The sequence below is a fragment of the Roseateles sp. GW835-FHT13E02 genome, assembly GCF_058794035.1.
This window is the reverse complement of record NZ_JBXAGJ010000001.1, coordinates 338989-394581: the sequence shown is the minus strand read 5'-3', so window position 1 is coordinate 394581 and position 55593 is coordinate 338989. Positions and strand designations below refer to the sequence as shown.

Genomic DNA, 55593 nt, shown 5'->3' with positions numbered 1-55593 from the left:
GCGCTGGGCGGTGACCATATTGACCAGCTCGGCGGTCAGGTCGACGTTGGACTCTTCCAGCGCGCCCGATTGCAGCTTGCCCAGGTTGCCGTCACCCGGCACGCCCACCACCGCCTCGCCCGAGGAGAAGGTGCGCGACCAGACATTTCCGCCCATGGGCTGCAGGCCTTGCGGGCTGCGGAAGGAGGCCAGTTCGACTTGGCCGGCCGGCTTGGACTGTCCGTTCGAGTAACGCGCCATGACGATGCCGCTGTTTTCGATCAGGATGCCCGAGAGCTGACCGGGGGCGTAGCCGTCCTGCGTCAGGTTGGTCACGGCGAAGCTGGAGCCGTTTTCGGTGGCGCCCAACACGTCGAACTGGATGCCTGGAATGTCCAAGGTGGCAGCACCCGCGGCGTTGCGACCGGCGGGCACATCCATATTGAGCTTGGCCGTGGGGTCGATGGGTTTGCCGCCGGTCTTGGGGAAGGTCACGGTGGCATAGGGCGTCAGCGGGTTGCCGCTGGCGTCGGTGCCGATGGCGCCACCGGCCGAATCGGTGGTGAAGGGCGAGCCATTGGCGGTGGCAAAGATGTTCCAGGTCGTGCTGCCGTCGGCGGCAGGCTCGTTCTTCTGGAAGTAGAGTGTGATGGCCACGTCCTGGCCCTTGGCGTCATAGGCCGTCAGCGAGGTGGCGTTGTTGTAGGTGGCCGGGTTCTTGAGGTCGATGCCGGGAATGGCGGCGTTGGCCGTGACCTTGGAGCGCGAGTCGAGGTTGAACTCGGTGGTGATGGCGCTGGTGGTCTTGGGCGCGATGCCCGAGGTGGGCAGCTGCAGGGGTTGGGCCAGGCCGGGCTGGATCACCCCGGCGCCGTCGGCCGGGTAGCCCATGAGCTTGAGCTGGTCGTTGTTGACGATGAAGCCGTTGCGGTCGACCTTGAACTGGCCGTTGCGGCTGTACATGGTCGGGTTCTTGCCATCGCTGAGCTGGAAGAAGCCGCCGCCGTTGATGGCCAGGTCCATGGGGCTTTCGGTCGTGGTGATATTGCCCTGTGTGAACTGCTGTGCCACGGCGGCCAGGGCCGTTCCGATGCCGACCGGGCTGCTGCCCGCGCCGTTGAGTGCGCCGGCATACACATCTTTGAACTCGGCCCGTGAGGCCTTGGAACCATAGGTGCCGGCATTGGCGATGTTGTTGCCGATGACGTCGAGATTCTTGCTCGCGCCGTTCAATCCGGAGAGGCCTTGTTGGAAGCTCATGATGGGTCCTTAGCGGGAAATCGTGAAAGGGACAGGCGCGGCGAGCGTCAGTCGAAAGTCTTGATGCTGGCGTAGTCAACCAGCCCAGCGTTCTGAAGCTGCAGCTTCAGCGTGGTGCCGCTGGTGTTGACGGCCAGCACCTTGTCCTGGGCGTAAAGCGTGCTGCTCACGGCGGCCGTGCCCTTGGTCGCAGTGATGCGGAATTTGAGTCCGGCGTCGTCGGCGTACTTGTCCGAGGCCCACTTGAAGTTGTGGCGGCCGGTGCCTTGCGCGCCGAGCTGCACCGTGTCGACCACGGCACCGGCGGGGCTCAAGACCTCCAGCTTCACCGCATCGGCGGGGCTGCTCAAGGCGTAGCTGCCTTCGCCCACCCCGTTGGTTTGCTGCAGGCGGTTGCCCTCGACGGTGACTTCGCGGCCCACCAAGGAGACGCTTTGCAGGGCCTGCATCTGGGTGAACTGGTTGGCCAGGGACTTGATGCTGTTGTCCAGGGTGCTGACGCCGCTGACCGTCTGGATCTGCGCCATCTGGCTGGTCACCTGGGCGTTGTCCATGGGGTTCATGGGGTCCTGGTTCTGCATCTGCGCGACCAGCAGCTTGAGAAAACGGTCCTGCGTGTCCACGGCCTTCTTGCTGGCCGACTCTTCCGCGGTGTTGGTGGTGGTGCCGGTCGACTTGACGGCGCTGATGACGTCCATGGCGGGCCTCTTTCAGGTGAAGCTCAGGACTGGCCGAGCTGCAGGGTTTTGAGCAGCAGGCTCTTGGCCGTGCTCATCACCTCGATGTTGTTCTGGTAGGAGCGGGAGGCCGAGATCATGTTGACCATCTCCTCCACCGTGTTGACATTGCTGTAGGTCACATAGCCTTCGGCGTCGGCCTTGGGATGCTTGGGATCGTGAACCCGGCGCCCGGGCGTCTGGTCTTCGCTGATGGTGCTGACGCGCACGCCGGCGGCACCCTGGTCGCCGTTGGCGCCCATCAGGGCGGTCTGAAACACCACCTGGCGGGCCTTGTAGGCCTGACCATCGGGTCCGGCCACGGTGTCGGCATTGGCCAGATTGCTGGCCACCACATTGAGGCGCTGGCTCTGCGCGCTGACGGCGCTGCCCGAGACATTGAAGATTTGAAACATGGACATGGTCTGCTCCTGGCCGGTGGTCTGCTAGTGCCGGGCCGCTCAGGCCGCGTTGGGCGACTTCATGGCGTCCAGCGTGGTGCGCACCGAGCTGTTGATGAAACGCAGCGTGGCTTCGTACTTGACGGAGTTGTCGGCGAAGCTGGCCCGTTCGCGGTCCATGTCGACGGTGTTGTTGTCCAGATTGGTCTGCGCCGGCACGGCATAGAGCTTGCTCGCTTCGCTGCGCCCGCCGCCGATCGGGCCCATATGGCCTCCCTGGGTGGTCAGGAGCTGGCCCGAGCCGCGGCTGGACGAGGTGGCCTCACGCAGAGCGCGGGAGAAGTCAAGATCGCGGGCTTGGTAGCCCGGGGTGTCGGCATTGGCAATATTGCTGGCGAGCATGCGCTGGCGTTCCGAGCGCAGGGCCAGGGCCTCGGTCTGGAAGTTCAGGTTGGCGGTCAGTCGGTTCAGCATGATGCGTGCCCCCTGCTTGGGTTCGGGCTGGAGCGCCGCGCCTTGGGGCTGGGGAGGGTCTCAAGGTCCCTGTCCGTCGGACGGGAATGGGCGATGTGAACGGATTGTGTTGGGCCGCTCTGAAAACATTAGCGGGAATAGCAAGGGCTTTGCTGCGCATTTCGGCCCTCGTGGCCAAGGGGTGGCGGCCTACAGTCCACCCATGCTTTCGACTCGCTCCATCCCTGTCGCTCAGATGCTCCGCCGCCCGGCGCGCCTGGCGGCATGGCTGATCCTGAGCCTGAGTTGGAGCCTGCCTTTGTGGCTGGTAGGGATGCTGAGCGAGGCTCAGGCCCAGACGGCCAAGCCGGTGGTGACCGAAACGCTGAGCACCGAATTGCGCTTGCAGGTCCAGGACTTGGCCCAGGCCGGCGCCAAGGCCGGCATGCCCGCGCAGGCACGGGTGGAGGTGCAGGTCGGTCAACTCGATCCGCGCCTCAAGCTGGCGCCCTGTGCCCAGGTGCAACCGTACTTGCCCACCGGCCTGCAGATGTGGGGCCGCACCCGCATCGGTCTGCGCTGCGTCGATGGCCGCGCCCGTTGGAACGTCACGCTGCCGGTGCAAGTCAAGGTCTATGCCCGTGCCCTGGTGGCCGCCGAACCCCTGGCTTCGGGGGTGAGCTTGACTCAAGCGCAGCTGGCAATGGCCGAAATAGACATAGCGGCTGTGGCCGGCGCGGTATTCACCGATGCGGCCGGCTTGACTGGACGCAGCCTGGTCCGCCCTGTGGCGGCTGGCGAAGCGATCAGCAGCAGCAGCTTGAGGGCGCGGCAGTGGTTTGCGGCGGGTGAGACGGTGCAGGTCCGAGTTTCCGGGCCGGGCTTCGCGGTCGCCGGCGAAGGTCAGGCCATGGCCGCGGGTTTGGAAGGACAGAACGTCAAGATCCGCTTCGAAAACGGGCGGATGGTGACGGGTCGGGTCGTCGGTGAACGACGGGTGGAGGTGTTGTTGTGAACAACGCTGGCACACGTCAACCGGTGTTGAGACTCAGCTCTGAGGCGGAAAAACCCCGCTTCTGGGGCGGGAGCGGTTTTGTCGAAAGTACTAAAGTCTTCATGTTGAGCGTCGATACACCGGAAAACCTGGACAGGTTTGGGCATGACCCAGGCCTATGGAGAGCACCATGAAAATCGGTAATAGCCCAGAGATCGCATCGTCGGCCGTCACGGCCGACAAGGCGGGCGCGGCCCAGACAGGGCGAGCGCAAGGCCAGGGCGCGACTGCACAAGTGGCCGGAAAGAAGGCGCCGGAGGCCAGCGCCACCCTGGAGCTGTCGACCAATGCGACCAAGCTCCTGGCGGGTGTGGCGGAAGACGGCAGCTTCGATGCCGAGAAGGTCGGGCGCATCTCGCAGGCCATCTCGGACGGCAAGTTCACGGTCAACGCCAACGTCATCGCCGACAAGCTGATTGCCAACGCTCAAGAAATGCTGAGCCGGATGACGCCTCACTGATCGAGGCGGTTCGGGCCTTTGCCTGCTGTGACAGGGCAAGGGATGATCAAAGTTTCGTTTGTTGAACCCTAACGCGTTCTCAACGCCTTATGGCGGGGACAGCCATGCACGCTTTGCCTCCCTCAGATTCCACTCCCGCAGCGCTCGGCCAGCAGCTCGAGCAGCCGCTGCTGGAGGTGGAAAGCTGCCTCAATTTGCTGGGTGATGCCTTGCTGCGGCGCGACACCCAGGCCATCGAACAACACGCTGCTCGCCTGCATCAGGCGCTGGCGGTGGCGATCACGAGCTTCAGCGAAGCCGCTCGCAGCGGTGCGGTGCCGGCCCATCTGCGTCATCGTCTGGTGCAGGCTGGGGGCCGTGTGGCCGCCCAGCGTGAGTCTTTGGCCCGCGCCACGGCGGCGCTGGACCGTGCGATCGACGTGCTGATGCCCGGCGAAGCCAACGGCCTGTATTCGGCGCTGGGCAAGAACGAGCGCAAGAGCCTGGGCGGCGCTTCGATTCAAGCCTGATCGGCCCGCTCGCTGCTCGGCCGATGGGTGCCGGGCATGAAAGCAGCCCAAGCCACGCTCACTGCGTGGCTTTTTTTCGCACCTTGTCCAGATAGGCGTGGCCGTCGGGCGGCAGACCGCTGCGTTGCGATTCCCAGATCATTTCGCCCAGGCAGTCCATGGCCACGTGGTGGGCCTCGTGCAGGGAGTTGCGCCGGGCGGCCAGCAGATCGACGGCCTGGCGGATGCCATGCGGCTGGTCGATGGACTGCTGCTCGCTGATGGTCAGGTGCATGGACAGATGCAGAAAGGGGTTGGTGCGCCCCTCTTCGACGCTGTAGACCGCCGCCAGGGCGGCCTCTTCATCGGCCAGTTCGGCGTGGTATTCCGGGTGCTGGGCGATCCAGTCGGCGGCGATGGCCTCCATGGGAATCAGGGGCTGGCCGTCGCGCAGCTTGCGGTAGGTGGCGCAGAAGAAGCGGCGCACCTCGAGTTGGGATGGGGCAAACATAGGGCCAGATTGTCGCTGCTGCGCGCCCGTCTAATTTGTGGGCGGCTCGCCGGTGGCCGGCGTGGGCGCGCTCCAGCTTTCGCCATGGCGGGCTTCATGTTCCCGCCGCGCCTGTTCGCGCTCCTGGGCCAGCAGGGCTTCCAATTGCTGGCGTGCCTGGCGCGACGCGGCGATCAGGGCGCCATTGTCGTGCTGCAGCGGCAGCATCTGTTCCAGCTGATCCAGGTTGTGCTGGCGGAATCGCCAAGTCAGCTTGCGGGCGGCATGGGGCTCCAGGCCCAGCAGCTCCATGACGCTGCGGCCGCTGTTCAAGGCTGCGTCAAAGGTTTCGCGCTCGATCAGCTGCACGCCCAGATTGCGCAGGCTGAAGTAGTGCCGCACATTGCGAGCCCGCGCCACCACCTGGGCCTGCGGGAAATGCTCGCGCGCCAGCTCGGCAATGGCCAGGCTCTGCGCCACATCGTCCACCGCGATCACCAGCACCCGCGCTTGCGCCGCGCCGGCGCTGCGCAGCAGGTCCAGCCGGGTGGCATCACCGAAAAACACCCGCCAGCCAAAGCGCCGCATGGCCTCGATGGCCTCGGCATCGTGGTCGAGCACGGTGGCTTCATAACCGTGGGCAAACAAGAGGCGGCCGACGATCTGCCCGTAGCGGCCGAAGCCGGCGATCAGGATGGGTGCGGGCAGCGGGCTTTCTTGCTCCGCCGGCCGTGCGGCTGTCTTGCGCTGCAGGCGCGGCAGCAGCAGGCGGTCGCTGGCCAGCAACAGGGCCGGCGTGCAAGCCAGGGAGAGGGCCACGGCCGCCACCAGCGCTGAGTTTTGCGTGGCGTCGATCAAGCCGGCCTGCTGGGCCAGCTGGAACACCACGAAGCCGAACTCGCCGCCCTGGGCCAGCAGGATGACGAAGACCGGCCGCTCCAGCACCGGGATCTGCATCCAGCGCGACATCAGCCCCAGCAACAGGCCCTTGCACAGCAGCAGCGCGGCCAGCAGGCCCAGCACCAGGGCGGTTTGCTCGCGCAGCACCCGCAAGTCCAGGCCCATGCCCACGGCGATGAAGAACAGGCCCAGCAGCAGGCCTTTGAAGGGCTCCAGATCGGTCTCCAGCTCACGCCGGTATTCGCTTTCCGCCAGCAGCACGCCGGCGAGAAACGCACCCAGGGCCATGGACAGGCCGACGCTGTGCATCAGGGCTGCAGTGCCGATCACCAGCAGCAGGGCCGCGGCAGTGAAGATCTCGGGCGTGCGGCTGCCGGCGATCCAGCGCAAAGCCGGGCGCAGGGCCAGGCGCCCGCCGAGCACAATCAGCAAGACCATGCCCAGGGCCTTGGCGGCCGCCCAGGCTCCGCTGCCCTCGGCCGCCGACACGGTGCTGCCGGCCGCCACAATGGGCACCAGGGCCAGCACCGGAATGGCGGCGATGTCCTGCAGCAAGGCCACGCTCAAGATGCTTTGACCTGCCGTTGTGCGCCCGAGGTTGCGCTCTGCCAGCACGGCCAAGGCCACGGCCGTGGACGACATGGCCAGGCCCAGGCTGAGCACCAGGCCCAGGCCGGCCGGCACGCCGAACAGCCACGCCAGGCCCAGCAGCAGGGCGGCCGACCCGAACAGCTGCAGCGAGCCCCAGCCGAAGATGGGCCGGCGCATGGCCCAGAGTCGTTTCGGCTCCAGCTCCAGGCCGACCAGGAACATCATCAGCACCACGCCGAACTCGGCCACCTCGAGGATCTGCCCCGGGTCGCTGACCAGGCCCAGCACGCTGGGCCCGATCAGCACGCCGGCGATCAGGTAGCCGAGGATGGAGCCCAGGCGCAAAAAGCGCGCCAGCGGCACGGCGACGACGGCCGCGCCCAGGCAGACCAGGGGAAGTTGCAGCCAGTTGCTGCCGGCGGCCGCGCTCATGGCTGGGGCTCCTCATGTGAGGCCGCACGCGCCGGGGTGTCCGGGCGCAACGGGCTGAACAAGGCCGGCCGGGCGTCCAGCGGCACTTCGGGCAGGCTGGGTTCGGCTTCATGCACGCACCACTGGGGGTAGGCCTCCAGCCGGGCCAGAAAGGACTCTGTGTGCTGCTGCAGCGCGGCTTCGTCGGCTTGATGGGCGCCGTGCAGGATCAAGGGCGGCAGGAAGTTCATGCCGCAGATGCGCGCGCTCTGGGTGTAGGGCAGCAGGAAGTGCTCGATCGGGTGTTCGTGATGGCCCTGGGCGCTGTAGGCTTCTGCGCTGCCGCCGGTGGAAGTGACCAGCCAGAAGTCTTTCCCGCGCAAGGCATGGCCTCCGGGGCCGTAAGCCCAGCCGAAGCTCAGTACCTCGTCGACCCAGAGCTTTTGCAGAGCCGGCATGCTGTACCAGTGCAGGGGGTGCAGCATGATGACCAGGCGCGCGGCGGCCAGCGCCCGCTGCTCGGCAGCCACGTCGATGGCGTAGTCCGGGTAGCGGCGGTAGAGGTCGTGCAGGGTCCAGCGCGTGGCTTGGGCTTGCGCGGCGTCCATCAATCGCGCACTGACGCGCGAACGGGCGCGGTCGGGGTGGGCGGCAAGAATCAGGATGTCAGAAGTCTCAGGCATGGCCTGAGGTTAACCCGAGCGCCCAGCGCTTAGGATGTCGGGCTGTGTTGTTGTCGCTTGCAGCGGCTTTTGTGCATGCCCTGAGGAGTGAGCCCATGCCCGTGATCCTGATCGCCAATCCCAAGGGTGGGGTGGGCAAGAGCACCTTGTCCACCAACATCGCCGGCTACCTGGCCTCGCAAGGCCACAGCGTGATGCTGGGCGATGTCGACAAGCAGCAGTCGGCGCGCCGCTGGCTGGCCTTGCGCCCGTCCCACCTTCCGCGCATCCAGGGTTGGGATTTTGAAGGGGACCAGGTCGTCAAGCCGCCCAAGGGCGTCAGTCATGTGGTGCTGGATTCTCCGGCCGGGCTGGACGGCAAGCGCTTGAAGACCCTGCTCAAGCTGGCCGACAAGCTCTTGATGCCGCTGCAGCCCAGCCTCTTCGATATCCAGGCCAGTTTCGATTTCATTCAAAGGCTGCGCGAACTGCGTGGCGATGAAGACTCGCCCAAACGCCAGCCCGAGCTGGCTTTGGTCGGGATGCGTGCCAAGGAAGGCACGCTGTCGGTGCAGCAGCTGCAGGGCTTTCTGGAGGGGCTGGAGGTGCCGGTGCTGGGCATGCTGCGCGACACCCAGAACTATGTGCAGCTGGCCGCACATGGCTTGAGCCTTTGGGATGTGGCGCCCAGCCGTGTCGAGCGAGACTTGGCGCAGTGGGCACCGCTAACGGCCTGGTTGGACGCAAGGAAAGCGTGATTGCTAAAACGCAAGTTGAGTTCGGCTTGCAGCTTTCGTTTGCGAGTTCTGACGCCAGAAAAGTGCGCAGGCCTAACACGGCAGCGTGGGTATCACCCATCGGGGTGAGTGCGATTCACCACGCCGGGGCTCTATCATGCGGTCCGACATGAAACTCTGCACACGTGGCGCCGAAGGATGGGCATGAAGGTTTTGCTGATCGATGATCACCCGCTGATCCTGGCGGCTTTGAAGACCGTCATCGAAGGCATGGGCGAGCATGTGCAGGTGGTGGGCGCCGACAGTGCGGCCTCCGCCCGTCAGGCCTTGCAGACGCACCAGGATTTCAACCTCGTGCTCCTGGATCTGCAGCTTGGCGATGCCAGTGGCTTTGATGTGCTGGATGAGTTCCGTGCCGCCTACCCGGCGCTGCCGGTGGTCATCATCTCGGCCTCGGACCGGGCCAGCGATGTGATCCGTGCCATCGACCAGGGTGCCATGGGTTTTGTGCCCAAGCGGGCCGAGACCGAGCTGCTCTCCCAGGCACTCAAGCTGGTGATGTCCGGTGGCATTTATGTGCCACCCATGGGCCTGGGCAACGAAGGCGGTGCTGAATTCGAGACTGCTCCGGCCTCCGGGGCGATCAGCGCGCAGCAGAACAAGCTGCAGCAGATTCAGCAGCAGGCCATGAACTCCAACTACCAGGTCACCACCGGCCTGGAAGGCCTGGCGCTGACACCGCGCCAGACCGATGTGCTGGCCCTGCTGCTGCAAGGCAAGCCGAACAAGATCATCGCTCGCGAACTGGGCGTGTCGGTCGAGACCATCAAGGACCATGTCGCCGCCGTGCTCAAGGCCCTCGGCGTGGGTTCGCGCACGCAGGCGGTGCTGGCCGTGGGGCAGATGGTGCAGCGTCAACCCGACGCGCATTTCTCGACCTGGCGCGTGGCGCAGCCCTGAGCACTGGACCGCTTCTGGGCCGAGGCGCCGTGACGGCGCTTGCCGCTCAGCTGGGCGTGTAGGCCAGGCGCACGTAGATCGGCGCAAAGGCCTCGGCCTGGGTGATTTCCAGCAGGCGCTCGCGCGCCAGTTCCAGCATGGCGATGAAGGTCACCACCAGCACCGACTGGCCGCGTGAGACATCGAAGAGTTGCTCGAACTCGACAAAGCGCTGACCCTGCAGGCGCCGCAGCACGATGCTCATGTGCTCGCGCACCGAGAGCTGCTCCCGCGTGATCTTGTGGTGCTGGTTGAGCTTGGCGCGGCGCAGGATGTCCAGCCAGGCCTCGCGCAAATCGTTGGCCTCCACGTCGGGGAAGCGGGGTTGCAGCGATTGCTCGATGTAGACCTGGGCGCGCAGGAAATCGCGGCCCAGCACGGGCAGGGCATCCAGGCGCGCCGCAGCCAGCTTGATCTGTTCGTACTCGAGCAGGCGGCGCACCAGCTCGGCACGCGGGTCTTCCGGTTCGGCGCCGTCCTCGGTCTTTTTGGGCGGCAGCAGCATGCGCGACTTGATCTCGATCAGCATGGCCGCCATCAGCAGGTACTCGCTGGCGAGCTCGAGGTTGTGCTTGCGCAGCTGGTCGACGTAGCTCAGGTACTGGCGCGTGACATCGGCAAGCGGGATGTCGAGGATGTTGAAGTTCTGGCGCCGGATCAGGTAGAGCAGCAGGTCCAGCGGGCCTTGAAAGGCTTCGAGGAAGACCTCCAGCGCATCCGGCGGGATGTAGAGGTCCAGCGGCATCTGGAACAGCGGCTCGCCATACAGGCGGGCCACGGCCACGCTGTCCACGGTCTCGGGCAGCCCCGGCAGCTCTTCGGCCGGGGGCGGCGGCAGCTCAGGGCCTGCGGCCTGCTCGCCGCTGTTGTTGCTGCTGCTCATGGCAACTCAGAACCAGTCCGGCAGGGCGCCGAGCGCCGCTTACTTGGCTTGCGTCTGGTAGACGTAGGGCTGTTGCTCGACGCGTGCGGCGCGGTAGTCGGCCTGGGCGCTGCGGTCCACCGCCTTGTCCCAGAGCAGGGCACGGCCGGCGCGCTGCTCGGCTTCCAGCGTCGGCTTCTTGGCCTTGAGCTCGTCGATGAAGGTGCTGGCGTCGGACTTGTAGGCTTTCCAGAACAGAGGCATGGTGTGGCAGTGCTTCGCAAACAAGGTGGGCGGTCGGCAGAAATCCGGCTGCAAGGCGGCGATTTTACAGGCTGGCCGTGCGGGCGCTGACCCGCCATTGCTCGAAATCGGCATGAATGCCGTCCGGACCCAGGGCTTCGGCCAGGCCGCCGCGCCGGACCAGGCTGGCCGGCTGCTCGTTCAGCCCGCACAGCAGCAAGGCCTGACCCTGGCGTTGCAGGCCGCGCTGCAGCTGCAGCAGGGCGTCCAGGCCCGAGGTGTCCATGGAGATCAGCTGGTGCATGTCCAGCACCAGCAGGCGCTGATCGGGCTGCAGCCGTTCGGCCAGGCCCTCGACCTTGCCGATCGCGCCGAAGAACAGCGAGCCGTAGAGCTTGAGCGCCAGGGTGCCGGGCGGCAGGCCGGTCTGGGGCAGCTCCTGCACCTGGAACAAGGTGCTCATGCGGTAGATGAAGAACAGGCAGGCCAGCACCAGGCCAGCCTCCACCGCCACCATCAGATCGAACACCACGGTCATCACGAAAGTGCCCAGCAGCACGGTGCGGTAAGGCAGGCTGAAGCGACGCAGGCGGGCGAACTCATGCCACTCGCCCATATTCCAGGCCACCACCAGCAGGATGCCGGCCAGGGCCGCCAGCGGGATGTGGGCGGCCAGCGGTGCGGCCACCAGCACGATGATCAGCAGCACCAGCGCATGCACCATGCCGGCCACCGGGCTGCTGGCGCCGGCGCGCACATTGGTGACGGTGCGGGCGATGGTGCCGGTGGCTGGGATGCCGCCGAACCAGGGCGTCACGAGGTTGGCAATGCCCTGGGCCATCAGCTCCTGGTTGGGGTCGTGGCGGGGCTGGTCGCTGAGCTTGTCGGCCACGCGGGCACAGAGCAGGGATTCGATGGCACCGAGCAGCGCCAGGGTCAGGGTGGGGATGAGCAGCTGCTTGGCGCCGGTCCAACTGACCTCGGGCCAGGCGAAGCTGGGCAAGGTCTGAGGAATGCCGCCGAAGCGGCTGCCGATGGTTTCCAGCGGCAGCTGCAAGCCGTAGCACAGCGCGGTGGCACCGACCAAGGCGATCACGGTGCCGGGCAGCTGCGACATCCAGCGCTGCAGCCGTGCGCGGGTGCTGTGGCTCTCGCGGTCCATGGCATAGGTCTTGGGCCAGAGGCTGACCACGGCCACGCAGGCGCCGCCCAGCAAGGGCGCGGCCCAATGGATGTCGCCGATGTGCAGGGCGATCAGCCGCAGCTGGCTGAAGAAGTCGGCCGGCATGTGGGCGATGGGCAGGCCCAGGAAGTCTTTCAGCTGGGACAAGCCGATCAGCACGGCAATGCCGTTGGTGAAGCCGATCACGATGCTCACCGGGATGTAGCGCACCCAGGCCCCCAGCCGCAGGGCGCCGAGCGCGATCAGCAAGCAGCCGGCCAGCATGGTGGCGACCAGCAGATTGCCCAGGCCGTAGCGTTGCACGATGCCGTAGATCACGACGATGAAGGCGCCGGCCGGCCCGCCGATCTGCACGCTGGAGCCGCCCAGGGCCGATATCAGGAAGCCGGCAATGATGGCGGTGAACAGGCCTTGCTCGGGCTTGACGCCCGAGGCGATGGCGAAGGCGATGGCCAGGGGCAGGGCAACGATGCCGACGGTGAAGCCCGCGCCGAGGTCGGCGATGAAGCGCTGGCGGCTGTAGTCCTGAAGCAGGCTCAGCGAGCGGGGGCGGAAGCGGTGGAGGAGCGGCGGCATGATCAAGGTCTTGCACCGATTCTGCGCCTCTTGCGGCTCGCGGTTTTGAGAAAACTCAGCTGCTGGTGGCGCTGTGGTATGGCCGCACGATGCTTTCGATCAGGGCAGCGCTGCCGGCCTGGGCCAGGCGGCGGTCCAGATGGGCCAGGATCTGGCGCGCGCCGGGAAAGTCCTGGCGCAGCCCGAGGTGGAAGGGCACGTTGGCGGCCAGATAGGGCGCCGGAATGGACATCACCTGCGCCTGGATGGCCAGCTTCTTGAGCCGCCACTGCGTGACCAGCGGGCTCAGCGAGACATGGACGTCACCGCGTGCGGCCAAGACCATGCGGAAGACGGCGTCGTGGCTCATGGTCCATTCGACATGCGGGAAATCGGCCAGCACCTGCTCGGCCCATTGATTGCCTTTTTGATCGACCAGATGGAAGGCCTTGAGGTCCTCGCGCGAGCGCAGGCGCTCCAGCTGCGCCCGCTGCGGATGGCGGGCACTGAAGAACAGATGGGGGCGCAGCTCCACCAGGGGCAGCTCGTTGAAGAGCGCGTACTGCCGGCGTTCGTCCGAGGCAAAGGTGCACAGGCCATCGGCCTGGCCCAGCTTGACCATGGCTTGGGCGCGTCGCCAGGGCAGGCCCAAGGCTTCCAGCCGGACGCTGTCCAGATCCTTCAGCAGGGCCTGCAGCAGATCGGGCAGGATGCCTTGCACCCGTTGAGGATGCAGTTGCGGATCGACGAAGGAGTAGGGCGCGTAGTCGTCGTTGTAGCTGATCAGCAGGGGCTGGCGCGCCGCGCCAGCCCGGGCCTCGCGGCCGACGAGGGCCGCTGCAGATGCCGCACCACCCGCCACGGCGCCCAGCAGCAGACCCAGGACGGTCTGGCGGCGGCACGCCACCGGCCGGCTGCGCAGCATGGGCCGGGTGGGCCTCAGCGCACCCGCATGCCAGGCTGGGCGCCGGGGAAGGGCTCGAGCACGAAGATGCCGGGATTGGCCTTCTCGTCGGCGTGGCTGGCGGCCAGCACCATGCCTTCGCTGATGCCGAACTTCATCTTGCGCGGCGCCAGGTTGGCCACCATCACGGTGAGCTTGCCTTCCAGGTCTTCGGGCTTGTAGGCGCTCTTGATTCCGCTGAAGACATTGCGCAGGCGACCTTCGCCCACGTCCAGGCTCAGGCGCAGGAGCTTGTCCGAATCGTCCACATGCTCGGCCTTGACGATCTTGGCGATGCGCAGATCGACCTTGGTGAAATCGTCGATCTTGATCTCGGGTGCCAGCTCCTCGCCGCCCGGCAGGGGCTTGGCGGCCACGGCCGGTGCAGGGGCTTCGAACAGGGCTTCCAGCAGCTTGGGGTCGACGCGCTGCATCAAGTGTTCGTAGGCGCCGATTTGGTGGGCGCCGAGGGCGCGCTGGGCGTCAGCGAACTGCAGCGGCTCGATCTTCAGGAAGCTCTCGACCTTGGCCGCCAGGGCCGGCAGCACGGGCTTGAGGTAGATGGTCAGCAGGCGGAAGGCCTCGATGCAGACGCTGCAGACATCGTGCAGCACGGCGTCCTGGCCTTCCTGCTTGGCCAGCTCCCAGGGCTTGTTCTGGTCCACGAATTCGTTGACGCGGTCGGCCAGCATCATGGTCTCGCGCAAGGCCTTGCCGAACTCGCGTTCTTCGTAGAACTGGGCGATGGTGGCGCTGTGGGCGCGCAGGCCGTCCAGCAGGGCGCGGCCCTCCACGCCCAGATCGGCCGAGAGGCGGCCGTCGAAGCGCTTGGCCAGGAAGCCGGCGGCGCGCGAGGCGATGTTGACGTACTTGCCGACCAGATCGCTGTTGACGCGGGCCACGAAGTCATCGGGGTTGAAGTCGATGTCCTCGACGCGTGAATTCAGCTTGGCCGAGATGTAGTAGCGCAGCCACTCGGCGTTCATGCCCAGGTTGAGGTACTTGAGCGGGTCCAGGCCGGTGCCGCGGCTCTTGCTCATCTTCTCGCCGTTGTTGACGGTCAGGAAGCCGTGGACGAAGACATGGTTGGGCGTCTTGCGGCCGCTGAAATGCAGCATGGCCGGCCAGAACAAGGTGTGGAAGTAGGTGATGTCCTTGCCGATGAAGTGCACCTGCTCGACCGACTCGTCGGCCATGAAGGCGTCGAAATCCCAGCCCTTCTTGCCGAAGTAGTTCTTCAGCGAGGCGAGGTAGCCGATGGGCGCGTCCAGCCAGACGTAGAAGTACTTGCCCGGCGCGTCGGGGATCTCGATGCCGAAGTAAGGCGCATCGCGGCTGATGTCCCAGTCGCCCAGGCCGCCCTTGCCCTCTTCATCCTTGGTGAACCACTCCTTGATCTTGTTCAGCACCTCGGACTGCAGGCGGCCCGGGGTTTGCGTCCATTGCTCGAGGAACTCCACGCAGCGCGGGTCGCTGAGCTTGAAGAAGTAGTGCTCCGAGCTCTTCATCACCGGTGTGGCGCCGGTCAGCACCGAGAAGGGGTTCTTCAGCTCGGTGGGGGTGTAGACGGCGCCGCAGGATTCGCAGCTGTCGCCGTACTGGTCCTTGGCGCCGCACTTGGGGCATTCGCCCTTGATGAAGCGGTCCGGCAGGAACATGGACTTCTCGGGGTCGAAGAACTGCTCGATGGTCTTCACCTCGATCAGCTCGTTGCGACGCAAGGCCTTGTAGACCTCCTTGGACAGCTCGTGGTTCTCCGGCCCATCGGTCGAGTGCCAGTTGTCGAAGGCGATGTGGAAGCCGTCCAGATAGGCCTTGCGACCAGCGGCGATATTGGCCACGAACTGCTGCGGCGTGATGCCGGCCTTCTCGGCGGCAATCATGATGGGCGCGCCGTGGGCGTCGTCGGCGCAGACGAAATGCACCTGCTGGCCCTGCATGCGCTGGTAACGCACCCAGACGTCGGCCTGGGTGTATTCCATGATGTGGCCAATGTGGAAATTGGCGTTGGCGTAGGGCAGGGCGGTGGTGACGAAGAGCTTGCGTGTCATGGTGTCTTTGCAGGCCTGGCGGCGGTGCCGGGCAGGCGCGCATTTTAGGGCCAGGGCTGCACGGCACTTCGACGGGGCTGGCGAGGGGCGTTCGCCGGGGCGCCTGGCCGCGCCCGCGCCGCGGTCAAAGGGGCGATCTGATGTGCTGCGGCGACAGGGCCGGCTCGCGGCCCCGCAGCCTGCGCGGGCGGGTGATCAGCCGGCGTTGTTCGGGGTGGGCGGGGTGGCGCCCGTGTCGCCGGCGTCCGCAGTGGCGTCGCCTTCGGCCGAGGGCTCGTCGCTCTGGCCTTCCGGCTTGTTCAGCTTGCGCTGACGCTTTTCTTCGGTTTTGCGTTTCTTGGCCAATTCGCGTTGGCGTTTTTCGTATGAGTAGTTCGGTGTGGCCAAGGACATGCTCCTGCAAGGCATCTGCGGGGCGCAGATAGTCCCTTCAATGTAACCGCTGCACGCCGCACCCGGCGCGCCGCGATTGCTCCAGGGCGGTCTCAGTTAGCGCGAAAAGCTCGGTCTGACATGAAACATCGCCCCTAAGTCCATGATTCGTATGGCCTAAAAAGACTATCCACTTTCGCTGTGGATAACTTTGTGGAAAAGGGGGGTGGGGTGGCGCCAAACCCTTGTGGCGAGGCCCTCTGGCTTAATCTGCCTCTTTTCGCAGCAGTGGCTGGCGATCTATATGAATCAACAACTTAGCGTTGTTGTGCGCCAGTCGAGGTGCGCGCAGCGGGCAAGGGCGGTGCCAGCTGACGTGGATCAAGAAATGGGGATAAGTCAAGAGCTGAATGCCCCTCGTCGCGAAATTCAGTGACAGCCCCGTGACAAAAAGGGCTTGGTTTTGCACATCTCTTGTGGACAAGTTTGTGGGTGCTTCACCCACAGCGGCGCTAAGTGCTTGATGGGCCGGGAACTTTGCTGGCTTGCCTGTTTTTGCAGCAATGGCCGGCGGCGAAAGCCACGATGCGCGAGGCGCATGGGGGCCTATCGGGGGCGATGCGGAGGGGCGGCCGCTTGACGCATGGCTAAAATCGCGCACTTTGCACGGTAGCGGCATCAAGGCAGCAGATGACTCAGGCACAACAGGGGAGAGCAGCGTCCAAGGGCGCTGAGGGTTTTGAGTTGAAGAGCGCGAACTTGAGTCTGCTCTCGCTGGTCCTCAAGACCACGGACCTGGCCGAGTTGAGCCGCGAGCTCCAGGTTCGCGTGGGTGCCACGCCCGGTGTGTTCAGCAACGAACCGCTGCTGATCGACCTGAGCCAGCTGCCTCAGGAGGCCCCGGCCGCTGCCGCAACGACCGCCGTCGAAGCCCCGGCCCAGCTGAGCCTGGACAGCGCCGTGCCGGGCCGCGCCGAGGTGGACCTGGCCGCGCTGCTGCCGATGCTGCGCGGCCATCGCATGTCGCCGGTGGCGGTGTACGGCGCCACGCCGGCCGAGCTGGAGCAGGCCCTGGCCCTGGGCCTGGCCGAAGCCCCGGAACCCGAAGCGCAGGCCGCACCGCGCGGGCGCGCTGTGGATGCGGCGCCGGTGGTGCAGGAAGTGATTCGCGAAGTGGTGCGTGAGGTGGTCCGCGAAGTGCCGGTGCCGGCCGAGAGCGTGCCCACCCTGGTGATCGACAAGCCGCTGCGCTCCGGCCAGCGCATCTATGCCAAGGGTGGTGACCTGGTGGTGTTGGCCCTGGTCAACCACGGCGCCGAGGTGATCGCCGATGGCCACATCCATGTCTACGCGCCGCTGCGTGGCAAGGCCATTGCCGGCGCGCGCGGCAACACCGAGGCGCGCATCTTTGCCGCCAGCATGGAGGCCGAACTGATTTCGATTGCAGGCATCTACCGCACGACCGAGAACCCGCTGCCCGACACGGTGCAGGGCAAGCCGGCGCAGATCCGGCTGGAGGGCGAGAAGTTGGTGATGGAGGCCCTCAAGCTTTGAGTCATGATGGCTGCGTGAACATCCCGCGCCATCGCAAGCAAGTCAAAAACCCTGGCCGGCCTGTGTGCCGTCCTTCTCAGTTGTAGTTTTGAAAGGATCTGATTCGATGACCAAGATCGTCGTGGTGACCTCGGGCAAGGGTGGCGTGGGCAAGACCACCACCAGCGCCAGTTTTGCAACCGGCCTGGCCCTGCGCGGCCACAAGACCTGCGTGATCGACTTCGACGTCGGCCTGCGCAACCTCGACCTGATCATGGGCTGCGAGCGCCGCGTGGTCTACGACCTGATCAACGTCATCAACGACGAGATCAAGCTCAGCCAGGCGCTGATCAAGGACAAGCAGCTGGACAAGCTCTACATCCTGGCCGCCTCGCAAACCCGCGACAAGGATGCGCTGACCTACGAAGGCGTGGAGCGCGTGCTGGAGGAACTCAAGTCCATGGACTTCGAGTACATCGTCTGCGACTCGCCGGCCGGCATCGAGACCGGTGCGCTGATGGCCATGCACTTTGCCGACGAAGCCCTGGTGGTGACCAACCCCGAAGTCTCGTCGGTGCGTGACTCGGACCGTATCCTCGGCATGCTGAACAGCAAGACCAAGCGCGCCATCGAAGGCAAGGATCCGATCAAAGAGCACCTGCTGATCACCCGCTACAACCCGAACCGGGTCGAGGGCGGCCACATGCTGTCGCTGGAAGACATCCACGAGATCCTGCGCACGCCGCTGATCGGCGTGATCCCGGAATCGGAAGTGGTGCTGCAAGCCTCCAACCAGGGCTCACCGGCCATCCACATGCAAGGCACCGATGTGTCGGAGGCCTACAAGGATGTGATCAGCCGCTTCCTCGGCGAAGACAAGCCGATGCGCTTCATCGAAGCCGTCAAGCCCAGCCTGTTCAAACGCCTGTTCGGCGGCAAGTAAGCGGGAGGACCGGATGAGTTTCCTCAAGTACTTTCTGGGTGAAAAGAAAAGCACCGCCAGCGTCGCCAAGGAGCGCCTGCAGCTGATCCTGGCCCACGAGCGCAACGGCCGCAAGCCCAGCGCCGACTACCTGCCCCAGCTCAAGAACGAGCTGCTGGCCGTGATCTCCAAGTACATCGACATCGACATGAAGGACATCAATGTCGATGTTCAGCATCATGGCGATATGGACGTGCTGGAGCTCAAGATCGAGCTGCCCGAAGGGCGCTGAGATCAGGGGTGTGTCATGAAGGTCGCGCAAGCGACCTCTTTTGTTTGTCTGGCGCTAAGCTTCGAGAGGCTGCTCGAATCTGATTTGCTTTCTATGCGAGCTCTTTGCTGAGTGCTACCGTTTCAAGCTTTGCTTGCTTGGCGGAGGCTTCGGGTGTCTCCGGTGGAAAAAAAGTCACCCGCGTAGGTGACCCTTGTCTTTGTGTCGGTCCCGAGGCCCGATCACTTCAGCGTGGTGAAGCGCGCCTCAGGTTTGTCGTCCGCGCGGTGGACGGTGTCCACATTGCTGCGCATGGCCCAGGGGCGGACCTGATGGTGGATGGGGATGAAGAGGTGCTCATCGCGCACGCGCAGAAGGGCTTCGCGGATCAGACCGTTGCGCTTGGCGACGTCGTTCTCGGTCTTCATGGCCGTGACCAGTTGGTCGATCTTGGCGTCGCTGACCCGTGAGTAATTGCCTTTGCCATCGATGCCGGATGTCTTGGTGTGGACGATGTCCTGCAGGGTGTACTGGCCGTCGAAGGTGGGTACACCCCAGCCGTAGAGGTAGAAGGGTGATTCCAGCTTTTGCAGCAGCACCGAGTGTTGCGACATCGGTTGAGCGCTGAGCTTGGCCTTGATGCCGATCTTGGCCCACATGGCCACCGCGGCCTGGCAGATTTCTTCGTCGTTGACGTAGCGATCATTCGGGCAGTTCAGTGGCACTTCGAAGCCGTCGGCGTAGCCGGCTTCGGCGAGCAGCTTTTTCGCTTTCTCCACATCGGCCTTGAGTGGCTGGTCGATATCGGGTGTATGGCCGTTGATGCCGGGCGCCACCATGATGGCTGCCGGCACCGACAGGCCGCGCATCAGGCTGCGGCGGATCGCTTCACGGTCGATGGCCAAGTTCAGGGCCTCGCGCACGCGGCGGTCCTTGAAGGGGTTCTTGCCCTTGACACTGGAGCCGCGCAGCTCGTCACTGCCTTCGTCCATGGCAAAGAAGATGGTGCGGTTCTCGGGGCCGTCCAGCACCTTGAGCTTGGGGTCGGCCTTGAGCTTGGCCACGTCTTGCGTGGGTAGGTCAGTCAGCAGATCCACATCGCCCGAGAGCAGGGCGGCCACGCGGGTGGCGTCGCTCTTGATGGGCAGATAGGTGATCTCGGTGACATTGCCCTTGTTGGTGTCCCACCAGTCCTTGTTGGCCACCATGCTGATGCGCTGATCGGGCTGCCAGGCGGTGATGCGATAGGGGCCGGTGCCCATGGCATTGCGTGATGCGTAGGTGTCTTCCTTGGCCTTGTAGTCCTGCGGGTTGACCGATTTGTTCTTCTCCGCCCAGGCCTTGCTCATGATGCGGAAATTGGTCAGATTGCGCAGCAGCACCGGATTGGGACCGTCGAGCAACATGTCGACAGTGTGCTCGTCGATCTTTTTCACTTCCTTGATGCCGCTGACAAAGATTTGCATATTGGCTTGCGGCTGACGGATGCGGGCGAAAGAGAACACCACATCGTCGGCGGTGAAGGGGGTGCCGTCATGGAATTTGACGCCGCGGCGCAGCTCGAAGCGCACTTGCGTGGGGCTGATCTGCGTCCATTTGCTGGCCAGCGACGGCTCGGGCTGGAACTTTTCGTTGTAGCGGGTCAGGCCTTCGTAGGCGTAGCCGGTGATGTTGGTGGTGGTCGAGTGGTTCTGCGAATGCGGATCCAGGGTCTGGATGTCATTCTGGGCCGCCCAGCGCAGAGGGGCGGCATGGGCTGTGATCTGCGGGCTCATCAGGCCGCTGAAGGCCAGGGCCAGGGTCAGAGCAGAACTGCCGAACAGCGCGGTGGCGCTGCGTTGAATCAGGGGCTTGTGTGCGTGCTTCAAGGAGGACTCCCGTCGAGTGTCGATCGCGGCCCGCGCGGGATGGCGCCGGGGCGGTTTCAGCGCGCATGCTAGCCCTGCCGTTCGGGCTTGCTCGTAGTGGCTTGCCCGGATGGCGGGGTGGCTTGGATCTCGAGATCGGCGTCGCAGCCTATGCCGGCGGCGATCCAGCGCCGGCAGAGCCGGGCCAGCAGTTGGTTGCGGCGGCGCGCCGCATCGCGCGCCCAAGGGCGAACTGCGCCCAGATGGTGCCAGGGGGTGCTCAACATGCCGCAGACATAGCGCCGGGTTTCAGCGCACCAGCGCAGCGCCTCGCAGCGCCCGGAGCGACGTCGGCTGATCAGCATGCCGACCGGGCAGGGCTCGCTGAGACAGCAGAGTCCGCAGCCGTTGCAGGGCTGGCCCAGCGCCGGCTTGGGCGGCGCTTCGGGGTGGATCTCGATGATGGCGGGGCCGGGCATGGCGCGATTGTGGCGCCGGCCGGACCTCAGGTCTTGACGCCGAGCTCGCGCAGACGTTCCTGCAGATAGCTGTGGGCGGTGTAGCGTTCGCTCAGCACCACCTCGTTGCGCGGGTGCAGGAACAGAGGCAGGGAGATGCGGCTCTTCTTGGCGCCTTCGCCAGTGGGGTTGACCACACGGTGCTGGGTCGAAGGGTAGTAGCCGCGCGAGGCTTCCTGCAGCATGTCGCCGATGTTGATGATCAGCATGCCAAAGTCGCAGGGCACATCGATCCAGTGGCCGTTCATGTCCTGGACCTGCAGGCCGGGTTCATTGGCTGCGGGCAGGATGGTCAGCAGATTGATGTCGCCATGGGCCGCGGCGCGGAGCGAGCCGGCTGGCTCTTGGCCGGTCAGCGGCGGGTAGCGCAGCACGCGCAGCAGGGTCTGCTGGCTGTCCTGGATCATCTGCGAGAGCGGTTGGCTGTAGTGCTGGGCAATTTCGGGCGGCGTGTAGCGCTCGACCCAGCCCAGCAGTTCCTGTGCCAGGGTGTTGGCCTGGGCGTAGTAGCTGTCCGCATCGGCCTTCAGCGAAGCCGGCACGCGGCCCCAGGGGTAGATGTGGAAATACTCCTTGATGTCCTTCTGGCTGGCGCCTTTGGCCGTCTCGGAGATTTCGGTGGAGAAGTAACCGTCCTGCTTTTCCTTGGAAAAAGTGAACTGGTGCTTCTCTTCGGTGTTGAAGAAGGCCAGCCAGTCGGCGTAGATCTTCTCGACCAGGGCCTGCTGGATGGGGTGGTTGACCAGCACACCGAAACCGGTTTCGTGCAGGGAACGGGTGAAGGCTTCGGCCGCATCGGCCGCCCGGTAGTCAACGACGCGAACTTGCATGGGATCTCCTGAACTTTGTCCCGACGCCGTGCCATTCAATCGCGGGGCCGCGGCGCGCGGGCTTGAGTCTAGCGCCAATCGAGAACGATTCGCAAACGTTTGCCGTTGCCGCGTTGCCGTGGTTTGACCAGAACAGCCGGGCGGCTGGCGAGCGAGGCGGCAGGAGAGCCCCGCGCAGCATGACGTCGATTTCCGTGCACAAAGCCTCAACTTCCGCGTGGGGCGGCCGATACAGCCGAAGGTCTGCGAGCCTGGCGGCTGCGGTAACTCCCGCGTAATTCGGGGGTGGAAGGAAGGCAAGGGTGTTAAAGTCGCGCCCTTGAGACTTCAGGTCCTTCCCGTCCCTTTTCCTGGCAACAGCGAAGGTGGGTCGCAATCCGCCAACCGGTCGAGCCGTGTCGCGGAAGGTTTATCAACCAGCCAAATCCCTGGAAGCCGGGGCTAGAGGTGAGCGAAGATGATGCAGCAATACAGGTCCAATTCATACCTGTTCGGGGGCAATGCGCCCTATGTCGAAGAGATGTACGAGGCCTACCTCGACAACCCGGGCTCCGTGCCCGACAACTGGCGTGCGTACTTTGACGCACTTCAGCATGTGCCCGCCACCGATGGCGGCGAAGGACGCGATGTCCCGCATGCGCCAGTGATTGAATCCTTTGCTCAGCGCGCCAAGGCCAATGCCTTTGCCGCCAAGGCCTCCAGCGCCGATCTGGCTGTGGCGCACAAGCAAGTGCATGTGCAGAGCCTGATCGCCGCCTACCGCTTCCTCGGCAACCGCTGGGCCGAGCTTGACCCGCTCAAGCGCGCTGAGCGCCCCAAGATTCCCGAACTCGATCCGGCCTTCTACGACCTGACCGAGTCCGATATGGACATCAGCTTCTCGGCCTCCAACACCTACTTTGGTGGCGAGACCATGAGCCTGCGTCAGATCGTGCAGGCCCTGCGCGAAACCTACTGCAGCTCGGTTGGCTCCGAGTTCATGCACTGCACCGACCCCGGCGAAAAGCGTTGGTGGCAAGAGCGCCTGGAGAAGGCCCGTGGCAAGCCGACCTTCAGCGCCGAAGAAAAGCGCCACATCCTCGATCGCCTGACCGCAGCCGAAGGCCTGGAGCGCTATCTGCACACCAAGTACGTCGGCCAGAAGCGCTTCTCGCTGGAAGGTGGCGAGAGCTTCATCGCCGCCATGGATGAGCTGATCCAGCGCGCCGGCCAGCGTGGCGTGCAAGAGATCGTGATCGGCATGGCCCACCGCGGCCGTCTGAACGTGCTGGTCAACACCCTGGGCAAGATGCCGGCCGACCTGTTCGCCGAGTTCGAGCACAAGGCCGCTGAAGACTTGCCGGCGGGTGACGTCAAGTACCACCAAGGTTTCAGCTCGGACGTCAGCACCAAGGGCGGCCCGGTTCACCTCTCGCTGTCCTTCAATCCCTCGCACCTGGAAATCGTCAACCCGGTGGTCGAAGGCAGCGTGCGCGCCCGCCAAGAGCGCCGCGGCGACAAGGATGGCAGCCAGGTGCTGCCCGTGCTGGTGCACGGTGATGCGGCCTTCGGCGGCCAGGGCGTGGTGCAGGAAACCCTGTGCATGGCCCAGACCCGTGGCTACGGCACCGGCGGCACGGTGCACATCGTCATCAACAACCAGATCGGTTTCACCACCAGCGATCCGCGCGATCTGCGTTCCACCGCCTACTGCTCGGACGTCGTCAAGATGATCGAGGCGCCGGTGTTGCACGTGAATGGTGACGATCCGGAAGCGGTGGTGTGGGCCATGCAACTGGCCATGGATTACCGCGCCGAGTTCCGCAAGGACGTGGTGCTGGACATCGTCTGCTACCGCAAGCTGGGCCACAACGAGCAGGACACCCCCTCGCTGACCCAGCCCCTGATGTACAAGAAGATCGCGGCCCACCCCGGCACCCGCAAGGTCTACGCCGACAAGCTGGCTGCACAGAATGTGGTCGACGCTGCGGGTGCCGACGAGATGGTCAAGGCCTACCGCGCTGCCATGGACGAAGGCCGCCACACCGTGGACCCGGTGCTGACCAACTTCAAGAGCAAGTACGCCACCGACTGGTCGCCTTTCCTGGGCAAGAAGTGGACCGACAGCTGCGACACCGCGCTGCCCGTCTCCGAGTGGAAGCGCCTGGCCGACAAGCTGACGACGCTGCCCAAGGATTTGGTCGCGCACAACCTGGTGCAGAAGCTGTATGCAGACCGCGCCGCCATGGGTCGTGGTGAGATCAATGTGGACTGGGGCATGGGTGAGAGCATGGCTTTCGCCTCTCTGGTGGCCAGCGGTTACCCGATCCGCCTGTCGGGCGAAGACGCGGGCCGCGGTACCTTCACCCACCGCCACGCCGTCATTCACGACCAGAACCGCAGCAACTGGGATGAAGGCGCTTACGTGCCGCTGCAGCATGTGGCGGAAGGTCAAGCGCCCTTCGTGGTCATCGACTCCATCCTCAGCGAGGAAGCGGTGCTGGGCTTTGAGTACGGCTATGCCGCGGCCGAGCCGAACACGCTGACGATCTGGGAAGCCCAGTTCGGTGACTTCGCCAACGGTGCCCAGGTGGTGATCGACCAGTTCATCGCTTCCGGCGAAGTGAAGTGGGGCCGTGCCAATGGCCTGGTGATGATGCTGCCGCACGGCTACGAAGGCCAAGGTCCCGAGCACAGCTCGGCCCGCTTGGAGCGCTTCATGCAGCTGGCGGCTGACAACAATATGCAGATCGTCCAGCCGACCACGGCCAGCCAGATCTTCCACGTGCTGCGTCGCCAGATGCTGCGCATGTTCCGCAAGCCCTTGGTCATCATGACGCCCAAGAGCCTGCTGCGCGCCAAGGACGCCACCTCGCCGCTGGCCGAGTTCACCAAGGGTGAGTTCCGCACCGTGATCGGTGAGCAGGATGCCTCGATCAGCGCCGACAAGGTCAAGCGCGTGATCGTCTGCTCGGGCAAGGTTTATTACGACTTGGTCCGCAAGCGCGAGGAAAAGAAGGCCAGCGATGTGGCCATCATCCGCGTCGAGCAGCTCTATCCCTTCCCGCACAAGGCGTTTGCCGCCGAGATCAAGAAGTACCCCGGCGCGACCGAGCTGGTGTGGTGCCAGGACGAGCCACAAAACCAGGGTGCCTGGTTCTTCGTCCAGCACTATGTGCACGAGAACATGCTGGACGGCCAGAAGCTGGGCTACGCGGGTCGTCCCGCCTCGGCCTCGCCGGCCTGCGGTTACGCCCACCTGCACCAGGAGCAACAGAAGTCGCTGCTGGATCAGGCCTTCGGCAAGCTCAAGGGTTTCATCCTCACCAAGTAAGAAGGGCCAAGCGGGCGTCTGCCAAGACAGCGCCCGCTTTTTGCCGCCCTTGTTGATGTTGTTGTTGAAGCCGCCGCAAGACGGCGCCTCAGCTCCGCGAACACGTTGAAAGAACACAGATCATGGCAATCGTTGAAGTCAAAGTCCCCCAGCTGTCCGAATCCGTTGCCGAAGGCACGCTGCTGACCTGGAAGAAAAAGCCCGGCCAAGCCGTCGCCATCGATGAAATCCTGGTGGAAATCGAGACCGACAAGGTCGTGCTCGAAGTGCCCGCACCCAGCGCCGGTGTGATGGCCCAGATCGTCAAGAACGACGGTGAGAGCGTGGTCAGTGAAGAAGTCATCGCCCGCATCGACACCGAAGGCACGGCCCAAGCCAGCCCGCTGGAAGTGAAGGCCGTGGTGGCCGCCGCTGCTCCGGCTGCAGCAGCAGCCCCGGCCGCTGCCACCGGTGGCGCCAAGGGTGATGTGGCCATGCCGGCCGCCGCCAAGATCCTGGCCGAGAAGGGCCTGTCGGCCACCGACGTCGCCGGTTCCGGCAAGGACGGCCGTGTGACCAAGGGCGACGCCCTGGCCGCTGGCGCCAAGCCCGCCGCTGTGGCCGCTCCGGTGGCCGTGGCCGCCGCGCCCGCTGTGGCCAAGCCGCTGCCCGCCGTGGCCGCACCGGCAGCCCTGAATCTGGGTGACCGCCCCGAGCAGCGCGTGCCCATGACCCGTCTGCGCGCCCGCGTCGCCGAGCGCCTGCTGCAATCGCAAGCCACCAACGCCATCCTGACCACGTTCAATGAAGTGAACATGGCCCCGGTGATGGAGATGCGCAAGAAGTTCCAGGAAAAGTTCGAGAAGGAGCACGGCGTCAAGCTGGGCTTCATGAGCTTCTTCGTCAAGGCCGCGGTCGCCGCCCTGAAGAAGTACCCGGTGCTGAACGCCTCGGTCGATGGCAATGACATCGTCTACCACGGCTACTTCGACATCGGCATCGCCGTCGGTTCGCCGCGCGGCCTGGTCGTGCCCATCATCCGCAATGCCGACCAGCTGAGCTTCGCCGACATCGAAAAGAAGATCGCCGAATTCGGCCAAAAGGCCAAGGAAGGCAAGATCTCGCTGGACGACCTGACCGGCGGTACCTTCTCGATCTCCAACGGCGGCACCTTCGGCTCCATGCTGTCGACCCCCATCATCAACCCGCCGCAATCGGCCATCCTGGGTGTGCATGCGACCAAGGACCGCGCTGTCGTTGAGAACGGTCAAGTGGTGGTGCGCCCGATCAACTATCTGGCCATGTCGTATGACCACCGCATCATTGATGGCCGTGAAGCCGTGCTGGGCTTGGTCACCATGAAGGAAGCCCTGGAAGATCCGGCTCGCCTGCTGTTCGACATCTGAGCCTAGGGCTACTGCGCGGCTTCATGGCGGCGTTGCGGGGCCCGTCCTCGGCATCCTCACGTAGCGCTGCTACGTTCCGGTGCCTTGGCACCCGCGCCTTGCCCTGAAGCCGCTCGCTACGCCCCGCTGCCGCGGGGTTTGCGTTGGAAGGAAATCTAATGAGCACCAAACAATTCGACGTCGTCGTCATCGGTGGCGGCCCTGGCGGCTACATCGCCGCCATCCGTGCCGCCCAGCTGGGCTTCAACACCGCTTGCATCGACGAGTGGAAGAACGAGAAGGGCGGCCCGGCGCCCGGCGGCACCTGCACCAATGTCGGCTGCATCCCGTCCAAGGCCTTGCTGCAATCGAGCGAGCACTTCGAGCACGCCAACCACCACTTTGCCGACCACGGCATCTCGGCGGACAACGTGCGCATCGACATCAAGAAGATGATCGGTCGCAAGGACACTGTCGTGAAGCAGAACAACGACGGCATCCTCTACCTGTTCAAGAAGAACAAGGTCACCTTCTTCCACGGCCGCGGCTCCTTCGTGGCGGCCAAGGATGGCTTGTACGAAGTCAAGGCCGGTGAAGAAGTCATCCTGGCCAAGCATGTGGTGCTGGCCACCGGTTCCAATGCCCGCCAGCTGCCTGGCGCAGCGTTTGACGAAGAGCTGATCCTGTCCAACGACGGCGCGCTTCGCATCGGAGAAGTGCCGAAGAAGCTGGGCGTCATCGGCTCCGGCGTGATCGGCCTGGAAATGGGCTCGGTCTGGCGCCGCCTGGGCGCGGAAGTCACCGTGCTGGAAGGCCTGCCGACCTTCCTCGGCGCGGTTGATGAATCGGTCGCCAAGGAAGCCGCCAAGCTGTTCAAGAAGCAGGGCCTGAAGATCGAGCTGGGCGTGAAGATCGGCGAGGTCGCCAAGAGCAAGGACGGCGTGACGGTGGCCTACACCGATGCCAAGGGCGCCGCCCAGACCCTGGCCGTCGACAAGCTCATCATCTCGATCGGCCGCGTGCCCAACACCATCGGTCTGAACCCCGAAGCGGTCGGCCTGAAGCTGGACGAGCGCGGCGCCATCGTGGTGGACGACGAGTGCAAGACCAATCTGCCCAATGTCTGGGCGGTCGGCGATGTGGTGCGTGGCCCGATGCTGGCGCACAAGGCGGAGGAAGAAGGCGTGGCCGTGGCCGAGCGCATCGCCGGCCAGCATGGCCATGTCAACTTCAACACCATCCCCTGGGTCATCTACACCAGCCCCGAGATCGCCTGGGTCGGCCGCACCGAGCAGCAGCTCAAGGCCGATGGCGTCGAGTACAAGGCCGGTCAGTTCCCCTTCCTGGCCAATGGCCGCGCCCGCGCCCTGGGTGACACCAACGGTTTCGTCAAGTTCCTGGCCGATGCCAAGACCGACGAAATCCTGGGCGTGCACATCATCGGCCCGATGGCCTCTGAGCTGATTTCGGAAGCCGTGGTGGCCATGGAGTTCAAGGCCTCGGCCGAGGACATCGCGCGCATCTGCCATGCCCACCCGAGCTTGAGCGAAGCCACCAAGGAAGCGGCCCTGGCCGTGGACAAGCGCACGCTGAACTTCTGATTCCGGTCGGAATTCGCAAGCAACAAGGGGCGGCCGCGGTCGCCCCTTGGTCCATCTCGAAGAAGGTTGTAGTGTTTCTCTCATGACCCGCGTCACCGAGCTTTATCAGCAAACCCTGGCCGAGCGCGGCTACACCGCCGACCCCGCGCAGCTGCGCGCCGTGGCGGCGCTGCAGCGCTGCCAGGACGAATGGGCCGACTACAAGGCGCGTCGCAGCAATGCCGTGACCAAGCTGCTGGTGCGCCCGCCGCTGCCGCGCGGTGTCTACATGTACGGCGGGGTGGGGCGGGGCAAGAGCTTTCTGATGGATTGCTTCTTCCAGGCCGTGCCGCTGACGCGCAAGACCCGGCTGCACTTCCACGAGTTCATGCGCGAGGTGCATCGCGAGCTGCTCGAACTCAAAGGCATTGCCGATCCGCTGGAGGAACTGGGCAAGCGCATCGCCAAGCGCTTCCGCCTGATCTGCTTCGACGAATTCCATGTCTCGGACGTGACCGACGCGATGATCCTGTATCGCCTCCTCGACTCGCTGTTCCGCAACCGCGTGTCCATCGTCACCACCTCCAACTTCCACCCGGATGGCCTCTACCCGAACGGCCTCCACCGCGACCGCATCCTGCCGGCCATCGAGCTGCTCAAGGCCAAGCTGGAGGTGATCAATGTGGACAACGGCTTCGACTACCGCCGCCGTACCCTGGATCAGGCCCAGCTCTACCACCAGCCGCTGGGCGATGAGGCCGAAGCTGCACTGACCGCCACCTTCGAAGCCCTGGCTGAGGCCCGCGATGAAGACCCGCGCCTGCAGATCGAGCAGCGCCAGATCCGCGCCCGGCGCCGTGCGGGCGGCGTGGTCTGGTTCGACTTTGCCCAGCTCTGCGGCGGCCCGCGCTCGCAGAACGATTACCTGGAGCTGGCCACCCAGTTCCACACCTTGATCCTGTCCAATGTGCCGGAGATGCCGCCGCGCCTGGCCAGCGAGGCGCGCCGCTTCACCTGGCTGGTCGATGTGCTCTACGACCGGCGCGTCAAGCTGGTGATCTCGGCCGCCGTGCCGCCCGAGCAGCTGTATGCCGACGGCCCCCTGGCCCATGAGTTCCCGCGTACGGTCTCGCGCCTGCAGGAGATGCAATCGCAGGAATACCTGTCGCTGGCCCGGCGGGATGTCGACACCAGCTTGACCTGAGGAGGCCGGCGCCCATGAAGCTTTGCCATCACCGCATGCCCGTGCTTGGGCTCACGCTCATGGTCCTTTTGAGCCCGGCATGGGGTCATGTCGAATCCCCTGCGTCTTCAGTCAGCGAGTCGCTGCGTTTGCAGCAGATCAAGCAAACCCAATCCGAGGCTCTGGCGCGTGATGCAGAGGCCCGGGAGGCTTGCCACAAGCAGTTCGCCATCAATGATTGCCTGCTGGCCCAGCGCCTGCGCCACCGGGCCGAAATGCAGCCATTGCAGCGCGAGCGAGATGCGATTGAGTCCAGCCTGCGTCGTGCGCGAGCCGAGGCGCAGCGTGAACGGGTGCGTCAGCGTCAGTTGGAGTTCGCTGCCAGCGAGGGTGAGCGTCGCACGGAAAGTCTGTTGCAGGCCGCCGATGCCGCCTCGGCGCCGATCAAGAAGCAGGTGGGCCTCGATCGTGCGGCGGGTGAGCCCGGGGTTGCTGCTTCGGCCGCGCCGGTGCCCCATCGCTCGCCGGGTCTGAGCGCCCAGGCCCGGCAGCGCCAGGCCGAGCAGGCGGCGCGTCAGCATGCGCAGCAACGCGCCCAGATGGAGGCGCGTGTGAGGGCCCATCAAGCCCAGGTCAGGCAGCGACAAGAGGCGCGCAACAAGCCAGCAGCGGCAGCGCTGCCCGTGCCCACAGCGGCTGAAATTGCCGCCACATTGAGGTCGCCCGCGCCGGTTTCGGTCTCCGCTTCTGCGCCGCGCGCTGCGGTTCCAGGCTCGGGCCCGGCGCGCTGAGGCGCGCGCCCTGCCTCAGTCCAGCGCTTCCACCTTGGCAATGGCCAGGGACAGGTTGTCGCCGCCGCCCCGGGCGCGTTGGCGCGCTTTGCTGATCAGCAGTTCCGCCGCCTCACGCGGCGGCAGGCTGTGCAGCACGGTGCCGATCTCGTTGACGCTGAAGTAATGCCACAGCCCGTCGCTGCAGCACATCAAGGTGTCGCCAGGCGTCAGGGTGTCAATGGTGTGGGTGCTGATGGTTGGTTCGGCCACCGTGCCCAGGCAGCCGGTCAGCAGGTTGGACTGCGGGTGGCTGCTGGCCTCGGCCTCGCTGAGCTGGCCTTCGTCCACCAGGCGCTGCACATAGGAATGGTCCATGGTGCGCTTGACCAGGTTGGGACCGCGGTAATGGTAGATCCGCGAATCGCCCGAATGAATCCAGTGGCAGTGCCGATCGGGGCTGATCAGGAAGGCGGCGACCGTGCTGTGTGGCTCTTCCTCGGCCGACAGGGCGGTCAGCTTGATCATCAGATGCGCTTCGGACACCAGCTGATCGAGCAGGCTTTCGGGCAGCTCGCTCTCGGGCGAGAAGCGCTCGAACAGCTGTTGCGCAGTCAGCATCACCTGGTCGGCCGCCTTGCGGCCACCGCTCTTGCCGCCCATGCCGTCGGCCACCACGGCCAGCAGGCAACCGCTGAGGCGGGCGTGGGTCAGGACTTGGACTTGGTCTTGCTGGTACAGGCGGTCGCCGCGGTGGATGCCGGTCGCCGCGCTCAGGCGAAAGCCCGGTGGAGTGCGCGTCATGCCGAAAACTATAAACGTTAAACTGCGCCACTTCGCCCGGGCAAAGCCCTCATGGATGAACAACTTCACTCGCAGTCACGCCGCTTGATCGAGCTGCGCATCGAGCACGGCGATCTGGATGGGTTGATCGACCGCGTGGCCCTGGAGCAGCCGCTCGACGAGCTGGCCTTGCGCCGCTTGAAGAAACGCCGCCTGCAACTGCGTGACCAGATCGCCCAGCTGGAGCGCGCGAGCGATCCCGATGAGCTGGCCTGATGCGGCGCCAGCGCGCCCGGCCTTTTCCTTCAACACCCTGGCCGCCGGCGGCGCGCCACAAGCACCCTGGGCCCCCGCGCCGTGACCTCTGCTGAGATGCCTGCCCCTCCCGACGACGACAGCGTGCCGCCTGAATGGCCGGTCATGCCGCAGGAGCTCGACGACGACTTCATCGCCGCCATGGAGGCCGCGCCCGCGGCGACGACCCTGCAGCACAGCGAGCTGGAGCAGTGGGTGACGGCGGCCTTTGACATCGGCGGCCCGCTCTCGCGCAGCGACCCGGGCTATGCCCCGCGCGAGCAGCAGCTGGCCATGGCGCAGGCGGTGGCCCAGGCGATTGCGCGGCGCGAGACCCTGGTGGTGGAGGCTGGCACCGGGGTGGGCAAGACCTTTGCGTACCTGGTGCCCGCCTTGCTCAGCGGCGGGCGCGCCCTGATCAGCACGGCGACCAAGAATTTGCAGGATCAGCTGTACATGCGCGACCTGCCTCGGCTGTGCGAATCGCTGCAGGTGGCGGTGCGCGTGGCGCTGCTGAAAGGGCGGGGCAGCTACCTCTGCCTGCACCGGCTCGCCCATGCGCGTCACAGCGCCGAGCTGCCGGACCGGCGCGCGGTCATGGCCCTGGCCCGTGTGGAACGCTGGGCGCAGGGCACGCAGAGTGGCGACCTGGCCGAAATGGAGGGCCTGGACGAGCGCTCGCCGGTGATTCCGCTCGTCAGCTCCACGCGCGAGAACTGCCTGGGCGCGGAATGCCCGGAGTACAAGTCCTGCTATGTGGTGAAGGCGCGGCGTGAAGCCATGGAGGCCGATGTGGTGGTGGTCAACCATCACCTGTTCTTCGCCGATGTGAGCCTGCGCGACAGCGGCGTGGCCGAGCTGCTGCCCAGCGTCGATCTGGCCGTGTTTGACGAGGCGCACCAGCTGTCCGAGGCGGGCGTGCAGTTCCTCGGCACCTTGCTGGGCAGCTCGCAGCTGCTCGATTTCGGCCGCGATCTGCTCGGCCTGGGCCTGGCGCAGGCGCGAGGCCTGCAGGACTGGCAGGCCTTGCAGACCCGGCTGGAGCTGGCTGCGCGCGAGCTGCGCCTGGTCTGCGCCGGCCCGCTGGCCAGTGCCGGGCGCGAGCTGCGCGGCATGCTCAAGCTGGGCTGGAAAGAGCGCGCCGGGCGCCCGGGCTTTTCGGCCGCGCTGGAGGAGGTGGCCGCCGCTGCCGAGCAGGCCATCGAATGCCTGTCCACGGTGACCGAGCTCTCACCCGATTTTCAGCGTCTGCACGAGCGTGCGGTGGCCTTGCGCGATCTGGCCGAGACCTTTGCGCAAGAACCCGACCCCGGCGATGTGCGCTGGATCGACCTCAGCCCCAACCAGGCGCGTCTGGTGCAGTCGCCGCTGGACATCCGCGAGGCCATGCAGGAGCAGCTGCAAGGCCCGCCCAAGGCCTGGATCTTCACCTCGGCCACGCTGGGCGAGGACGAGCGCCTGCGCTGGTTCACCGAGCCCACCGGCCTGGACGATGCCACGGTGCTGCGCGTGGGCAGCCCCTTCCATTACGAGGAGAACGCGCGGCTCTACGTGCCGCGCGGCTTCCCCAAGCCCAACGAGCCCGATCATGCGCCTCAGGTGGCCGCCATGGCCGCACGCTGCGCGCGCGCCTTGGGCGGGCGAACCTTTGTGCTGACCACCACCTTGCGCGCCTTGCAGACCATCGGCGATGGCCTGCGCGCTGCGTTTGAAGCCGAGGGCGATGACATCACCGTGCTGCAGCAGGGCGCGGCGCCCAAGCGGCTGCTGCTGCGCCAGTTCCTGGACAACCCGCGCGCGGTGCTGGTCGGCTCGGCCAGCTTCTGGGAGGGCATCGACGTGCCCGGCGACAAGCTGCAATGCGTGCTGATCGACAAGCTGCCCTTTCCGCCGCCCAACGATCCGCTGGTCGAGGCGCGCGTGCAGCGCCTGGAGGCGGCCGGCCGCAATGCCTTTGCCGAGTACTTCATCGCCGAGGCGGCGATCTCGCTCAAGCAAGGCGCCGGTCGCTTGATCCGTACCGAGCAGGATCGAGGTCTGCTGGTCGTGTGTGACCCGCGCATGGCCGGCATGAACTACGGCCGCCGCCTGCGTGCGGCCTTGCCGCCGATGACGCCCTTGGCGAGCGAAGGCGAGGCGCTGGCCTGGCTGGAGCACTTGGCGGCGGAGCGCCTGCCGGATTGAAGCTCAGACCGACGGCCCATAAAAAACGCGTGCCATGGCACGCGTTTTTGCAGGGAGCGAGGCCTCAGCCCTGAGGCTTCACCAGAAACGCCACCAGGCTTTCTTGCCGCCGTCGTAGTTGCCGCTCAGGTAGGCGCTGTTGGGGAAGCTCTTCTCCAGCACCCGCTTGGCGTCGTCGCGCAGGGCCGGCAGGTCCAGCTTGTCGTAGCTCTGGGTCATGATGAACAGGGCTTCCTCGGCGGCCGGGGCGCGCTGGAATTCTTGCACCGCCTGCTGCGCGCGGTTGGCCGCGGCCAGGTAGGCGCCGCGGTTGTAGTAGTAGCGCGCCACATGCACCTCGTACACCGCCAGGGTGTTGGTGATGTAGTCCACGCGCACGCGCGCTTCGGCGGCGTACTTGGAATCGGGGAACTGGTCGATCAGCTGCTTGAAGGCCAGCATGGCGTCGCGCGAGGCTTGCTGGTCACGCTCGGCGATGTCTTGGTTGGCCAGGCGGCCGAACAGGCCCAGGTCTTCGTTGAAGTTGACCAGGCCCTTCATGTAGAGCGCGTAGTCCATGGCCGGGCTGGACGGGTTCAGCTTGATGAAGCGGTCCAGGGTGCTGACGGCTTGGGCGCGCTCACCACTCTTGTGGTACGCCCAGGCCAGATCCAGCTGCGCCTGCTGCGCGACAATCGTGCCAGCGGCGCGGCCTTCGATGCGCTCCAGGCTTTTGATGGCGCGGTCGTAGCTGCCCGAACTCAGGTCGTCCTTGGCCTCTGCGTACAATTTGTCCAGGCTGGCCTGAGAATTCGGGTCGTCCTTGGGGGCTGACGAGCAGGCGGCCAAGGCCAGGGCGACCGCGGCCACGAAGCCGGTGCGCCAGGCCGCCGAAGAGGCGGCCGCGGTTTGAACCTGGGGGAGCACCTTTTGGGGCATCTCTTGGAGTGAACGTGCTGACGAGCCGTTCGATGCCCGCGCCGGGCGGCGCTCCACGCAATTTTCGATCATGATCCCTACAGGGCGGTGCTCATCACCGGCCCTCAGCTGAAGACGGAGCAACGATTATATGGTTCAGGCTCTGCCTGCAAGTCCGACCCTCGCCGCCGTGGATGGCGATGATGAATGGGACGGCGAACAAGACCCCGCAGTAGCGGCAGACGAGACCGTCGAAGTGCGCGAGGCCCTGGTCGAGGCCGATTGGCACGGCCAGCGCCTGGATCGCTGGATGGTGCAGTTGGCGCCCGAGTTTTCGCGCAATCACCTGCAGAGCCTGATCGAGCGTGGCTGCGTGCAGATCAACGGTCAGGCCGCCAGCAGCGCTTCGCGCAAGCTGCAGGCCGGCCAGCGCGTGCGCGTCGAGCTGCAGCCGACCGAAGAAAGCCGTGCCTTCCGTGCCGAAGCCCTGCCGCTGGACATCGTCTACGAGGACGAGCATCTGCTGGTCTTGAACAAGGCGGCCGGCATGGTGGTCCATCCCGCTTCAGGCAACTGGACGGGCACGGTCATGAACGGCCTGCTTGCGCATCACCCGGCGGCTGCGGCCCTGCCGCGCGCCGGCATCGTGCACCGCCTCGACAAAGACACCAGCGGCCTGATGATGGTGGGCAAGAGCCGCGAGGCCGTGACGGCGCTGACGCGCATGATCGCCGCGCGCGAGGTTCATCGCGAGTACGTGGCCCTGGCTTACGGCCGGGTGCCGGAAGAAATGACGGTCGATGCGCCGCTGCGTCGTGATCTGATCTCGCGCATCAAGATGGCCGTGCTGGCCACGGGCAAGCCCTCGCGCACCGATGTCTACCTGCTCGGCATGGGAGAGCAGGGCGTGCGCCCGATCAGCGCGGTGCACTGCGTGCTGCACAGCGGGCGCACCCACCAGATCCGCGTGCATCTGGCCTACAAAGGCTACCCCCTGGTCTCGGATGCGTTGTATGGCGGCGTGCCAGGCCTGGGCTTGACGCGTCAGGCGCTGCATGCGGCCCGGCTCTCGTTTGCCCATCCGGTCACTGGGGCGCCCTTGCAGTTTGAGGCAGCCCTGCCGGCCGATTTGGCGGCAGCTTGGGAGACTTTGGGACTGCCGCCGCCGAGTCTGGCCCCCGTGTTCGATTGAGCGCGCTACAATCGGCGCCAGTTGATGACGCAGCGACGATGCGCGGGAAGCAGTCTCTGGCCCGCAAGGCGCGTCTCAAGCTTGGTGAGGTGGTGGCCGCCGGACTCGATGTCGATGCCGCCCGATCCGCCCGCCGCAAACCCAGCCCCGCCTTTCTTGTTGGCTTGAGTGGAAGCGCCGCCGAGGTGTTCAATTCGGTGCCGCTTCCCATGCCGAGGCGCCGTGAGTGCGCCCCGCTGGCTTGCTGAGTGATGTCAGACGCAAGCGCCAAGCCCTGCAAGGCCCGGACGAATCAACACCCGCATGGAACGGGAACGATGACGAAAGTCAATGAACACACAGGATGCTAAGCGCGTCCTCGAGACCGCGCTGATTTGCGCCCAGCAGCCTTTGACGCTGCGCGAAATGCGCAGCTTGTTTGCCGATGCCGTCGGTCCCGACACCTTGCGTTCGGTCCTCGACGAGCTCTCGCGTGATTGGGAAGGCCGGGGCGTGGAGTTGGTGGCGGTGGCCAGCGGTTGGCGCTTTCAGAGCCGGCCCGAGATGCGCGAGTATCTCGACCGCATGCATCCCGAAAAGCCGCAGCGTTACTCGCGGGCCGTGATGGAGACCTTGGCCATCATTGCCTACCGCCAGCCGGTGACGCGCGGCGATATTGAAGACATTCGCGGCGTGGTGGTCTCCACCCAGATCGTCAAGCAGCTCGAAGATCGGGCCTGGATTGAAGTGATTGGCCACCGCGAAGCGCCCGGGCGACCGGCGCTGTACGCGACCACGCAGCAGTTTCTGGACGATCTGGGCCTGAACAGCCTGGAGCAACTGCCCGAACTGGAAGCCGGGCAGGCGCCGAGTGCAGCCGTGGCGGAAGCTGCGGGTTTGCAGGGCTTGTTGCTGGAAACGGAAGCCGAAACCGAAGGCCCGGCTCAGCTGTCGGTTGACGGTCAAAGCAGCAGCTCAGGCGAGGCGCCGTCAGAGGCCACGGCGCCGCAAGCCCTTGAACCCGAAGCGGCGCCCGATGCGAATCTGGCGACTGCTGAACCTATGCCGCTGGTGGATGCCTCTGTGCAGCCGCCGGCAGAAACCGCGAAGATTTCTTCGATCCATTCCGCGCCTATCGGCAACGATATCGGCGCCTCTATTCCGGCCGAGCCGGACTCTCAGACTGACGCCGCCGAACCGGTGCAACCCGACGCATGAATTCCAACGAAACCGATTCCCAAGCCGATTCCGGCGCCTCCGCCATTGAACCTGGCAGCGAGGCCGCAGCGCCCAAGCGCAAGCGTGCACCGGCCAAGTCCAAGGTGGCGGTAGGCGCCGAAAGTGCCCCGGCTGCGGTTGAAGCCGCCGCTGAAGCCGCGCCCGTCAAGACACGCGCGCCGCGCAAGACGGCGGCGAAGAAGGCTGCTGAGGCCGTGCTGGAGCTGAGTGGCGAAGCTTCGGCTCCAGTTGCGGCGCCGGCTGCGGCTCCGTTTGAACCCGAGGCGGCAGAAGCCGCTGCGCCCAAGCGCCGCGCCCCGCGCAAGACCGCCGCTGCCAAATCGGCCGAGGCTTCACCCGAGGCTGCTGCGCCCGAGGCGGCGCCAGCGCCGGCCGAAGCTGCGCCGGCACCCGCCGCGCGCAAGCCGGTGTTCACGCTGGCGCCGGACGCCGAATCGGCGCCAGCGGCCGAACCGGCGGCCGAAGCTGCCGAAGCTGGCTCTGGCGAAGACGCGGGTGATTCGGCCGAGGGTGGCGAGCGCGGTGGTCGCAATCGCAACCGCCGCCGGGGCCGCAAGGATCGCGGTGATCGCGCCGAGCGTCCGGAGGGCGCCGTTGCGGCCGAGGGCGGCGAGCGCCCGCTGCGCGTGGCCGTGCAGGCGGTGGCGCCTGCACCCGAGGTGCTGGCGGCGGTGGGTGAGCGCTTCGCCGAAGTGCTGGCGGGTGAGTTCGATGGCAGCGACGAGGGCGAACTGCCTGAGGCTACGGCTGTGGTCGAGGACGAAGAAGAAGTCGACACCAAGCGTGTGCTGGCCGCCGAGCCCGATGCGCCCAAGCTGCAAAAAGTGCTGGCCCAGGCCGGCATTGGCTCGCGCCGCGACATCGAGGACATGATTGCCGACGGCAAGATCGAAGTGAACGGCGAAGTGGCCCACATCGGCCAGCGCATTTCCTTCGGTGACCAGGTCCGTGTGGCCGGCAAGCCGATCCGCGTGCGCATCTCGCCGCCGGCGCCGCGCATCCTGGCCTACCACAAGCCCGCTGGCGAAGTGGTCACCTTCAACGACCCGGAAGGTCGCCCGACCGTGTTCCGTCACCTGCCGCGCCTGCAGCAGGGCAAATGGCAATCGGTCGGTCGCCTGGACATCAACACCGAAGGCTTGCTGCTGTTCACCAACTCGGGTGAGCTGGCCAATCAGCTGATGCATCCGCGCTTCGGCGTGGAGCGTGAGTACGCCGTGCGCGTGCTCGGCACCTTGCAGCCCGATCAAAAGGCGCGTCTGCTCGAAGGCGTGATCGTCGAGGGTCAGAAGGCCGCGTTCAAGAGCATCGAAGACGGCGGCGGCGAGGGCGTGAACCACTGGTACCGCGTGGTCATCACCGAAGGCCGCAACCGCGAAGTGCGCAAGCTCTTCGACACGGTGGGCCTGACGGTCAGCCGCCTGATTCGCATTCGCTACGGCACCGTGGTGCTGCCGCGCGGCCTGAAGCGCTGCGTCTGGATCGAGCTGGGTGAAGACGATGTGAAGATCATCCGCCGCCTGGCCGGTGGTGAGCAGCAAGGCCGCGGCCGTGAGGACCGAGCCGAGCGCGGCCCTCGTGGGAACGACCGAGGCAATGACCGCGGCGACCGTGGTGACCGTGGTGACCGTGGCGAGGCGCGTGCCGATCGCGGTGAGCGCGGCGAGCGCGGTGAGCAACGCCCCGAGCGCGGCGGCGAGCGGGGCCGCAATGGCAACGGCAACGGCAACGGCAACAACCGCCGTGCCGATGGTCGCCAGGCCGGTGTCGGTCCGCGCCCCTCGCGTGGCCCCGAGGCGCGCGCGCCCGAGCGTGACCGCGAGCCGCCGCGCGCCCAGGAGCGCGACCGCGATCGCGATCTGGATCGTGGCGACGACGAGTTTGACGACTTCATTCCGCGCAATATCAACCCGCTGGAGCAGACCTTTGACCGTCGTTTTGCCGGCAACAAGGGTCGTGGTTTCCCGCAGGGCTTCGGTGCCGGTGGCAGCAGCAGCCAGGAGCCGCGTGGCGGCCAAGGCCGCGGCGGTGCCCGTGGCGGCAAGGGCGACGGCCCGCGCCAGCCCGATCCGATGCAAACCTCGGTCGGCTATATCGGTGCAGACGCCTTTGTGCGCCGCAGCGGCCGGGGTGGTGGCGGTGGTGGTCGTGGCGGCCAGGGCGGCGGCAACGGCGGCGGTGGCCGCAGCGGCGGCGGCTTTGGTGGCCGCAAGCGCTGATCCAGCGTGCCGGATGGCGCGGTTTCAGGCCCGGCTCAGCCCGGCGCTGAAACCTCGCTGACACCGGCACACAGTACAATCGCGGGTTTTGCCAAGCCCTTAGATTTCAGGAGAAATACCATGGCGATCGAACGTACCCTTTCCATCATCAAGCCCGATGCCGTCGCCAAGAACGTGATCGGCCAGATCTACGCTCGTTTCGAAGGCGCAGGCCTGAAGATCGTCGCGGCCAAGATGACCCACCTGTCGCGCGGCGAAGCCGAGGCTTTCTACGCTGTGCACAAGGCACGCCCCTTCTTCAACGACCTGGTGAACTTCATGATCTCCGGTCCGGTCGTGATCTCCGCTCTGGAAGGCGAGAACGCCATCCTGAAGCACCGCGATCTGATGGGCGCCACCGACCCGAAGAAGGCCGAGAAGGGCACCATCCGTGCTGACTTCGCCGACAGCATCGATGCCAACGCCGTGCACGGTTCGGACGCTCCCGAAACCGCTGCCGTGGAAGTGGCATTCTTCTTCCCCGGCATGAATGTCTACAGCCGTTAATTCGGTCTGACGCCTCTTGTGCTGACAGCCTGGAGGCTGTGAGTTTGAGTTGTAAACCGCTTGCCGGCCTTCGGGCTTGCGGCGGTTTTTGCAAACCAGGGCGGCGCCATTTCAGGTCCGGCCCTGACGACAAGAGATAGAGGCAAGATCATGGACGCGGTCAACCTGCTTGGATTCGATCTGGAAGGCCTGGCTGCGTACTGCGAGCAGCTGGGGGAAAAGCGTTTTCGCGCCACCCAGCTGTTCCGCTGGATCCATCAAAAAGGTGCATCTGATTTCGCTCAGATGACCGACCTGGCCAAGTCGCTGCGCGACAAGCTGGCCAGCCGGGCGCATATTCAGGCGTTGCCGGTGATTTCTGAACATCGCTCCGCGGACGGCACGGTCAAATGGTTGTTTGACGTGGGCGCCGGCAATGCCGTGGAAGCCGTCTACATCCCCGAAAGCGATCGCGGCACGCTGTGCGTGTCCAGCCAAGCCGGTTGTGCCGTGGGCTGCCGTTTCTGCTCCACCGGCCATCAGGGCTTCAGCCGCAACCTCGAGACCTGGGAAATCATTGCCCAGCTCTGGTATGCCGAGCACCAGCTGCGCCGCGACCTGGGCCGCGATGAACGCATCATCTCCAATGTGGTGATGATGGGCATGGGCGAGCCCTTGCAGAACTACAACGCCCTGGTGCCGGCCCTGCGCATGATGCTGGACGACCATGGCTATGGTCTGTCGCGCCGCCGCGTGACGGTTTCGACCTCGGGCGTGGTGCCCATGATCGACCGCCTGCGCGAGGACTGCCCGGTGGCCCTGGCCGTGTCCCTGCACGCGCCGACCGACCCGCTGCGCGACCAGCTCGTGCCGCTGAACAAGAAGTACCCGATTGCCGAGCTGCTGGAGGCCTGCAATCGCTACTTGGACAAGGCGCCGCGCGACTTCATCACCTTCGAATACTGCATGCTGGATGGCGTCAACGACACGCCGGAGCAGGCGCAGGCCCTGGTCAAGCTGCTGCGCGGAACCCACGGGGTCTCCTGCAAGATCAATCTGATCCCCTTCAATCCCTTCCCGGCTTCTGGCCTGCTGCGCAGCTCGAACGAGCGCGTCAAGGCCTTTGCCGAGGTGCTGCTCAATGCCGGCCTGGTGACGACGGTGCGCAAGACGCGCGGTGACGACATCGACGCGGCCTGCGGGCAGCTGGCCGGCGAGGTGCAGGATCGCACCCAGGCCCACATTCGCATGGTGCGTGCGCCAGTGGTGGTAAAAGGCGCAAGTTCTCCCTGAGTGCAGTGAACTTTTCGAACCCCTGGTGAAGACAACAGCCCAATGAAAACAAGAACTGAGCAGACAGGTTTGGCATCTTTGGTGGCGAAGTCCGGGTCCCGCATGCTGTTGGCGGGCTTGGTGCTGATGCTGGCGGCCTGTGCCGCGCCGGCGCCCACTGCCAGCACGGGCCCGCGCACCGCCTTCGATCAGACCGATGCGGACCGCCGCGCCGGTGTGCGCCTGGAGTTGGCGGCCGGCTATTTCTCGCGCGGCCAGTACAACACCGCGCTCGACGAAATCAAGCAGGCCCTGACCGCCAAGCCCGATATGCGCGAGGCCATCAATCTGCGCGGCCTGGTGTATGCGGCCATGGGGGAACCTCAGCTGGCCGACGACAACTTCCGCCGCGCGCTGGTGCTCTACCCGCAAGACCCCGACACCTTGCACAACTACGGCTGGCTGATGTGCCAGCAGCAACGCTGGGCCGAAGCCAGCAGCCGCTTCGAGCAGGCCCTGGCGCAGCCCAGCTACCGCGCGCCGGCGCGCACCTACCTGGCCAAGGGCGTGTGCGAAGCGCGCGCCGGCCGCTTGGCCGAAGCCGAAGCCAGCCTGGTCAAGGCCTTCGAGTTCGATCCGGGCAACCCGGCCGTGGCCGTCAATCTGGCCGAGGTGCTGTACCGCAATCAGCAGTACGAACGCGCGCGCTTCTACATCAAACGGGTCAATGCCCAGGAAGACCAGAGCACAGCGCAGACGCTCTGGCTGGCCCTGCGCATTGAGCGCCGTCTCAACAACAATGCCGGCGTGGATGAACTGGGCCAATTGCTGCGTCGTCGTCATCCGCAGTCGGCCGAGCTGCAAGCCTTGAACAATGGGCGCTTCGATGAGTGAAGAGGGAGATCGCATGTCTTCGATCCTGAGCGAGGCCGCGCCCGTGTCTGGCATGGCCGCGCCGCGCCAGACCGCGGGCGCCTGGTTGCGCGATGCGCGCCAGCGCCATGGCCTGCACATCGTTGCCCTGGCAGCCACGCTCAAGGTTCACCCGTCCAAGCTCGAGGCGCTGGAAGCCGACCGCTGGGACGAACTGCCGGACACGACCTTTGTGCGTGCGCTGGCCAAGTCCATCTGCCGCGTGCTCAAGATCGATGCCGCGCCGGTGCTGGCCCTGCTGCCGAACAGCGAAGACCGCGAGCTGACCATGTCGCGCGGCCTGAATCAGCCTTTCCGCGACCGCACGGCCGGGGAGGGTGGTTTCTCGCTGGCGCTCATTCAGCGGCCGGTGGTCTGGGGGCCGGCCTTGTTGCTGGCTGCGGCTGTCGGCGTGTACCTGATGCCTGCGGCCTGGCTGCCCTCGGCCGCCTCGCTCGGCGCGCCAGGTCCGGCGGCCAGCGAGGCGGTGGAGTCGAGCTCTGCCACCTTGCCCGTGCCGGTCGAGGCGCCTTTGGTCACGGCTTCGGCCCCGGTGCTCGCGGCGCCCGCTTCGGCCCCTGCCGCCATGGCTCAGTCGAGCCCGGTGCTTCAAGCGCCCGCCAGCGCTGCCGCTGTGGGCCTGCAGTCCACAACTGGGCAGGACTTGCGTTTGAACCCGCCGTCACCTGCCTTGACGAAGCCACTTGCCGCAGCCGCTTCGGCAGCTGCGATCGCACCTGCGCAGCCGCTGGCGCCACCGCCGGGCTCCGTGCCGCTGGTGGTCAAGGTCAGCTCCGAGTCCTGGGTCGAGGTGGTGGACGCTTCGGGCCGTACCCTCTTGTCCAAGCTCCTGCGTCCCGGTGATGCGCAGAATCTGGCCGGCCTGCCGCCGCTGCGCGTGCGCGTGGGCAATGTGGCCGGCACCGAGTTGATCTTGCGTGGCGAGCCGGTGGATCTGGTGTCGCGGTCCAAGGACAACGTGGCACGCCTGGAACTGAATTGACCGATGGATCCGAGCGGTGCCGGCGCTGACCCCTCACCCCAGCCCGCATCCTCGCGAATCCAAGCCCTGTTTTTTGCCGAACCTCACAGCAGCATCGACATATGAGCGCAACGCCTGACGAGACCAGCCCCGCGCTGGCGTCCTCTCCCTTCTTGGCCGTGGCCGCCGCCCAACCGGCTGCGCGCCGCTCGCGCCAGGCCCAGGTTCGCTGGGGTTCGCGTGTGGTCACCATCGGCGGTGATGCGCCGGTGCGCGTGCAGTCCATGACCAACACCGACACCGTGGATGTGATCGGCACCGCCATCCAGATCAAGGAGCTGGCGATTGCCGGCTCCGAGCTGGTGCGCATCACGGTCAACACGCCCGAGGCGGCCGAGGCCGTGCCGCACATCCGCGAGCAGCTCGATCGCATGGGCATCGATGTGCCTCTGGTGGGCGATTTCCACTACAACGGCCACCGTCTGCTGAGCGAGTACCCGGCCATGGCGCAAGCCTTGTCCAAGTACCGCATCAATCCGGGCAATGTCGGCAAGGGCGACAAGAAAGACCGCCAGTTCGCGATGATGATCGAGGCCGCGATCAAGTACGACAAGGTCGTGCGCATCGGCGTCAACTGGGGCAGCCTGGACCAGGAGCTGCTCGCCGCCATGATGGACGAGAACGCCCAGCGTGCCGAGCCCTGGGATGCCAAGCAGGTCATGTACCAGGCGCTGATCCAATCGGCCCTGAGCTCGGCTGAGTACGCCCGCGAGCTGGGCATGAACCCCGACAACATCATCATCAGCTGCAAGGTCAGCGGCGTGCAGGACCTGATCTCGGTCTACCGTGCGCTCAGCCAGCGCTGCGATTACGCCCTGCACCTGGGGCTGACCGAAGCCGGCATGGGCACCAAGGGCACGGTGGCCTCGGCCACGGCCTTGTCCATCCTGCTTCAAGAGGGTATCGGCGACACCATCCGTGTCTCGCTGACGCCCCAGCCTGGCGAATCTCGCACGCAAGAGGTGGTGGTGGCGCTGGAGATTCTGCAGTCCCTGGGCCTGCGCGCCTTCAACCCCAGCGTGACCGCTTGCCCGGGCTGCGGCCGCACCACCAGCACCACCTTCCAGGAGCTGGCCAAGCAGATCGACGATTTCCTGCGTGAGCAGATGCCGGTCTGGCGCAAGAAGTACCCCGGCGTGGAAAACCTCAAGGTGGCCGTGATGGGCTGCATCGTCAACGGCCCCGGCGAGAGCAAGCACGCCGACATCGGCATCAGCCTGCCCGGCACCGGCGAGGCGCCGGCCGCGCCGGTCTTCATTGACGGTGAAAAAGCCCTGACCCTGCGCGGCGAAAACATCGCCAACGAGTTCCACGCCCTGGTCGAGAACTACATCGAGAAGCGCTTTGGCGCCGTGCAAGCGGCCTGAGCGCTGGCATTGCTTGAAAAAAAGAACACCGCGAATTCCACACCCATGAGTGAACCGAAGAAGTTGCCCCAGCTGCAAGCCGTCAAGGGCATGAACGACATCCTGCCGCCCGACTCGGCGCGCTGGGAATGGCTGGAAGCCAAGATGCGCAGCGTGTTGCAACGCTATGGCTATCAGAATGTGCGCACGCCCATCGTCGAACCCACGGCCCTGTTCGTGCGAGGCATTGGCGAGGTGACCGATATCGTCGAGAAGGAGATGTACGCCTTCGAAGACCGTGCCGACAAGCATGGCCAGGCCGAGCATCTGGCCCTGCGCCCGGAGATGACGGCCGGCGTGGTGCGCGCCATGATCGAGCATTCCTTCCTGCGCGACTCGGGCCGCCGCCTGTACTACTTCGGCCCCATGTTCCGCCGCGAAAAGCCGCAGAAGGGTCGTTACCGCCAGTTCCATCAGATGGGTGTCGAGGCCCTGGGCTTTGCCGGCCCCGATGTCGACGCCGAAGTGATCTTGATGGGCAGCCGCCTCTTGCGCGAGCTGGGTCTGAAGGATGGCGAGCATGTCAGCCTGGAGCTGAACTGCCTGGGCGAAGCGGCCGAGCGCCGCGCCCACCGCGAGGCCCTGATCGCCCACCTGGAGGCGCACAAGGACCTGCTCGATGAAGACAGTCAGCGCCGCCTTTACACCAACCCCCTTCGCGTGCTGGACACCAAGAATCCGGCCCTGCAGGAGATGGCGAATGCCGCGCCCAAGCTGCTGGATTTCCTCGGTGAAGCCTCGCTGGCGCATTTCAACGGCGTGCGCGCCATCCTCGACGCCGCGGGCGTGGCCTATCGCATCAACCCGCGCCTGGTGCGCGGCCTGGACTACTACAACCTGACCGTGTTCGAGTGGGTCACCGACAAGCTGGGCTCGCAAGGCACGGTCTGCGGCGGCGGCCGCTACGACGGCCTGATCGAGCAGTTGGGCGGCAAAGCGACCCCGGCCGTGGGCTTCGGCATGGGCATGGAACGCATGCTGCTTTTGCTGGAAGAAGTGGGCGTGGCCCCGGCCGCGCCGACCCCGCACGCCTATGCCATCGTGCCCTCGGCCAACGGCCTGGCCCAGGTCATGGTGGCACTGGAGGCCCTGCGTGGCGCCGGCGTCAGCGTGATCCTGCACCCGGGACAGAGCAGCATGAAGTCGCAGTTCAAGAAGGCCGATGCCAGCGGCGCGGCCTTCGCCCTGATCTTCGGCGAGGACGAAGTCGCCCGCGGTGAAGTGGCCGTCAAGCCGCTCCGCCAGGGAATGCAACCCGAGGGGGCGGCGCAGTACACCCGCAGCATTTCGTCGGCGGCCGACTGGGCAGCCGAGCTGCTCAACGCATAATCGCGGCCTTCCTCCCGTTTTCACCACCGCAATCCGAGAATCTTTCATTCATGGCGTCGCATCTCGATCTCGAAGAACAAGAACAGCTGGACCAGCTGAAGGCTTTTTGGAAAACCTGGGGCAATCTGATCACCTGGGCGCTGACCATCGCCCTGGCGGCCTATGCCGGCTGGAACGGTTGGAACTGGTACCAGCGTGACCAGGCCAGCAAGGCCGCGGCCATGTACGACGAGCTGGACCGTGCCGTGCAGGCCGGTGATGCCGAAAAGGCCGGCCGCGTTTTTGGTGACCTGAAAGAGCGTTATCCCAGCACCACCTATGCCGCTCAAGCTGCGCTGCAGGCCGCCAAGGCCCAGTTCGACAAGGGTCAGGCCGACGCCGCCCGAGCCAGCCTGAGCTGGGCAGCCAGCAGCGCTTCGCAAGAAGATGTGCGCGATGTCGCCCGCCTCCGTCTGGCCGGTCTGCAACTCGATGCCAAGCAGTACGACGAGGCCGCCAAGACCCTGGATGCGATCAAGTCGCCCGATTTCGCCGCCCTGCAGGCCGACCGACGCGGTGACCTGCTGGTGTTGCAGTCCAAGCCGGATCTGGCCAAGGCCGAGTACCAGAAAGCCTATGCCGCCATGGACAAGAACCAGGACTACCGCCGCCTGATCGAGGCCAAGCTGAGCACCCTGGGCGTGGCCCCGCCGGTGGAAGAAGCAGCGGCCGCCGGCCAAGGAGCGGCCAAGTGAGCGGCGCGTTGAAGAAGGCGACGCTGCAGATGGGCGCGTCCCGCCTGCGCACGGGTGCGCTGGCTCTGGCGGCTGCGGCTGTGCTGACCGGCTTGTCGGGCTGCTCGCTGTTCGGCTCCTCGAACGCACCCAAGCCCACGCCGTTGGAAACGCTGACGCCCGAGATCGCCGGCCGCGTGGTCTGGAACAGCCGCATCGATTCGGTGCAGTTCCCGCTCTCGATTGCCACCGTGGCCAACCAGTTCGTGGTCGCCGGCAGCGGCGGCGTGGTTGAGGCCTTGCAGGCCAGCGATGGCCGCTCGGCCTGGCGGGTGGATGTGGGCCAGAAGCTCAGCGCCGGTGTCGGCTCGGACGGCCGTTTCGCCGCCGTGGTGACGCGTGAGAACGAGGTGGTGGTGCTGGAAGCCGGCCGCGTGCTCTGGCGCAAGCCCTTGCCCAGCGCCGTGCTGGCTGCGCCCCTGGTGGCGGGCGAGCGCGTCTTCGTGCTGACCGTGGATCGCCAGGTCCAGGCTTTCGATGCCCTGGACGGCCGCCTGCTCTGGAACCTGCGCCGTCCCGGCGAGCCCCTGACCCTGGCCCAGCCCGGCGTGCTGGCCGCCTTCAAGGACACCTTGATCGTCGGCCAGGGCCCGCGCATGGCGGGTGTCGACCCGCTGCGTGGTTCGGTGCGCTGGGAAGCCAGCGTGGCCAGCCCGCGTGGCACCAACGAAGTCGAGCGCTTGGCCGATCTGGTGGCGCCCGCTGTCCGTCAGGGCGACCTGATCTGCGCGCGCGCCTTCCAGTCCGCCGTGGGCTGCGTCAATGCCGAGCGCGGCAGCGCGCTCTGGAGCCGCAACTTCGGCGGCATGAACGGCATCGGTGGCGGTGCCACCGCCGTCGTGGCAGCCGACGCTTCGGATCGCATCACGGCCTGGGGCCTGGGCAATGGCGATGTGATGTGGACGGCCGATCAGTTCCAGCACCGCCGCCTGAGCGCGCCGCTGGTGGTGGGCAAGAATGTGGTGGTCGGCGACTTCGAAGGCCAGGTGCATTTCCTGGCCCTGGACAACGGCCGCACCCAGCTGCGTCTGGCCACCGATGGCTCGGCCATCCAGGCCGCCCCCGTGGCCCTGGGCACGACCATTTTGGTGGCCACCCGCAATGGCGGGCTGTACGCCTTGCGACCTGAGTAAGACCCGGCTCCGGCCGGCTTTGAACCCCTAGCAGTGAGAACAATAAGAATATGAAACCCGTCATCGCCCTGGTCGGACGCCCCAATGTGGGCAAGTCCACGCTCTTCAACCGGCTGACCAAGAGCCGCGACGCCATCGTCGCGGATTTTGCCGGCCTGACGCGCGACCGCCACTACGGTGACGCGCGCCTGGGTGATCGTGAGTTCATCGTCATCGACACCGGCGGTTTCGAGCCCGACAGCACCACCGGCATCGTCAAGGAAATGGCCAAGCAGACCCGCCAGGCCGTGGCCGAGGCCGATGCCGTGGTCTTTGTGGTCGATGTGCGTCTGGGTCTGTCGGCCCAGGACAGCGACATCGCCCGCTACCTGCGCCAGGCCAACAAGCGCATCTTCCTGGCCGTGAACAAGGCCGAGGGCATGAGCGATTCGCCCCTGCTGGGTGAGTTCCATGAGCTGGGCCTGGGCGAGCCGCACCCGATTTCGGCCTCGCACGGACAGGGCATCCGCAGCCTGTTGGAAGCGGTGCTGGAGCCCTTCGAGTTTGAAGAAGACGAAGAGGCTGCGCCCGAGAACGACGGCGTCATCCGTCTGGCCGTGGCCGGCCGCCCCAATGTGGGCAAGAGCACGCTGATCAACACCTGGCTGGGTGAAGAGCGCTTGGTGGCCTTCGACATGCCGGGCACCACGCGCGACGCCATTGCCGTGCCTTTCGAGCGCAATGGTCAGCAGTTCCAGCTGATCGACACCGCCGGCCTGCGCCGCAAGGGCAAGGTCTTCGAAGCCATCGAAAAGTTCTCGGTGGTCAAGACCTTGCAGGCGATTGCCGACGCCAATGTCGTGCTGCTGCTGCTGGATGCCACGCAAGGCGTGTCCGATCAAGACGCTCACATTGCGGGTTACATCCTGGAAAGCGGCCGCGCCGTGGTGCTGGCCGTCAACAAATGGGACGCCATCGACAGCTATCAGCGCGAGCAGCTGCAGCGCTCGATCGAGCAGCGCCTGGCGTTTTTGAAGTTCGCCCCGATCCACAACATCTCGGCGCTCAAGCGCCAAGGCCTAGGCCCGCTCTGGGGCGCGCTGGCCGATGCGTACTCCTCGGCCTACCGCAAGATGACCACGCCGGTGCTGACGCGCCTGATCCAGGAAGCGGTGGAGCACCAAACGCCCAAACGCAGCGGGCATTTCCGACCCAAGCTGCGCTACGCCCACCAGGGCGGCATGAATCCTCCCCTGGTGATCGTGCACGGCAATTCGCTGGAAGGCGTGACCGAGGCCTACAAACGCTATCTGGAAGGCCGCATCCGCGCCCACTACAAGCTGGTCGGCACGCCCATGCGCATCGAGATGCGTTCCTCGAAGAATCCCTACAGCGACAAAGACAGCTGAAGCCTGTCTCCCGGGCCCGCAGCGGTGGCGGCCAGCCTGTGTTAAGGTGAACGCCGTTCCCTCCAAATCCCTCTCACAACACGGAGCATATCGTGAGCAACAAAGGCCAACTCCTGCAAGATCCCTTCCTGAACCTGCTGCGCAAGGAGCATGTGCCGGTGTCCATCTACCTGGTCAACGGCATCAAGCTGCAAGGTCACATCGAGTCGTTTGACCAGTATGTGGTTCTGCTGCGCAACACGGTCACGCAGATGGTCTACAAGCACGCCATCTCCACGGTGGTGCCGGGTCGTGCGGTGAATTTCCACACCGCCGACAGCGCTGACGAAGCGCACTGAAACCTGGGCTTTTGCCCCTTGCCCACACCTTGAGTTCCGCTGACTCCACCCACACGTCGCCGCCTTCTGAGGCGGCGCGTGCCATTCTTGTGGGCGTTGATTTCGGCCGCCACGCCAAATCTTCGTTCGCATCCACATTCGATCCCACCCTGGACGAGCTGGCCTTGCTGGCCGAATCCGCCGGCGACACGCCGGTGGCCCGGGTGATTGCTCGCCGCCAGTCGCCCGATGCGGCGTTGTTTGTCGGCTCGGGCAAGGCCGACGAGATCAAGCTGCTGGTGCAGATGCACCAGGCCCACACCGTGCTGTTCGACCAGGCGATCTCGCCGGCGCAGCAGCGCAATCTCGAGCGTGTGCTGGGCGTGCCCGTGGCCGATCGCACCGCCTTGATCCTGGAGATCTTTGCCGCCCGCGCCAAGAGCCATGAAGGCAAGATGCAGGTCGAGCTGGCCCGCCTGCAATACCTGGCCACACGCCTGGTGCGCCGCTGGAGCCATTTGGAGCGACAGAGCGGCGGCATCGGCATGCGCGGCGGCCCCGGCGAAGCCCAGATCGAGCTGGACCGCCGCATGATTGATGACCGCATCAAGGCCATCAAGGAAAAGCTCAAGAAGGTGCAGCGCCAGCGCAGCACCCAGCAGCGCGCTCGCGCCCGCAACAGCGTGTTCCGCGTGTCCCTGGTCGGCTACACCAATGCCGGCAAGTCCACGCTCTTCAATGCCTTGGTCAAGGCGCGCACCTACGCGGCCGACCAGCTCTTCGCCACGCTGGACACCACCACGCGATCGCTCTACCTGGAGCAGGCTGGCACCAGCGTGTCCTTGTCCGACACCGTGGGTTTCATCCGCGACCTGCCGCACAAGCTGGTCGAGGCTTTCCGCGCCACCTTGCAGGAAGCGGCCGATGCCGACCTGCTCTTGCATGTGGTCGACGCGGCTTCGCCCGTGCTGGAAGAGCAAATGCTGGAAGTGGAGCGGGTGCTGGAAGAAATCGGCGCCGATCACATTCCGCAGATCCTGGTCTACAACAAGCAGGACATGCTGGAAGAGAGCCAGCGACCGCGCAGCGGCATGGACTGGATCGAGCGCCAAAGCGATGGCAGCGTCGGCGCGCGCGTGCCGCGTGTCTTCGTCAGCGCGCTTGATGGCAGTGGCCTTGATGTGTTGCGCGAGCAGATCGTGCAGGCCCTGCTGACGCAGCGCCCGGCCGACTTGAATTCCCCAGGTCTCACCCCAGATGCAGGGGTGGACTTCGCCTCACTGGATTCCGACGATTCCGAACAACCGCTGGCAGACGCCGTGACGGGCGACCCTGCCGACACCCATCCCACACAGGCATGAGCATGAACACCTACGAGCGCGTGAGCCCCGAGCGGCCCGTGATGAGCAGCCCCGCTGCCGGCCGCATCAAGCCTCTGGCGGCCGTGGCTGCCGCTTTGCTGCGCGGCCTGTGGCCCCAGAACTGGCGGGCAGGACGTCTGCTGAACAACGGCCGCAATGACGGCCCGCCGGATCTGGATGAGCTCTGGCGTGATTTCAATCGCAAGCTCTCCGGCATGTTCGGCGGCAAACCCGCCGGCAATGGCGGCAACAACAACAACGGCGACTCGGGCGGCGGCAACAACTACCAGCCCGATATGAAGAGCGCCAGCGTCGGCGCTTTGCTGATCGGCGGCGTGGTGTTGGTCGGTTGGCTGGGCAGCGGCTTCTTCATCGTGCAGGAAGGCCAGCAAGGGGTGATCACCTCCTTTGGCAAGTACAGCAAGACGGTGGATGCCGGCTTCCAGTGGCGCCTGCCGTTCCCCTTCCAGGCCAGCGAGGTGGTCGCCGTGACCCAGCTGCGTCAGGTCGAGGTGGGCCGCAACTCGGTGGTGGCGGCCACGGGGCTGCGTGACTCCTCCATGCTGACGCAGGACGAGAACATCGTCGACATCCGCTTCACCGTGCAGTTCATCCTCAAGGATGCGCGCGACTACCTGTTCGAGAACAACAAGCCCGATGAGGCGGTGATCTTGGCGGCCGAATCGGCCGTGCGCGAGATCGTCGGCAAAAGCAAGATGGACTCGGTGCTGTACGAGCAGCGCGATGCCATCGCGGCCGAGCTGGTCAAGTCGGTGCAAGCCCAGATGGATCGTCTGAAGGCCGGCATCCTGATCAAGGCCGTGAACGTGCAGAACGTGCAGGCGCCCGAGCAGGTGCAGGCTGCCTTCGACGATGCCTTCAAGGCCGGCGCCGACCGCGAGCGCCTGAAGAACGAAGGCCAGGCCTACGCCAACGACGTGATCCCCAAGGCACAAGGCACTTCGGCGCGCCTGCGCGAAGAGGCCGAGGGCTACAAGGCTCGCGTGGTGGCGCAGGCCGAAGGTGATGCGCAGCGCTTCAAGAGTGTGCTGGCCGAGTACCAGAAGGCACCGGCGGTCACACGCGACCGCCTCTACACCGACACCATGCAGCAGGTCTATTCCAACGTCAGCAAGGTGATGGTGGACAGCCGCAATGGCTCCAACCTGCTGTACCTGCCGTTGGACAAGCTGATCCAGCAGGCCGGTGGCAGTGTCACCAGTACAGTGCCGGCGGCCGTGCCGTCCAGCGAGACCCCGGCCACCGTGGGCAATAACGACATGCGTTCGCGCGACGGCCTGCGCAGCCGCGACGGGCGTTGATTTCAGGGAGTGATAGAGATGAACCGTATTGCCTCCATCGCGGTCGGCGCCCTGATCGCCTTCATGCTGGCCAGCTCCATGCTCTTTATCGTCGACCAGCGCCAGTTTGCGGTCGTCTACGCCCTCGGGGAAATCAAGGAAGTCATCACCGAGCCCGGTCTGAAGGTCAAGCTGCCGCCGCCGCTGCAGAACGCAGTCTTGCTGGATCGCCGTGTGCAGACCCTGGACAGCCCCGAGTCGCGCCCCATCTTCACGGCCGAGAAGAAGAGCCTGGTGATCGATTGGCTGGTGAAGTGGCGCGTGGCCGAGCCGCGCCAGTTCATCCGCAACAACGGCTCCGACATGCGTAACGTCGAGAACCGCCTGAGCCCCATCGTGCAAGCGGCGTTCAACGAAGAAGTGACCAAACGCACCGTGCTGGCCGTGCTCTCGACCGAGCGCGAGAAGGTCATGAACGATGTGCGCAAGCGCCTGGAAGACGAGGCCAAGCAGTTCGGTATCGAGGTGGTGGATGTACGTATCAAGCGCGTCGACTTCTCTGCCAACATCACCGACTCGGTTTACAACCGCATGAAGTCCGAGCGTCTGCGCGTGGCCAACGAGCTGCGTTCCACCGGTGGCGCGGATGCTGAAAAGATCAAGGCCGATGCCGACCGTCAGCGCGAAGTGATCGTGGCCGAGGCCTACCGCGATGCGCAGAAGATCAAGGGCGAGGGCGATGCCAAGGCTTCGGCCCTGTACGCCGAAGCCTTCGGTCGTGACCCGCAGTTTGCGCAGTTTTACCGCCAGCTGGAGGCTTACCGCAGCACCTTCCGTAACAAGTCGGATGTGATGGTGGTGGACCCGAGCAGCGACTTCTTCAAGGCCATGCGTGGCTCCGGCGCTGCCGGTGGTGCGGCGACCTCCGGTCCGCGCAAGTAAACGCGGCATCGCTGGCAATACGCGAGGAGGGCAGGGCGCATGAGTGGCAACAGCTGGTTGACGGCGCTGGCCTTGATGCTGGTGATCGAAGGTTTGTTGCCCCTGCTCAGCCCGGCCTCCTGGCGCCAGGTCTTCGCCCGCATGCTGGCCATGACCGACGGGCAGATCCGTTTTGTCGGCCTGCTCAGCATGCTGGCGGGGCTGCTCGCTTTGTTGTGGATTTCGCAGTGAAGCGTGTTTGATTTGCGCCGCTGAGCGCGGAAAAACGGGGAAAAGCGGGGAATTGGGGATGCCCGAGGGGCAATCCGGCCGCAGCGCCGGTACAATGCGTTTTTAACCCCCTCCCGAATCCCCATGGCCTCTGCTTGGCTGCTGCCCGAGCATATCGCTGACGTTCTGCCGTCCCAGGCGCGCCGCATCGAAGAGCTGCGCCGCGAGCTTCTGGACATGGCGCGCAGCTACGGTTGCGAGCTGGTGATGCCCCCGCTGCTGGAGCATCTGGACTCGCTGCTCTCCGGAACCGGCCACGCGCTGGACCTGCAAACCTTCAAACTGGTGGATCAGCTCTCGGGCCGAAGCCTCGGCCTGCGTGCGGACACCACGCCCCAGGTGGCTCGCATCGACGCGCACCTGCTGAACCGCGCCGGTGTGACCCGCCTGTGCTACTGCGGCCCGGTGCTGCACACCCGTCCGGCGGGCTTGCATGCGACCCGCGAGCCGCTGCAGTTCGGTATCGAGATCTACGGCCATGCCGGCCTTGAGGCCGATCTGGAAGTGCAGGAGCTGGCCCTCGATGCGGTGCAGCGTGCGGGCCTCAAGCACGCCGCCTTGGACATGGGCGATGCCCGTCTGGTGCGTGGTGTGCTGGGTGATCTGCAGCTGTCGGCCTTGCAGCTGGATGCCCTGGTGGCTGCCATGGCCAGCAAGGATGCCGGTTCGTTGCGCGCCTTGTCGGCCGATTTGCCGGCGTCGGTGCAGGCGCATTTGCAAAGCCTGCTGTCGCTGTTCGGGGGTGTTGAGGTGCTGGCGCGTGCGCGCGAGGTCTTGCCTGCGCATCCGCTGATCACGGCCGCGCTCGACGATCTGCAATGGCTGGCTCAGCACCTGCAGCACAGCCATCCGGACATCCGCATCGGCTTTGACCTGGCGGATCTGACGGGCTATGCCTATTACAGCGGCGTGCGCTTCGCGCTCTACGCCGAGGGTTTCAGCGATGCCGTGCTGCGCGGCGGTCGTTACGACGAGGTGGGGGCGGTGTTTGGCCGTCGCCGCCCGGCGGTGGGCTTCAGCCTGGACCTGAAGACGCTCGAGGCCCTGAGCCCGGCCAGCCCCTTGCGGGCGGCGGTGCGGGCGCCCTGGGGCGAGGATGCCGAGTTGCGGGCGGCGGTGCGTCGCCTGCGCGAGGCGGGTGAGACCGTGGTGTGTGTGCTGCCAGGGCATGAACACGAAGGCGACGAATTCGACTGCGACCGCGAGCTGGTCCAGATCGACACTCAGTGGGTGGTGCGCGCGCTCTGAGTCGCGTGTCGCCAGGAATTACTTTTGATCATCGGGTTATCAAGATGAATAGCGAAATCGCTCGTGGCCGCAATGTGGTTGTTGTGGGCACTCAATGGGGTGACGAAGGCAAGGGCAAGGTTGTCGACTGGATGACCGACAATGCCCAGGGCGTGGTGCGTTTCCAGGGCGGCCACAATGCCGGCCACACCTTGGTCATCAAGGGCGTGAAGACCGCGCTGCAGCTGATCCCCTCGGGCATCATGCGCGACGGCGTGGCCTGCTACATCGGCAACGGTGTGGTGGTCGATCCGACCCATTTGCTGGGTGAGATCGAGCGCCTGGAAAAAGCCGGTGTGGAGGTGCGTTCGCGCCTGTTCATCAGCGAATCCTGCCCGCTGATCCTGCCCTTCCATGTGGAAGTGGACAAGGCCCGCGAAGCCCTGCGTGAAAGCAGCGGCGCTGGCAAGATCGGCACCACCGGCAAGGGTATCGGCCCAGCCTACGAAGACAAGGTCGCCCGCCGCGCCCTGCGTGTGCAAGACCTGAAGCATCCTGATCGTTTTGCCAAGAAGCTGCGCGAGCTGCTGGAGCTGCACAACTTCGCGCTGGCTGGCTATCTGAATGCCAAGGCTCTGGAGTTCCAGCCCATCTTTGATCAGGCCATGAAGATGGCCGAGGTGATCAAGCCCATGATGGCCGATGTGGGCTACATGATCCACAAAGCGCATCTGGCGGGCGCCAACATCCTGTTCGAAGGCGCGCAAGGCACGCTGCTGGACATCGACCACGGCACCTACCCCTACGTCACCTCAAGCAACTGCGTGGCCGGCAATGCTGCTGCCGGTGCCGGCGTGGGCCCGCAGATGCTGCACTACATGCTGGGGATCACCAAGGCCTACACCACCCGCGTCGGCTCGGGCCCGTTCCCGACCGAGCTCGAGTGGGAAAAGGAAGGCACCGTCGGCTACCACCTGTCCACCGTGGGCCAGGAAAAAGGCACCGTGACCGGCCGCGCCCGCCGCTGTGGTTGGTTTGATGCCGCGGCGCTCAAGCGTTCGGTCATCATCAACGGCATCACGGGCCTGTGCATCACCAAGCTCGACGTGCTGGATGGTCTGAGCGAGATCAAGATGTGCGTGGGCTACAAGCTGGCCGACGGCCGCGTGCTCGACATCCTGCCGCTCGATGGCGATGAGATCGTCGGCAGCGAAGCGATTTACGAAACCTTCCCGGGCTGGACCGAGACCACCTTCGGTGCCACCTCCTGGGACGCGCTGCCGCTGAATGCGCGCAATTACCTGCAACGTATCAAGGAAGTCATCGGCGCGCCGATTGATATGGTGTCGACCGGTCCGGATCGCGAGCACACCATCCTGCTGCGTCATCCCTACACGGCCTGAGTCTCGCGCTCGCGCTGCTCTGGCCTCGCTCGCTGCAGGGCCAGTTTTTCTTAGTTTTTTGAGCCTCACCCGCCCACTCCACAGGAGAAACCATCCATGTTGACCGACGACGGCAAGCATCTGTACGTGTCCTGGGACGAATACCACATGCTGACCGAGCGCCTGGCGCTCAAGATCCACGCTTCCGGCTGGGAGTTCGATCAAATCCTGTGCCTGGCCCGTGGTGGCATGCGCCCCGGCGACGTGCTGTCCCGCGTGTTCGAC

General features: G+C 65.6%; 53 protein-coding genes (2 of these 53 cut by a window edge). 34 read left to right on the top strand and 19 right to left on the bottom strand.

Annotation, left to right across the window (positions count from 1 at the left end):
* The 4 genes in view from flgE to flgB are tightly spaced (at most 47 nt apart) and all read right to left on the bottom strand, a layout consistent with a single transcriptional unit that may run on beyond the window.
* Positions 1-1239, bottom strand: partial view of a flagellar hook protein FlgE gene (gene flgE / locus AC1Q6P_RS01695; RefSeq protein ID WP_171827891.1) — the 5' portion only. 72 nt of this gene lie to the left of the window's left edge; the window shows 1239 of its 1311 coding nt (coding positions 1-1239); it begins with the start codon at positions 1237-1239; the stop codon falls past the left edge of the window.
* A 47-nt stretch (positions 1240-1286) separates the two neighbouring features.
* Complete coding sequence (locus tag AC1Q6P_RS01690; RefSeq protein WP_492664208.1) at positions 1287-1937, bottom strand: flagellar hook assembly protein FlgD; 651 nt, start codon at positions 1935-1937, stop codon at positions 1287-1289.
* A gap of 23 nt (positions 1938-1960) precedes the next feature.
* Entirely contained in the window at positions 1961-2377 is a 417-nt protein-coding gene (flgC, locus tag AC1Q6P_RS01685) for a flagellar basal body rod protein FlgC (RefSeq protein ID WP_102769824.1), read from the bottom strand.
* Positions 2378-2416: 39 nt separating this feature from the next.
* Entirely contained in the window at positions 2417-2830 is a 414-nt protein-coding gene (gene flgB / locus AC1Q6P_RS01680; RefSeq protein ID WP_102769825.1) for a flagellar basal body rod protein FlgB, read from the bottom strand.
* A gap of 202 nt (positions 2831-3032) precedes the next feature.
* On the opposite strand from flgB, the gene flgA reads away from it, so the two are divergent.
* The 3 genes from flgA to AC1Q6P_RS01665 all read left to right on the top strand — a co-directional run bounded on the left by flgA (position 3033) and on the right by AC1Q6P_RS01665 (position 4832).
* Positions 3033-3824 (top strand): flagellar basal body P-ring formation chaperone FlgA, encoded by a 792-nt coding sequence (gene flgA / locus AC1Q6P_RS01675; protein WP_492664209.1) that lies wholly within the window; start codon positions 3033-3035, stop codon positions 3822-3824.
* Positions 3825-3981: 157 nt separating this feature from the next.
* Complete coding sequence (gene flgM, locus AC1Q6P_RS01670; protein WP_492664210.1) at positions 3982-4323, top strand: flagellar biosynthesis anti-sigma factor FlgM; 342 nt, start codon at positions 3982-3984, stop codon at positions 4321-4323.
* 104 nt (positions 4324-4427) lie between these two features.
* Complete coding sequence (locus AC1Q6P_RS01665) at positions 4428-4832, top strand: hypothetical protein (RefSeq protein ID WP_102769826.1); 405 nt, start codon at positions 4428-4430, stop codon at positions 4830-4832.
* 58 nt (positions 4833-4890) lie between these two features.
* Here AC1Q6P_RS01665 and AC1Q6P_RS01660 read toward each other — a convergent pair whose 3' ends face one another.
* Genes AC1Q6P_RS01660 through kefF form a run of 3 tightly spaced genes read right to left on the bottom strand, consistent with a single transcriptional unit; the run spans position 4891 to position 7886 of the window.
* The gene (locus AC1Q6P_RS01660; RefSeq protein WP_102769827.1) at positions 4891-5322 is read right to left on the bottom strand and encodes a DUF1841 family protein; all 432 of its coding nucleotides are present in this window, start codon (positions 5320-5322) and stop codon (positions 4891-4893) included.
* 30 nt (positions 5323-5352) lie between these two features.
* Positions 5353-7224 (bottom strand): glutathione-regulated potassium-efflux system protein KefC, encoded by a 1872-nt coding sequence (kefC, locus tag AC1Q6P_RS01655; RefSeq protein WP_492664211.1) that lies wholly within the window; start codon positions 7222-7224, stop codon positions 5353-5355.
* The gene (gene kefF / locus AC1Q6P_RS01650; RefSeq protein ID WP_492664212.1) at positions 7221-7886 is read right to left on the bottom strand and encodes a glutathione-regulated potassium-efflux system oxidoreductase KefF; all 666 of its coding nucleotides are present in this window, start codon (positions 7884-7886) and stop codon (positions 7221-7223) included. The genes kefC and kefF overlap by 4 nt, the downstream gene beginning before the upstream one ends.
* Before the next feature lie 95 nt (positions 7887-7981).
* Here kefF and AC1Q6P_RS01645 point away from each other — a divergent pair, with 95 nt between their 5' ends.
* Together AC1Q6P_RS01645 and AC1Q6P_RS01640 are read left to right on the top strand one after the other, a co-directional pair.
* Entirely contained in the window at positions 7982-8623 is a 642-nt protein-coding gene (locus AC1Q6P_RS01645; protein WP_102769830.1) for a nucleotide-binding protein, read from the top strand.
* 183 nt (positions 8624-8806) lie between these two features.
* Positions 8807-9562 (top strand): response regulator, encoded by a 756-nt coding sequence (locus tag AC1Q6P_RS01640; RefSeq protein ID WP_102770391.1) that lies wholly within the window; start codon positions 8807-8809, stop codon positions 9560-9562.
* A 46-nt stretch (positions 9563-9608) separates the two neighbouring features.
* Here the strand turns inward: AC1Q6P_RS01640 and AC1Q6P_RS01635 are convergent, their stop codons facing one another.
* The 6 genes from AC1Q6P_RS01635 to AC1Q6P_RS01610 all read right to left on the bottom strand — a co-directional run bounded on the left by AC1Q6P_RS01635 (position 9609) and on the right by AC1Q6P_RS01610 (position 15825).
* The gene (locus tag AC1Q6P_RS01635; RefSeq protein ID WP_102769831.1) at positions 9609-10484 is read right to left on the bottom strand and encodes a segregation and condensation protein A; all 876 of its coding nucleotides are present in this window, start codon (positions 10482-10484) and stop codon (positions 9609-9611) included.
* 39 nt (positions 10485-10523) lie between these two features.
* Positions 10524-10727: a DUF3460 family protein gene (locus tag AC1Q6P_RS01630; protein ID WP_102770392.1), complete on the bottom strand. Its 204-nt coding sequence runs from the start codon at positions 10725-10727 to the stop codon at positions 10524-10526.
* Positions 10728-10791: 64 nt separating this feature from the next.
* A complete protein-coding gene (locus AC1Q6P_RS01625) occupies positions 10792-12465 on the bottom strand; it encodes a SulP family inorganic anion transporter (protein WP_492664213.1) in 1674 nt (557 codons plus the stop codon).
* 55 nt (positions 12466-12520) lie between these two features.
* Positions 12521-13369, bottom strand: coding sequence for a substrate-binding periplasmic protein (locus AC1Q6P_RS01620; RefSeq protein WP_492664214.1), 849 nt, complete (start codon positions 13367-13369; stop codon positions 12521-12523).
* 14 nt (positions 13370-13383) lie between these two features.
* Entirely contained in the window at positions 13384-15438 is a 2055-nt protein-coding gene (gene metG, locus AC1Q6P_RS01615) for a methionine--tRNA ligase (RefSeq protein WP_492664215.1), read from the bottom strand.
* Between the two features lie 195 nt (positions 15439-15633).
* Entirely contained in the window at positions 15634-15825 is a 192-nt protein-coding gene (locus AC1Q6P_RS01610) for a hypothetical protein (protein ID WP_492664216.1), read from the bottom strand.
* 675 nt (positions 15826-16500) lie between these two features.
* Between AC1Q6P_RS01610 and minC the strand changes: the two genes are divergently transcribed.
* The 3 genes from minC (at position 16501) to minE (ending at position 18557) form a co-directional block, all read left to right on the top strand.
* Complete coding sequence (gene minC / locus AC1Q6P_RS01605) at positions 16501-17364, top strand: septum site-determining protein MinC (protein WP_492664217.1); 864 nt, start codon at positions 16501-16503, stop codon at positions 17362-17364.
* A 106-nt stretch (positions 17365-17470) separates the two neighbouring features.
* Positions 17471-18286, top strand: coding sequence for a septum site-determining protein MinD (gene minD / locus AC1Q6P_RS01600; protein WP_492664218.1), 816 nt, complete (start codon positions 17471-17473; stop codon positions 18284-18286).
* Between the two features lie 13 nt (positions 18287-18299).
* Entirely contained in the window at positions 18300-18557 is a 258-nt protein-coding gene (gene minE, locus AC1Q6P_RS01595) for a cell division topological specificity factor MinE (protein WP_102769837.1), read from the top strand.
* A 221-nt stretch (positions 18558-18778) separates the two neighbouring features.
* Here minE and AC1Q6P_RS01590 read toward each other — a convergent pair whose 3' ends face one another.
* From AC1Q6P_RS01590 to AC1Q6P_RS01580, 3 genes are all read right to left on the bottom strand, one after another.
* Positions 18779-20311: an ABC transporter substrate-binding protein gene (locus AC1Q6P_RS01590; RefSeq protein WP_492664289.1), complete on the bottom strand. Its 1533-nt coding sequence runs from the start codon at positions 20309-20311 to the stop codon at positions 18779-18781.
* Between the two features lie 161 nt (positions 20312-20472).
* On the bottom strand, positions 20473-20862 hold the full coding sequence (locus AC1Q6P_RS01585) for a hypothetical protein (protein WP_492664219.1): 390 nt from the start codon (positions 20860-20862) through the stop codon (positions 20473-20475).
* A gap of 26 nt (positions 20863-20888) precedes the next feature.
* Positions 20889-21731, bottom strand: a complete 843-nt coding sequence (locus AC1Q6P_RS01580; protein ID WP_102767451.1) for an isopenicillin N synthase family dioxygenase — start codon at positions 21729-21731, stop codon at positions 20889-20891.
* A 457-nt stretch (positions 21732-22188) separates the two neighbouring features.
* Here AC1Q6P_RS01580 and AC1Q6P_RS01575 point away from each other — a divergent pair, with 457 nt between their 5' ends.
* The 4 genes from AC1Q6P_RS01575 (at position 22189) to zapE (ending at position 29192) form a co-directional block, all read left to right on the top strand.
* The gene (locus tag AC1Q6P_RS01575; RefSeq protein ID WP_492664220.1) at positions 22189-25044 is read left to right on the top strand and encodes a 2-oxoglutarate dehydrogenase E1 component; all 2856 of its coding nucleotides are present in this window, start codon (positions 22189-22191) and stop codon (positions 25042-25044) included.
* A 122-nt stretch (positions 25045-25166) separates the two neighbouring features.
* Positions 25167-26429 carry a 2-oxoglutarate dehydrogenase complex dihydrolipoyllysine-residue succinyltransferase gene (odhB, locus tag AC1Q6P_RS01570; protein WP_102767449.1) on the top strand — a complete coding sequence of 421 codons (1263 nt, stop codon included), beginning with the start codon at positions 25167-25169 and terminating at the stop codon, positions 26427-26429.
* A gap of 158 nt (positions 26430-26587) precedes the next feature.
* Complete coding sequence (gene lpdA, locus AC1Q6P_RS01565) at positions 26588-28009, top strand: dihydrolipoyl dehydrogenase (protein WP_271009953.1); 1422 nt, start codon at positions 26588-26590, stop codon at positions 28007-28009.
* A gap of 82 nt (positions 28010-28091) precedes the next feature.
* Entirely contained in the window at positions 28092-29192 is a 1101-nt protein-coding gene (zapE, locus tag AC1Q6P_RS01560) for a cell division protein ZapE (RefSeq protein ID WP_102767447.1), read from the top strand.
* A gap of 107 nt (positions 29193-29299) precedes the next feature.
* Here the strand turns inward: zapE and AC1Q6P_RS01555 are convergent, their stop codons facing one another.
* Together AC1Q6P_RS01555 and AC1Q6P_RS01550 are read right to left on the bottom strand one after the other, a co-directional pair.
* Positions 29300-29818, bottom strand: a complete 519-nt coding sequence (locus tag AC1Q6P_RS01555; RefSeq protein ID WP_492664221.1) for a hypothetical protein — start codon at positions 29816-29818, stop codon at positions 29300-29302.
* Between the two features lie 159 nt (positions 29819-29977).
* A complete protein-coding gene (locus tag AC1Q6P_RS01550; RefSeq protein ID WP_102767445.1) occupies positions 29978-30745 on the bottom strand; it encodes a PP2C family protein-serine/threonine phosphatase in 768 nt (255 codons plus the stop codon).
* 51 nt (positions 30746-30796) lie between these two features.
* On the opposite strand from AC1Q6P_RS01550, the gene AC1Q6P_RS01545 reads away from it, so the two are divergent.
* A complete protein-coding gene (locus AC1Q6P_RS01545) occupies positions 30797-31000 on the top strand; it encodes a YdcH family protein (protein WP_102767444.1) in 204 nt (67 codons plus the stop codon).
* 180 nt (positions 31001-31180) lie between these two features.
* Complete coding sequence (gene yoaA / locus AC1Q6P_RS01540; RefSeq protein ID WP_492664290.1) at positions 31181-33202, top strand: DNA repair helicase YoaA; 2022 nt, start codon at positions 31181-31183, stop codon at positions 33200-33202.
* A 78-nt stretch (positions 33203-33280) separates the two neighbouring features.
* Here the strand turns inward: yoaA and AC1Q6P_RS01535 are convergent, their stop codons facing one another.
* A complete protein-coding gene (locus tag AC1Q6P_RS01535) occupies positions 33281-34120 on the bottom strand; it encodes an outer membrane protein assembly factor BamD (protein WP_492664222.1) in 840 nt (279 codons plus the stop codon).
* Positions 34121-34250: 130 nt separating this feature from the next.
* Here AC1Q6P_RS01535 and AC1Q6P_RS01530 point away from each other — a divergent pair, with 130 nt between their 5' ends.
* The 20 genes from AC1Q6P_RS01530 to AC1Q6P_RS01435 all read left to right on the top strand — a co-directional run.
* Positions 34251-35291 carry an RluA family pseudouridine synthase gene (locus AC1Q6P_RS01530; RefSeq protein WP_492664223.1) on the top strand — a complete coding sequence of 347 codons (1041 nt, stop codon included), beginning with the start codon at positions 34251-34253 and terminating at the stop codon, positions 35289-35291.
* Positions 35292-35621: 330 nt separating this feature from the next.
* Positions 35622-36488 (top strand): SMC-Scp complex subunit ScpB, encoded by an 867-nt coding sequence (scpB, locus tag AC1Q6P_RS01525; protein WP_271009947.1) that lies wholly within the window; start codon positions 35622-35624, stop codon positions 36486-36488.
* On the top strand, positions 36485-38728 hold the full coding sequence (locus AC1Q6P_RS01520; protein WP_492664224.1) for a pseudouridine synthase: 2244 nt from the start codon (positions 36485-36487) through the stop codon (positions 38726-38728). The genes scpB and AC1Q6P_RS01520 overlap by 4 nt, the downstream gene beginning before the upstream one ends.
* Before the next feature lie 120 nt (positions 38729-38848).
* Complete coding sequence (gene ndk / locus AC1Q6P_RS01515) at positions 38849-39274, top strand: nucleoside-diphosphate kinase (RefSeq protein WP_102767438.1); 426 nt, start codon at positions 38849-38851, stop codon at positions 39272-39274.
* A gap of 150 nt (positions 39275-39424) precedes the next feature.
* Positions 39425-40546 carry a dual-specificity RNA methyltransferase RlmN gene (gene rlmN, locus AC1Q6P_RS01510; protein WP_492664225.1) on the top strand — a complete coding sequence of 374 codons (1122 nt, stop codon included), beginning with the start codon at positions 39425-39427 and terminating at the stop codon, positions 40544-40546.
* Positions 40547-40648: 102 nt separating this feature from the next.
* A complete protein-coding gene (pilW, locus tag AC1Q6P_RS01505) occupies positions 40649-41419 on the top strand; it encodes a type IV pilus biogenesis/stability protein PilW (RefSeq protein ID WP_223696505.1) in 771 nt (256 codons plus the stop codon).
* Positions 41420-41432: 13 nt separating this feature from the next.
* A complete protein-coding gene (locus AC1Q6P_RS01500) occupies positions 41433-42440 on the top strand; it encodes a helix-turn-helix domain-containing protein (protein ID WP_492664226.1) in 1008 nt (335 codons plus the stop codon).
* 101 nt (positions 42441-42541) lie between these two features.
* On the top strand, positions 42542-43846 hold the full coding sequence (ispG, locus tag AC1Q6P_RS01495) for a flavodoxin-dependent (E)-4-hydroxy-3-methylbut-2-enyl-diphosphate synthase (protein WP_102767434.1): 1305 nt from the start codon (positions 42542-42544) through the stop codon (positions 43844-43846).
* A gap of 45 nt (positions 43847-43891) precedes the next feature.
* Positions 43892-45214, top strand: coding sequence for a histidine--tRNA ligase (hisS, locus tag AC1Q6P_RS01490; RefSeq protein WP_492664227.1), 1323 nt, complete (start codon positions 43892-43894; stop codon positions 45212-45214).
* Positions 45215-45264: 50 nt separating this feature from the next.
* Positions 45265-45948 carry a YfgM family protein gene (locus AC1Q6P_RS01485; RefSeq protein ID WP_171825809.1) on the top strand — a complete coding sequence of 228 codons (684 nt, stop codon included), beginning with the start codon at positions 45265-45267 and terminating at the stop codon, positions 45946-45948.
* Positions 45945-47120, top strand: a complete 1176-nt coding sequence (bamB, locus tag AC1Q6P_RS01480) for an outer membrane protein assembly factor BamB (RefSeq protein ID WP_492664228.1) — start codon at positions 45945-45947, stop codon at positions 47118-47120. The genes AC1Q6P_RS01485 and bamB overlap by 4 nt, the downstream gene beginning before the upstream one ends.
* Positions 47121-47170: 50 nt before the next feature.
* The gene (gene der, locus AC1Q6P_RS01475) at positions 47171-48508 is read left to right on the top strand and encodes a ribosome biogenesis GTPase Der (protein WP_492664229.1); all 1338 of its coding nucleotides are present in this window, start codon (positions 47171-47173) and stop codon (positions 48506-48508) included.
* Between the two features lie 92 nt (positions 48509-48600).
* Positions 48601-48846: an RNA chaperone Hfq gene (hfq, locus tag AC1Q6P_RS01470; RefSeq protein ID WP_102767430.1), complete on the top strand. Its 246-nt coding sequence runs from the start codon at positions 48601-48603 to the stop codon at positions 48844-48846.
* Positions 48847-48875: 29 nt separating this feature from the next.
* The gene (hflX, locus tag AC1Q6P_RS01465; RefSeq protein ID WP_492664230.1) at positions 48876-50186 is read left to right on the top strand and encodes a GTPase HflX; all 1311 of its coding nucleotides are present in this window, start codon (positions 48876-48878) and stop codon (positions 50184-50186) included.
* 2 nt (positions 50187-50188) lie between these two features.
* The gene (gene hflK / locus AC1Q6P_RS01460; protein ID WP_492664291.1) at positions 50189-51508 is read left to right on the top strand and encodes an FtsH protease activity modulator HflK; all 1320 of its coding nucleotides are present in this window, start codon (positions 50189-50191) and stop codon (positions 51506-51508) included.
* Positions 51509-51526: 18 nt separating this feature from the next.
* Positions 51527-52429 (top strand): protease modulator HflC, encoded by a 903-nt coding sequence (hflC, locus tag AC1Q6P_RS01455; protein ID WP_102767427.1) that lies wholly within the window; start codon positions 51527-51529, stop codon positions 52427-52429.
* 39 nt (positions 52430-52468) lie between these two features.
* Positions 52469-52660 (top strand): DUF2065 domain-containing protein, encoded by a 192-nt coding sequence (locus AC1Q6P_RS01450; protein WP_102767426.1) that lies wholly within the window; start codon positions 52469-52471, stop codon positions 52658-52660.
* A gap of 123 nt (positions 52661-52783) precedes the next feature.
* Positions 52784-53947, top strand: coding sequence for an ATP phosphoribosyltransferase regulatory subunit (locus tag AC1Q6P_RS01445; protein WP_492664231.1), 1164 nt, complete (start codon positions 52784-52786; stop codon positions 53945-53947).
* A gap of 44 nt (positions 53948-53991) precedes the next feature.
* The gene (locus AC1Q6P_RS01440) at positions 53992-55329 is read left to right on the top strand and encodes an adenylosuccinate synthase (protein WP_492664232.1); all 1338 of its coding nucleotides are present in this window, start codon (positions 53992-53994) and stop codon (positions 55327-55329) included.
* Between the two features lie 96 nt (positions 55330-55425).
* Positions 55426-55593 carry the beginning of a phosphoribosyltransferase gene (locus tag AC1Q6P_RS01435; protein WP_102767424.1) on the top strand. Its footprint extends 354 nt past the window's final position, so only the first 168 of its 522 coding nucleotides appear in the window; its start codon is at positions 55426-55428; its stop codon lies off the right edge, out of view.

Coding starts and splice junctions, on each gene's coding strand:
- AC1Q6P_RS01690 (WP_492664208.1), bottom strand. CDS start 1,937: ATGGACGTCATCAGCGCCGTCAAGTCGACCGGCACCACCACCAACACC.
- flgC (WP_102769824.1), bottom strand. CDS start 2,377: ATGTCCATGTTTCAAATCTTCAATGTCTCGGGCAGCGCCGTCAGCGCG.
- flgB (WP_102769825.1), bottom strand. CDS start 2,830: ATGCTGAACCGACTGACCGCCAACCTGAACTTCCAGACCGAGGCCCTG.
- flgA (WP_492664209.1), top strand. CDS start 3,033: ATGCTTTCGACTCGCTCCATCCCTGTCGCTCAGATGCTCCGCCGCCCG.
- flgM (WP_492664210.1), top strand. CDS start 3,982: ATGGAGAGCACCATGAAAATCGGTAATAGCCCAGAGATCGCATCGTCG.
- AC1Q6P_RS01665 (WP_102769826.1), top strand. CDS start 4,428: ATGCACGCTTTGCCTCCCTCAGATTCCACTCCCGCAGCGCTCGGCCAG.
- AC1Q6P_RS01660 (WP_102769827.1), bottom strand. CDS start 5,322: ATGTTTGCCCCATCCCAACTCGAGGTGCGCCGCTTCTTCTGCGCCACC.
- kefC (WP_492664211.1), bottom strand. CDS start 7,224: ATGAGCGCGGCCGCCGGCAGCAACTGGCTGCAACTTCCCCTGGTCTGC.
- kefF (WP_492664212.1), bottom strand. CDS start 7,886: ATGCCTGAGACTTCTGACATCCTGATTCTTGCCGCCCACCCCGACCGC.
- AC1Q6P_RS01645 (WP_102769830.1), top strand. CDS start 7,982: ATGCCCGTGATCCTGATCGCCAATCCCAAGGGTGGGGTGGGCAAGAGC.
- AC1Q6P_RS01640 (WP_102770391.1), top strand. CDS start 8,807: ATGAAGGTTTTGCTGATCGATGATCACCCGCTGATCCTGGCGGCTTTG.
- AC1Q6P_RS01635 (WP_102769831.1), bottom strand. CDS start 10,484: ATGAGCAGCAGCAACAACAGCGGCGAGCAGGCCGCAGGCCCTGAGCTG.
- AC1Q6P_RS01630 (WP_102770392.1), bottom strand. CDS start 10,727: ATGCCTCTGTTCTGGAAAGCCTACAAGTCCGACGCCAGCACCTTCATC.
- AC1Q6P_RS01625 (WP_492664213.1), bottom strand. CDS start 12,465: ATGCCGCCGCTCCTCCACCGCTTCCGCCCCCGCTCGCTGAGCCTGCTT.
- AC1Q6P_RS01620 (WP_492664214.1), bottom strand. CDS start 13,369: ATGCTGCGCAGCCGGCCGGTGGCGTGCCGCCGCCAGACCGTCCTGGGT.
- metG (WP_492664215.1), bottom strand. CDS start 15,438: ATGACACGCAAGCTCTTCGTCACCACCGCCCTGCCCTACGCCAACGCC.
- minC (WP_492664217.1), top strand. CDS start 16,501: ATGACTCAGGCACAACAGGGGAGAGCAGCGTCCAAGGGCGCTGAGGGT.
- minD (WP_492664218.1), top strand. CDS start 17,471: ATGACCAAGATCGTCGTGGTGACCTCGGGCAAGGGTGGCGTGGGCAAG.
- minE (WP_102769837.1), top strand. CDS start 18,300: ATGAGTTTCCTCAAGTACTTTCTGGGTGAAAAGAAAAGCACCGCCAGC.
- AC1Q6P_RS01590 (WP_492664289.1), bottom strand. CDS start 20,311: ATGAGCCCGCAGATCACAGCCCATGCCGCCCCTCTGCGCTGGGCGGCC.
- AC1Q6P_RS01585 (WP_492664219.1), bottom strand. CDS start 20,862: ATGCCCGGCCCCGCCATCATCGAGATCCACCCCGAAGCGCCGCCCAAG.
- AC1Q6P_RS01580 (WP_102767451.1), bottom strand. CDS start 21,731: ATGCAAGTTCGCGTCGTTGACTACCGGGCGGCCGATGCGGCCGAAGCC.
- AC1Q6P_RS01575 (WP_492664220.1), top strand. CDS start 22,189: ATGATGCAGCAATACAGGTCCAATTCATACCTGTTCGGGGGCAATGCG.
- odhB (WP_102767449.1), top strand. CDS start 25,167: ATGGCAATCGTTGAAGTCAAAGTCCCCCAGCTGTCCGAATCCGTTGCC.
- lpdA (WP_271009953.1), top strand. CDS start 26,588: ATGAGCACCAAACAATTCGACGTCGTCGTCATCGGTGGCGGCCCTGGC.
- zapE (WP_102767447.1), top strand. CDS start 28,092: ATGACCCGCGTCACCGAGCTTTATCAGCAAACCCTGGCCGAGCGCGGC.
- AC1Q6P_RS01550 (WP_102767445.1), bottom strand. CDS start 30,745: ATGACGCGCACTCCACCGGGCTTTCGCCTGAGCGCGGCGACCGGCATC.
- AC1Q6P_RS01545 (WP_102767444.1), top strand. CDS start 30,797: ATGGATGAACAACTTCACTCGCAGTCACGCCGCTTGATCGAGCTGCGC.
- yoaA (WP_492664290.1), top strand. CDS start 31,181: ATGGAGGCCGCGCCCGCGGCGACGACCCTGCAGCACAGCGAGCTGGAG.
- AC1Q6P_RS01535 (WP_492664222.1), bottom strand. CDS start 34,120: ATGCCCCAAAAGGTGCTCCCCCAGGTTCAAACCGCGGCCGCCTCTTCG.
- AC1Q6P_RS01530 (WP_492664223.1), top strand. CDS start 34,251: ATGGTTCAGGCTCTGCCTGCAAGTCCGACCCTCGCCGCCGTGGATGGC.
- scpB (WP_271009947.1), top strand. CDS start 35,622: ATGAACACACAGGATGCTAAGCGCGTCCTCGAGACCGCGCTGATTTGC.
- AC1Q6P_RS01520 (WP_492664224.1), top strand. CDS start 36,485: ATGAATTCCAACGAAACCGATTCCCAAGCCGATTCCGGCGCCTCCGCC.
- ndk (WP_102767438.1), top strand. CDS start 38,849: ATGGCGATCGAACGTACCCTTTCCATCATCAAGCCCGATGCCGTCGCC.
- rlmN (WP_492664225.1), top strand. CDS start 39,425: ATGGACGCGGTCAACCTGCTTGGATTCGATCTGGAAGGCCTGGCTGCG.
- pilW (WP_223696505.1), top strand. CDS start 40,649: ATGCTGTTGGCGGGCTTGGTGCTGATGCTGGCGGCCTGTGCCGCGCCG.
- AC1Q6P_RS01500 (WP_492664226.1), top strand. CDS start 41,433: ATGTCTTCGATCCTGAGCGAGGCCGCGCCCGTGTCTGGCATGGCCGCG.
- ispG (WP_102767434.1), top strand. CDS start 42,542: ATGAGCGCAACGCCTGACGAGACCAGCCCCGCGCTGGCGTCCTCTCCC.
- hisS (WP_492664227.1), top strand. CDS start 43,892: ATGAGTGAACCGAAGAAGTTGCCCCAGCTGCAAGCCGTCAAGGGCATG.
- AC1Q6P_RS01485 (WP_171825809.1), top strand. CDS start 45,265: ATGGCGTCGCATCTCGATCTCGAAGAACAAGAACAGCTGGACCAGCTG.
- der (WP_492664229.1), top strand. CDS start 47,171: ATGAAACCCGTCATCGCCCTGGTCGGACGCCCCAATGTGGGCAAGTCC.
- hflK (WP_492664291.1), top strand. CDS start 50,189: ATGAACACCTACGAGCGCGTGAGCCCCGAGCGGCCCGTGATGAGCAGC.
- hflC (WP_102767427.1), top strand. CDS start 51,527: ATGAACCGTATTGCCTCCATCGCGGTCGGCGCCCTGATCGCCTTCATG.
- AC1Q6P_RS01450 (WP_102767426.1), top strand. CDS start 52,469: ATGAGTGGCAACAGCTGGTTGACGGCGCTGGCCTTGATGCTGGTGATC.
- AC1Q6P_RS01445 (WP_492664231.1), top strand. CDS start 52,784: ATGGCCTCTGCTTGGCTGCTGCCCGAGCATATCGCTGACGTTCTGCCG.
- AC1Q6P_RS01440 (WP_492664232.1), top strand. CDS start 53,992: ATGAATAGCGAAATCGCTCGTGGCCGCAATGTGGTTGTTGTGGGCACT.